A 57,048-nucleotide genomic window follows, 5' to 3' on the forward strand; every position below is an offset into this window, starting at 1 on the left:
TGAGCGCTATCGGCTGAAGCTGCACCGCCGCACGCTGGCGCGCCATCTCACGGCTGTCCTGCCACACCATGAAGTCGATAGCGGCAAGCCATGGGACATCGGGTAGCGCTGCTGTTTCGCGCGTCCAATTGTCCAGTGATTGCAAGGGGTTGAGGTGGTGGCGCACAATCCCTTCAAGCGTGGGATAGGCGCCATTGTGACCGTAGGGTGCGGTCAGGGCCACATTCCGCAGCATGGGTGTCTTGAAGGCATAGGCATCCTCGAGCGCGTCGCTTTCACCCATGCGCCCCACATCGCGAACCATCGGGTCGAAACGTCGGGTGCGACCGGGGCCGAAGGGCGGCAGGCCGAGGGCGTGGAATTGCTGGTCCGTCATCAGTGGGCCGCTGTGGCAGGTGCTGCAATTGGCCCTACCGTAGAACAGGTCAAGCCCTTGTTTTTGCCGCGTATTGAGGGCGTTTTGGTCGCCCGCGAGAAAGGCGTCGAACGGGCTGTCCGTGCTGGTCCATTCCCAGATCATGAAGGCGCTCAGCGCGTTGGCGATGTCGGCGATCGTGATGTCTTTGGCGCGTGAGATGTGGGGGTAGGCTGCGGCAAATCCTTCGGCATAGGCGGGGATGTGGCGGATGCGGTCAGCGAGGATGGGCCAGGCGTGGTCCATACGCTGATGGATGGCGCCGGCGATCTCGTTTTCCTTGGGATTTCCGGCCATTTCGAATTGGGCAACCAGTGGGAAAATTGCCTGTGCGGCCAATAGGTTATCCAAGCCCTCGGGCAGCCATTCCTCGGCCGGGGAGTTGAAACCGTTCTCGTACGTGTTAGCGACGCTGAGGCGGCCGTCGTGGAAGATGGTGTGCAGGTCCTTGGCGCCCAGATTCCACAGGCCGGGTGCATTGCGGGGGATGCGTTTGCGGATGCGGTTGTCGCCCGTGCCAGCGGTGCGCTGCGGGCCCAATCCTTCGCCGCCTTCGCCGATGCCGAGGCTCAGTCCGTCGGCGGTTCCAAGGTCGGGGTGATGGCACGTGGAGCAGGCGATATTGCGGTTGCCGGAGAGGATGCGATCGTAGAACAGAAGCTGCCCGAGTTTGGCTTGCGCCGGGTCGACGGCGATGAAATCATCCGGGGTGAGAGGACGCGGCAGATCGTCTGCAAAGGCAGGTGTCGTGGCGAGGAGGATGATATGCGCAAACTTGCGATAGCCCTTGTTTTTATGGCGTTTCCGGCGCTTGCCGAGATCGAGGAAGCCCGCGATCTGATGGAGGCCGGGGCGTACAAGGCGGCCTATGATGCGCTGTGGCCCGCGGCCCGGTCGGGCAATGCGGATGCCGAGGAATTGATTGGGGTCATGTACGCTTTGGGCCTGGGCGTCGAGCGGGATGATGAGAGGGCGTTCGAATGGTATTTGCGGTCGTCCATGAAGGGGCATCCGGGCGCGCAATCCGGTGTCGGATGGTACTATGAAGTGGGGCGCGGAATGCCCGCGCCGGACCTTGTCCGCGCCTATATGTGGTACACTCTGAGCGCGATTGGAGGCGACCCGGACGCCGCGATTTCGCTGGAAGAGGTGGTCAAGAAAATGACCAAGGACGAGATTGATCGGGCGCATATTCTGGTCGCTGATTACAAGGTCTGGATGTATCCGTTCCGCTGAGTTTGGCAGCAGATTTTCAGCTTGGGAAGCCTGATCACCGTACGGTGGCGTTAACGCTGCGTACGGCGGTTAATTTCAGGTAAAACGCATATTTTGCGGGGAAAACTGCATATTTTCAGTGGTCCCGACGAGGGCATTTTGGAGCTGTTTTTGGGAAACTGCGAAGTTTGACCCCGAAACTGCGCATTTTGCTCTGCGTATGGCCGTTAACGGAGCGTTCATTTCTGGCCCGCGTTAAGGTTTGATGGCGGGCGGTAACTTTTGGTTAGGGGATGGCGGGGTGAAACCCCGCCCTACCGACAGTGCGCACCCGCCGCTTGCGTTGCGGCGTGGTGATAGGAGCCGGGATCGCCGTCAGCTTGCGGCGGCTGCTTTGTAACCCTCGGCCGCTTGTGTCATCGCGTTGGCGAAGGGGCCGGGGCCGTAGCTGGCGCGGGCGACGCCGAGGGATGCCACTTCGGATATGGAGCCCAGCGCGCCGCGCATCATCACGTTGACGGGCAAGGCGGTGCTGGCGCAGACCTTTTCGATCATTGCGTGATCCGTGAGGCCCGGAATGAAGAAGCCGCTTGCGCCTGCATCGGCATAGGCGGCGGCACGGTCGAGCGTTTCGCCCATCTGGTCGGCGTGAGCGTCGGGCTTGGCCTTGAGGAACAGGTCTGTGCGGGCATTGATGAAAAGCGGAACGCCCGCGGCGTCCGCGGCTGCGCGCACCGCCCTGATCCGGGCCGCTTGCGTGTCGATGTCGTGCAGGCCCTCGCCGCCCACGATCTGATCCTCGAAATTCAGGCCGATGGCGCCGGTGCCGATCAGTGCCGTGATGTTTGCAGCCAAGGGTTCTGGATCGGTGGCATAGCCCCCTTCGAAGTCGATGGAGACCGGCAGGTCCGTGCTGTCCACGATGCGCTTGGCAATAGGCAAGAGGACGTCGAGCGGCAGCTTCTGACCGTCGGGAAAGCCCTGCGCTTCGGCCACGGACCAGCTGCCGGTCGCGATGGCCTTGGCCCCTGCCCCGGCGACCGCCTTGGCCGAGCCTGCGTCCCAGATGTTGTAGATCACCACCGGCGTTCCAGGAACGTGAAGAGCGGCGAAGGCTGTGGCTTTGTCTGTTTGGGACATGGGGCACCCGTTTTGTTGTGCGATGACTGCCGGCACCATTGCCTGTGTGCAGGTCGGGGGCAAGTGGGTCAGGCCGCAGGGGCCGGCAGTGTCAGCATCCGTGTCAATCCCGACAGGCCGCGTGTTGGAGTGATGCCGAACACCGTGCCAGCCGTTCGGGCAAGGTGCGCGGCGTCCGCAAACCCGGCTTCGACACCCGCCAGCCCGATCTGTTCGCCCTTGTGTGCCATGCGGGCGGCAGAGACGATGGCGGCCCAGATCTTGAACTTGCGGAAGGTCTGGCCTGTCGTGGCCTTGAAATGCCGCAGCGCCTGCGTGCGTTCGAGCCCCAGATCCTGCGCAAGGTCCAGTTGCGACAGGCGCGCGAAGGGTTCATCGTAGAGACGGCTGACGATCTGCATCACCGCCGGGTCCGGGGGCGTGGTGGTCGTGTCCAGCAGGCGGCGGAACCGATCGATGCTGGCGGAGTCGTCGCTGTGGAACGCCTGCGGCAGCGCGTGCCACTCGGGCGGCAGGGCTGCAAAATCCGGGCTGTGGTCATGCAGGCGCACGCCGTCGAGGTAGATCACGTCGGCGCCGCCCTCCCGGACATGGACGCGGTGGGGCACGCCGGGTGTGATGCAGAGGGCAGCCGTGTCGATTGCGTCCTGATCGTTCGAGACGCGCACGGGGCTTTGTCGCCCTACGATCACGCAGGTCATCAGGTTTTCATGCAGGGCCAGTTCGCCTGCATCGAAGGAGAACAGGTGGTTGCGGAAGCAGTGTTTGGGGGGTGTCACGGTTGGTTTCGTCGGACCTGTATGGAAATGGCTGGGGCCAGAATGGCGGATCACTGGCCGGGTTTGGGGAAATAGTTGCACGTTTCTTCAAGCTGCGGGTGCGAAACATGTGAAACCTTTGCGTAAATCTGCAAGGGTGGCCGGGTTGTCCCTGTTCCATGACGTGTTCCGCATGAGCCAAGCCGTTGATCTGTCCGCCTTTCATTCGCCTGTCAGCGTCGGCACCGCCTTGAGCCTGCCCGTCTATGTCAGCAAGACGGGAGATCGGCCGCTGGTCGTGCTGCACGAGTTGCCGGGCATGTCGCCGTCTTTCGTCGACTATTGCACGCGCATGACCGGCGAGGGGTTCAAGGTCTACATGCCCCTGCTGTTCAAGGCGCCGGGGACGGAGATGGGGATGCTCGGCTGTGCCGCATTCTGCCTGAGCCGGGAGTTTCGCGCGCTTTTTGCCGCCAGCGGGCCATCCCGTGCGCGGCCGATTGCGGCGTGGATCCTGGAGCTTGTGCAGAAGGTGGCCGAGGACAACCCGGGCGCCGCGATCGGCACCATCGGCATGTGCATGACGGGTGGTTTTGCCATTGTCGGGATTGCCGATCCGCGGGTGCAGGCCGTCGTTGCCTGTCAGCCATCGGCGCCGTTCTTTCGTGAGATCGAGACGCTGGGGCTGTCCGAGGCCGAGCGTGACAGCGTGCGGGCGGGCAAGACCGGCAAAACAATCCCCTGTGCCAAGGCATACCGGTACGAAAAGGATCGGATCAGCCGCGAGGCGCATATGCGGGCCGCGCAGGATCTGCTGGGCCCGTCGCTTCATCGCTATCCCGACCTGCCGGGCAAGGGCCATGCCACGTTGACCACCCAGACGGCCAGCCCGGAGGTCTATGCCGACGTGCTGACCTTTCTGAACGCGCGGCTTTGACAAGGCCGGGCGGGCCGTCTTGCACGTTCCTTCAAGTCCGGACGCATCGGCCCGTGCATGATGGCCGGAAAGCGCACACCACTCACGGCGACATTCTGTCGGGCCAGTGCGGCATCTCTGGCGGGAAGGACCGATCATGAAACGGCTGTTTGCGGGGCTTGCTCTGGCCCTGATACTGTGTGCGGTGATCGTGGCAGCCGCTTGGGTTCTGGTGCCGACACGCGTGGCGGCGGTGCTGTTGCATCTGAATTCCGCCTCCGCGGGGTTGAGTGCAGGTACGGTATCGACCGATGTCGGAGACATTCACTATCTTGAGGGGGGTGCGGGCGAGACCGTTGTCCTGATCCATGGCATCTATGCCCGCAAGGAGCATTGGGTCGAGCTGGCCCGGTCGCTTGTGGATGCCTACCACGTGGTTGCCATCGACTTGCCGGGGTTCGGCGACAACGCGCGGTTGTCGGATGACGCCTATTTGCTGGACCGTCAGGCCGAGAATTTGCGGGCCGTCCTGCAGGCTCTTGAGGTGGAGAAGGCCCATATCGGGGCCAATTCCATGGGCGCGTATGTGTCGGCATTGCTGGCAGAGGCGCATCCGGACCTCGTGTCGAGCATCGCCTTTGTCGGCAGCCCGCTGGGCGTTCCGACCCCTGTGCAAAGCGATATGGATGTGGCGCGCGCCGGGGGAGACACGCCGCTGGTGGTGCAAAGCGAAGCTGATTTCGTGGCGCGCAATGATTGGCTATCGCCGCAGATCCCCTATGTGCCCGGGCCGATCCTGACCATGTGGATGCAGGACGAGGTGGCGACAGGCGATCACAATGCGCGCATCTGGGACGTGGTGCATCACCAATCCGATGTGCCGACGGTGCTGGAGCTCGCGCCGTCCCTGACCATGCCGTCGCTTGTCATCTGGTGTGCCCCTGATCGCATCTTTCACGTGAGCGGCGCGGCGATGCTGCATCGGGCCCTGCCCGCCTCGACCCTCGTGACGCTTGATGGATGCGGACATGTGCCGATGCTGGATCGACCCCGTACGGTGGCCGAGGTCTATCAGGCGTTTCTGCGCGATGTGGGCGGGGATGCCGCTGAATAGCCGCGCGCATGCTCCGAAAACACCGCATTCCGGCAGCAGGATTGGCCGGGACCAACCGCGCCTTTGACGCCGACACCAGAGACACACATGCGGATTGACGGACATATCGCTGTGAGCGCCGGGACGCTGTGCCTGGTCGCGATCATGGTTGCCGGGCTGATCCATCAGGGGGTGGATTGGTGGACGATCCCGTTCCTCGCCATCTTCGTTCCGCTGTTTGGCGGCATCCTGACCGTGTGTTTTTCGATCTATCGCAGCGAGCGGTTTCGCATCAGGGCACGTCGCACGCATCCGGATCAACCGTGGATGTGGGACCGCCGGTGGCAGTCGGAGGTCCTGCCCTCGCGCGGCGCGTCCGAGTTCTGGGGCCTGTTGGCGATGACCGTCGTGCTGATGTCCTTTGCCGTCTCCGGATTGGCCGCGATGCGCGAGGGGTGGGTCGATGGAAACCTCTGGACCCTTCTGGGCCTGATCCCGCTTGGCGCGGCGCTGTATTACGGGCGCGTCACGTGGCGCGCCTGGCTGGCATGGCGCCTGTCGCGCCATGTGACACTGGTGCTTGAGACGCGACCGGCGCGCGTCAGCTCCGATTTTCGCGCACGGCTTGAGTTGGAGCGGCACGTGTCGGACAGGATCACCGCGCGACTTGAGCATAGCACGGTGCGTCAGGTGATGGATGGCGGGGAATACGTGTATTCGACTGTCACCACCCGGACTGTGCCGGCGCATGTCGCACTACAGGTTGATGCCGGCGGTCAGCCCGTTGCCTGTATCTCGGCCCATATGCCGGTGGGCAGCCCGGAAACCTCCTGGACCGAAACGGAGGCGCGGGGATGGTGGGATATGGTTGTGCAGTTCGGCGGAGCGCGGTCTGACCTCGAGCTGCGATATGAAGTCCCGGTGGCAGGTTCGGCCAAGCAGGTTCCGGATGAACCGGGGTTGTCAGAATGACCCGGCGTCCTCGGGGCGACGATGGCTGCGGCAGCGCCGATGCTTTGTTCAGGCCCGGGCGCAGATTGGCGGATTTCAGCCGACGGGTTTTAGGGCGCACCGCGGTGGGTTGTGAGAATCTGAGCCAGCTTCTACGCCTAGGGCAGCCTTGCAACATGAGCGTGCCGCCAATTTCAGGCGTCCAGCACTTGCGAGGCAAGTATTTGTAAAATCAGTAAAATACCGTTCCAATCAAAACTCCTGTTTCAAGGAATCCAAAAAATGAGCAGTACTCTCTCCAAGCAGATGTTTGGAGGCCTGAAGGCATGTCTTTTTGCCATGTCCGGCCTTGTTCTTTCAGTATCCGGCGCCGTTGCCGGCCCCATCGACGTGTCGCAAGCCGTTGAGGCGGCAGGCGTCGATCCCGAAACCTCGACCATTGTTGTGCAGCGATTGTCGGACGATCAGGTCTGGGTCAGCAATGCAGACCGGTCGGCGCAACGCTTTGCGCCCGCATCCACGTCCAAGGTTCCGCACACCCTGATTGCCCTCGAAACCGGCGTTGCCGCACCGGAGACGATGTTTGACTGGGATGGCCAGCACCGCGTCTTTGACGGGTGGAACCGGGATCATACCCTCACCTCGGCTTTCCGAAGCTCGGTTGTGTGGGTGTATCAGGAAATCGCGCAGCGCGTCGGGTTGGCGGGCATGACCGAATGGCTGGGCCGCTTTGATTACGGCAATGCCGAGACCGGAACAGAGGCGACGCTGACCACCTATTGGCTGGACGATACGTTGCAGATCACCGCCCTTGAGCAAATCGCGTTTCTGGAACGGCTGGCGGAGCGTGACCTGCCCCTGTCCGACGCGACCTATGCCGCCGCCGACACGATCATGCAGTCGGATGCGGGCGATGGTTGGACCATGTACAGCAAGACCGGCTGGCGCTTCAGCAGGACCGACATGGATGTCGGCTGGTATGTGGGCTGGGTGCGGTGCAGCGCTGATACCTATGTGTTCGCGCTGAACCTGGACATGCCGGATCGCTCCTATCTCGAGCTGCGGAAACCGACCTCGCGGGCGGTACTGGACGCCGTGGGCGCGTTCGAGTGCCAGTGAGCGGCTTTGACATGGCCCGGCGCGTTCTGCGCGCCGGTGCTTTCATGGCGGTGATGTTTGCGTCCTTCGCAGGCGCGGTATCGGCCGCGGAAACGCGCCGCATCTCCTTTTCCTTTGATGATGCGCCACGGGGCGACGGTCCGCTGTTGAGCGGAGCGGAACGCACCGAGAAACTGGTTGCGGGACTTGCCAACGCAGGCATCGAAGGGGCCGCGTTTTTCGTGCTGACGCAGTCGCTGGCGCACCACCGGGACGGTGCCGACAGGCTGCGCACCTATACGGATGCGGGCCATGTTCTGGCAAACCACACCCACACGCATCCGCGCCTGCGCGAAACAGACCCCGACAGCTATCTTGCCGACATCGACAGGGCGGCGGCGATACTGGAGGGTTTCGACAACGTGGCCCCCTATTTTCGCTTTCCCTATCTGGATGAGGGCGACACGCGCGACAAACGGTTGGCTGTTGTTGCCGGGTTGGCGGCGCGCGGCCTGCAGAACGCCTATGTCACCGTCGACACCTATGACTGGTACATGCAGGCCCTCGTGAATGAGGCGGTCGAAGCGGGTCATCCGCTGGATATGGACCGGCTTGGACAGGTCTATGTCGAGGTGCTGATCGACACGATCGAATTCTACGATGCGTTGGCCGTGCAGACGCTGGGGCGGCATCCGGACCATGTGCTGTTGCTGCACGAGAACGACCTGGCAGCGCTTTTTGTCGAAGATTTGGCGGGGGCGCTGCGCGAGGACGGCTGGGTCATTGTTCCGGCCATCGAAGCCTATACCGATGAGATTGCCCGCGTCCGACCCGACACGCAGTTCAACGGACAGGGCCGCATTGCTGCCATTGCCCATGCCGCGGGCGTGGCCCCAAGGCAATTGGTGTCACCGGGCGAAGACGAGGACCGCTTGAGGGCAGCCTTTGTCGCGCGTGGTCTGCTGCCGGTGGAGGGGTCATCAAAATGACCAGACATTTTTGCGCATGCGCCTTTGTCGCCGGTCTCTTGAGTGTCGTGGGTCACACGGCCTTGGCAGAACAGGTGGTTCTGACCACCGATCGCGCCACCTTCGAGATTGACACCGACACTTTGGAGATGTCCGGCGCGATGCGCGGGACAACCGTGACTGCACTCGCACGGCCGGCCCTGATCGGGGAAACGCGAGCGCTGTCCAGCGACGCGGTCAGCGCGGAATGGCAGGTTGAAACCGACAGCGGGCGGTTGTCGGTCACTGCCCGCGCGGCCGGGAGCAGCATGACGGTTGAGATTGCATCGGATCGGCCCGCGCATCTGCCATGGCCGCATATGCCGGCGCAGGCCAGCGATGAATGGGCGCTGCCCGTGCTCGGAGAGGGGCGACTTTTCGAAGCACAGAACGCGGACTGGCGCCGCTTTCTGATCGACGTGCTGAATGGCGGAGATGCGTTGGTGCAGTTTGCGCAGCCGTTCTGGACCCGTTTGCACGATGAGGGTTCCGTGACCTGGCGGATGGACACACCCTGGGACGCGCGCCTGTCATTTGAAGACAGTGACACCGTGCTGAGCGTTGGCGTCGTTCATGCATTTACGCCACTCAACCTTGATCGCCCCTACCGCATGACCGTGGATCTGGGGCCGAGGGATCCGGTGATCGGCGCGCAGCTCTATCGTGCGCATCTGGAAGAAACCGGTGCCTTCCGTGCGCTGAGCGAGAAAGCGGCGACAAGGGCGGACATCGATCTGCTGGCCGGGGCGCCACATATCTACCTGTGGTCTGACGGGCTGTTGACCCCATCCGATGTCACGGCGTGGCGCCGCTTTGTCCGGCAGTTCGCGCGGCGCCGTGAAGCGCCCGGTTCCCTTTCCGCGGACCTGTGGGGCGCAGTGCCCGGTGACGTTCGGGCAGAAATTGAAACGGCAATCGACGAAGCGCAGGGAGCGGATGGTTTCGTGTCCCGGTACAGCCGGACCCAATTCATCCGCGCGCTCAACGCAGCACTTCCGCTTGTGCGCCCCTTCGAGGGTGAAGCGCTGTTGCCCGGACGGCATGACCCGGCCAAGGAACAAGCCCATCTGCTGGACCTGCGCGCCGCACTCGCTGCCGAGTTCGAAGGCAGCCTGGCGCCGCCAGATACATGGGGCGGCGGGATGAGCCTGCGGATTCTGGATGCATTGGCAGAGGCCGGTATTGCGCGTGCCTGGCTTGGCATCGAAAACTGGCACCACGCGCTCGGCCATCCCGAGGCCATGGCAGAGGCCCGGTCGCGTGGGTATCTCTTTGGGCCCTACGACAGCTACGCAAGCGCACATCCTGAAGGTGAAGAGCAGACCTGGCCGACCGCGCAGATGGGGCAGGCCATTTTCGACGACGCGCGGATCCTCAGTGCCGATGGGTCGGTGCGGTCCGGATTTCGCGGTATCGGGGTCTATGTGAACCCGCGCGTCGTTGCTGACTACGCCATGGCGCGGATACACGCCGTGGCAGACACGCTGGGGGCCAACAGCTATTTCCTAGACGTGGATGCGACCGGGCTCTTGATCGAGGACTATGCAGAGGGTCGGCAGACCAGCAAGCGTGCCGCGTTCGAGGCGTTGAAGCAGCGGCTGTCCCTTGTGGCCGAGGACAAACAGCTGGTTCTGGGCTCGGAAGTGGGCGTTGCCGCCTTCGCTCCTTACATCGACTTTGCCCACGGCATCACGACACCCGCCTATGACTGGATGGACCCGCGTACGCGGAAAGATCCCGAGCCGATTTATCATATCGGGAACTACTGGCCGCCCGAGGCGCCGGACAGGTTTTTCAAACCTACCCTGCCCCCGCCCAACATGACCGAGATCGTGTTCAACCCGGCGTACCGCATCCCGCTGTATCAGATCGCGCTTGGCGACAGCGTGGTCACGACGCATCACTGGCACTTCGGGACACTCAAGCCGGAAGGGCAGCGCGCGCATAACGAGTTGATCGGACTGCTCTATGCGGTGCCGCCGCTCTATCACCTCAACGCAAGTGTACTGGACCGCGATCTGCCCACAATTGCAGACTACGTGGCCGATTTCGCCCCGCTGCACCGACGTCTCATGACCGAACAGATGACAGGTTTTGCGTTTCTGTCGACCGACCGCTTGCTGCAGCAGACGGCATTTGCGGACGGGACGGTCATCGTGGCGAACTTCTCGGGCCAGACGCGGTCCGTGCCCAGCGGGCAGAGCGTTCCCGATCGCACGGTTCTTGTGGACATGCCGGGTGCAGACCCCGTGATCATCGGAACAGGTTCGTAATCTGCTTCGTGGCATGCAGGGTGTGCAACGGAAAACAAAATGGGCCGCCCCGGTTGGGGCGGCCCAATCGTAAGGCGGATCCTGATCCGCCTTAGTTCAGGTCGGCGTCGCGTGCTGCGTTCACGTCTGCTTCGGCTGCAGCAACCGCTTCTTGCAGAGCGGTGAGGATTTCGTCGCCGCGGGCCACGTTGGCCACGAACCAGTCATTGACCGGGGCGGCTGCCTCGGCGAAGGCCGCTTTTTGCTCCGGCGTCGGCACGTAGAGGTCACCGCCACCGGCGACGAACTCTTCATAAGCCTGGATCGACTTGCGCTTGGGCGAGGCGAAGGTTGCCTGTTGCAGCGCGTAGAAACCGTCGACCACGACGCGGCGCATGTCTTCGGGCATCGCCATGAACTTCTCGTTCGACATCCACCACAGTGCGCCCATGTAGGCGTGGCCGTCGAGGGTCACGTATTGCAGCCCGGCATCGGGGAATTTCATACCCATGATGTCGGTGATGCCGTTCTTGGAGCCTTCGACCACGCCGGTCTGGAACGAAGTGAACAACTCGGGCCACGGGATCGGGGTTGGAGACGCGCCCAGTGCTTTGACCAGCTCTTGCGGCAGGTCGGCGACCACGGTGCGGATTTTCAGGCCCTCCATGTCGCCCGGCTCGGCGATGCGGCGTTGGGTGTTGGCGAAGTTGCGCCAGCCGCCGGTGTTGCCGATGGTCATCAGGCGGATGGCACCACCGGAATCCTCGAGCGCCATGTCACGCATGGTGCGGGTGAAGTCGCCCGACAGGACGTGCTCCGCGATGCGGTCGTCGGCCATCAGATAGGGAAGGTCGAGCACCTGCACGTAGGGGAAAATGCCCGACGCGCCGCCCGAGGTGGAAATGTAAACGTCGATCGAGCCGTCGGCCACGCCTTGCAGGCATTCCGCGCCGTTCGAGCACAGCTGCGTGCCGATGAAGAGTTCGACTCCGATGGCGCCGTTGGAGGCTGCTTCGACGTAGTTCTTGAACACGACGAGGCCGTCATAGTCTTCGTCATTGGTGTTCGAGTTGGCGGTGGCGCGGATCGTGTATTCCTGCGCGGTCGCCATCATGGCCGAACCCGCGACAAGCGCGGCGGCCGTGAGGGTTTTGAGGGTCGTTTTGAGCATGTGGTTAGGTCCTCCCGTTAAGCTCTTGGATCAGTTGGCAAACCCCGTGAGACGGGGAATGGTCATGGAAATGGCGGGCACGTAGGTGATCAGGAAGATCACCGCGATCTCGATGGCGAGGAAGGGCAGGATCGCCTTGGCGATGGTTTCGACCTTCTCGCGACTGACGGCGGCGGCGACGAATAGGACAAGCCCCATGGGTGGCGTTGCCAGCCCCACTGTCAGGTTCACCGACATGATGATCGCGAAGTGGATCGGGTCGACGCCGAGATCGACGAAGATAGGGCCGAGGATCGGGCCGAGGATGATGATCGCGGGGCCTGCGTCGAGGAACATGCCGACGATGAAGAGCAGCAGGTTGATCAGGAACAGCAGGATCAGCGGGTTTTCCGACAGCGTCAGGATGAAGTCCGCGAGGATTTGGGGGGCGTAGCTGAGCGACACCACCGTCTTGAACGCAAGCGCTGCGCCGACGAGCAGCAGGACCACGGCAGAGGTCAGGCCCGCGCGGCTCAGGATGTCGGGCAAATCGCTCAGCCGCATGGTGCGCAGGACGAAGAAGGCGACGAAGACGGCGTAGGCCACGGCGACCGCTGCGGCTTCGGTCGGGGTGAAGACACCGCCCAAGATGCCGCCGAGGATCAGGACAGGCGTTTGCAGCGGCACAATGGCGCGTTTGCAGATTGTGCGGAATTCGCTGCTGACTTGGGTGCGCAGGGCAAGCATCAAGGCGTGTGCAACTGCGACTGCGGCGGCAAAGGTGCCCCAGAGGATCAGCGGCGACGTCTCACCCAGCGGCAGAAACGCCCAGAGCAGAAGACCGATGTTGAGCCGCACGAGCGCCCAGGACACCCAGCGCTCCATCGGGCTGAGTTCGACCCCGTCGAACTGCACCTTGTGCGCGGCGGGCAGGTCGTATCGATCTGCGGTCAGGCGGATCATCACCATGAGGCCGACGCCGACAAGGATGCCGGGGACAATGCCGGCGAGGAAGAGTGCCGCCACGCTTTCGCCCATGACGTAGGCGTAGATGATCATGATTCCTGACGGCGGGATGATCGGGCCGATGACGGATGAGGCAGCGGTGATCGCAGCGGCGTAGCGGCGTGTGTAACCCTCTTTCTCCATCGCAGGGACCAGCATGGAGCCGAGGGCCGATGTGTCAGCCACGGCGGAACCCGAGAGGCCTGCGAAAAGGATCGAGGACAGGACGTTCACTTGCGCCAGACCGCCGCGCAGATGGCCCATGAGCGCTTGGCTGAATTGAACGAGGCGGATGGTGATCCCACCCTTGTTCATCAGCTCACCCGCCAGCATAAAGAAGGGGATCGCCATCAGCGGGAAGCTGTCCATCCCGTTGTAGACATTGCGATAGAGCAGCGTGATGTCGCGCTCCTGCCCGTTCAGATACAGCAGAATACCGGGGGCGGCGAGCAGGCCGAAGAAGACCGGCAAACCAATCAGGAGGAAAAGCAGGAAGAGCGGGAGGAACCAGATCAGCATGTCATTCGCTCCCCGCGGCCATGTCGCCCAGATCGAGGTCGGGCAGGCGGTCGCCGCCGCCCATCATCTCGACCAGTTTGCGCAAGATCAGTTCGATATTGACCAGCAGCAGCAGGACCACACCGACCAGCAGCGACAGCATCATCCAGCTGCGCGGGATGCGAAACCAGCCGTCAAAGGTGGGGATGTAGAGGGAGGCGGTGGCAAAGCGGCCACCGAAGCCCGTGACCTCGGACCAGCCGATGGGCAGGGCGACGAGCAGGATAGCGAGCGAGATCAGCAGCAGAACAAGGCTGAGGAGCGCCGCAACGGTGCGCGGAAGTACGCCCGAGATCATGTCGAGCGCCACAAAACCGCCGCGACGGAATGCCGTGGGCGCCATGAGGCCCGTCATCCACAGCATGCAGAAGCGCGCGGCTTCGTCCGGCCAGGGCAGTGCGTTGTTGAAGACGTAGCGCGCGACCACCTGGATCAGGATCGCGATCACCATGGCCGCAATTGCCACGATGCCGATGGCGCGCCCGATCTTGAGCAGGGCACCATTCACCCATGCAAACGGTGCCAGCACCGTCAGTAACAGACCCATGAAGGGCCCTCCCTTTGTCGGTCGCCCGGTGGTTTGTTCCACCGTGGCCCATTTTCCGCTTTCACCCCGCGGGCGGGTCGTTTTTCACGTCAGGACGTGACGGAGCCGAAATCGCCCCCGAAGAATGTGAGCGGCTGGCCGTCGCGCATTTCAGTGCGCTGGACCTGGCCCACGATGATGACGTGGTCGCCCGCGTCATGTGCCGCCACCCTGCGACATTCGAACCGCGCAAGGCAATGATCAATAAGAGGAACGCCGTCGGCGTTCAGAGTGTGCGGATGCTCGCTCAGCACCTGCGCGTTGCGGGCCGCGAGCTTGCACAGGTCGCCCTGTTCCGCCGCCAGCACGTGGATCGCATAGTGGTCCGCCGCGTCGAAGTAGGGGAAGCGCCGGGCGTTCCGGTCCACGGACCACAGCACGAGTGCAGGGTCGAGCGACACCGACGAAAAGCTGTTGGCGACGATGGCGATGGGGCCGTCAGCGCTAGGGGCCGTGACCACCGTCACGCCGGTGGCAAACTTTCCGAAAGCGTCGCGCAACTGGCGGCTGCTGTCTGCGTCGGGGGTGAACACGGTGGGTTGCTGCGGGCTTTGCATCGTCATCAGGCCACCTCGTGTCCAAGCGCCGCCTCGTAGAGGCGGAACCATGTGGGTCGGTCGAGCGACACCTTGGTCGCAGCACCAATGTTCTTGATCCGGTCGAGGTTGTTGGTGCCCATGACCGGGATGATGTTTGCGGGATGCGCCAGCAGGAAGGCTGTCGCGACCGCGGCGCGGTCGACCCCGTGGGCGCCCGCAATCTCGTCCATGACATCGTGCAGCTTTTCGCTGCCGGTCATCAGGCCACCGCCCCCCAGAGGCGACCACGCCATGAGCGGCTGGCCGTGCTGTTGGTGGAAGGCGAGGTCGCCGTTGGTGAAAGGGTTGATTTCGCTGAGAGAGATTTCGATCTGGTTGGTGACCAGTTTCGTTTTCATGCCCGATTGCAGCAGCGACCAGTCCCACGGGCGGAAGTTGGACACGCCGACGCTACCGACTTTGCCCGAGGCGACCGCTTCGTCCAGCGCCGCACCGGTTTCGTGGTGGTCCATGAACGGATCGGGGCGGTGGATCAGCAGCAGGTCGATATGGTCGATGGCCATATCGCGCAGCGAGTTTTCGATGCTCTGCATGATGTGGGCGCGCGATGTGTCATAGTATTTGACCGGCGCATCGGCGTAGCGGCCCATGGGGGCCACGATGTCGCATTTGGTCACGATCTCCATCTTCGACCGCAGGCCGCTGTCGGCCTTGAGCGCTTCGCCCAGCACCGCCTCGGCCACGTAGCCGCCGTAGATGTCGGCTTGGTCAAAGGTCGTGATCCCCTGGTCGAGGCAGGCGTGGATCTTGGCCTGCACGTGGGACACGGAGGTGTCGCTGTCATCGGCCAAACGCCACATGCCATAGACGATACGCGAGAAGTTCAGGGTATCGGATAGTTGGACGCGGTCCATTAGCGGCGCTCTCCTGCGGCGAGTGGGGTTGCGGGGGCGCTGTCTGGCACCCGGCCATAAGCATGGGGCAAAGAACAGGTTTTCAAGTGCGGCATGACGCGCGCGCCGAAATGTTTTGCTTCTTCCAGGTGTGGGTAGCCCGAGAAGATAAAGGCGCGGATGCCCATCTTTTGATACTCTTCTATCTTGGACATGACTTGGTCGGTGGAACCGACAAGGGCAGCACCGCAGCCTGAGCGTGCCCGGCCCACGCCTGTCCAGAGACCCGGTTCGACGTAGCCGAACTTGTCTGCCAGCTCGCGCGCCTTGGCCTGATGCGCGACGCCCAGCGATGTGCTGTCCAGCGCGCGGTCGCGGATCAGCTGGCCGTATTCGTCGTCGAGCTTCGACACGATGTAGTCGGCGTATTCGCGGGCCTCGGCTTCGGTATCCCGCACGATCATGTGGACCCGCAGGCCGTAGTCGAGCGTGCGGTCGTATTTTTCGGCCACCGCGTTCACGTCACGCATCCGGCCCGCGAGGTTCTCCTGCGGCTCGGGCCACATGAGGTAGACGTCGCAATGCTGGCCGCAGAGTTCGAGCGCGGAGGGGGAATACCCCCCGAAGTAGAGCAGCGGGCCGCCGGTCTGGTAAGGGCGCACGGGGTCAGTGGTGAGGCCGGTGAAGTTGTAGACCTCGCCCTCGTAATTGATCTCGTCCCGTGTCCAGGCTTGCTTCAGGATTTCTACCACTTCGCGAGAGCGTTGGTAGCGGTAATTGCTGTCCGCTTTTTCGCCCGGGAAGTCGGAAGAGATGATGTTTACCGTCAGCCGACCCTCAAGCATGTGGTCAAGGGTGGCGATTGTGCGGGCGAGCATGATGGGCTGCACTTCGCCGCAGCGGACGGCGGCCAGCAGGTTGATTTTGCGGGTGATTGGCGCGCAACCTGCGACGAAGGACAGCGTGTCTTGACCCACCTGATAGGACGAGGGGCAGAGGATGTTGCGGAAGCCTTGGGCCTCCGCCTCTTTCACGATGTCTGAGCAGTGTGCCCAGCTAGACCGCAGGTCGCCGTCGGGCACGCCGAGGAACTGGTAGTCGTCCGAGCACAGCGCCGAAAACCATGACACTTCGGCCGCGTCGAGGTCAGGGGATGTGATGGGGACGATGGTCATCGGCGCACTTTCCGTTCGGGTTAACTTGGGACTTGCGTAACACTGTCATTGATGTAGATCAATGGTGTATCAATTTTGCTTTTCGACGCGCTCGACGACACTGTGACCGATCCCCGCCCCTCTCCACATGCGCTGCCGATTTATGTGCAGATTGCCGAGCTTCTGACCCGCGATATCGTGGCCGGTCGGTTGATCGACGGGGAGCGTTTGCCGCCCGAGCGGGACATGGCGACCGAGTTGGGCGTGAGCGTGGGCACACTGCGCAAGGCCCTGCGTGATATGGGCGATAAGGGCTTGGTCGAGAGCGTTCAGGGGTCGGGCAACTACATCCGGGCCGGCGGGGACACCGGCACCGTCTATGCCATGTTCCGGCTGGAACTGCTGGAGGGCGGCGGGCTGCCGCGGGCGCAGGTGCTGTCCGTGGACCTGATGGACAAGCCGGGTGATCTGCCTGCGTTCGGGACGTCGGGCCAAGCCACACGCATCCGCCGTTTGCGGTCGCTGAATGAAACAATCATGGCCGTGGAAGAGATCTGGCTGGATGCGGATGCGGGAATCGTGTCGGAAGCGACGATGTCCGAATCTCTCTACGCCACTTATCGCAAGGAATTGGGGCTTTGGATCCACCGGGCGGAGGACCGGGTGTCGCTTGGCCCCGTCCCGGATTGGGCGCCCGAAGCCTATGGCCCCTGCCCCGGTGAGACTGTCGGTTACATCGAGCGGCTGAGTTGGGCGGACGCAGCGGCACCCATTGAATTTTCCCGCACATGGTACGACCCCGCGCGGGCCGTTTACGTGCAAAGACTGAAGTGAAGGAACGCAAGTTGGATCAGGTACGCTATGGCATCATCGGATGCGGCATGATGGGGCAGGAACATATGCGCAATATCGCGCTGTTGCCCGAGGCGAGCGTGGCCGCGTTCTTTGAACCCGATGACGGGATGGCGGCGCAGGCTGCGGCCATTGAGCCTGCCGCGCTGCGTGTGGGATCGGTGCGGGAGCTGCTTGCGGTCGAGGAGCTGGATTGCCTGCTGATCGTCAGCCCGAACTACTGCCACGTGGCGCAGATGGAAGAGATCGCGGCGACGCGCCCCCTGCCCTTGCTGGTGGAAAAACCGCTCTTCACGGACCCCGAGGATGCGGCGAAGCTGACGGCGTTCCGCGATAGCTACCCCTGTCCGGTCTGGGTGGCGATGGAGTATCGCTACATGCCCGTCATTGCGCAGTTTCTGGAGAAAGCCAGTGATGCGACTGGCGGCATCAAGCAGCTTTCCGTGCGCGAACACCGTTTTCCCTTTCTGGAGAAGGTCGGCGACTGGAACCGGTTCAATCGCTACACCGGCGGCACCTTTGTCGAGAAATGCTGCCATTTCTTTGACCTGATGCGCTTGGCGATGGGGGCCGAGCCGGTGCGGGTGATGGCCTCCGCCGTGCAGGCGGTGAACCATCTGAACGAGGAATATGGCGGTGAGGTGCCGGATATCATCGACAGCGGCTACGCCCTGGTCGATTTCGACAATGGCACGCGGGCGATGCTGGAACTGTGCATGTTTGCCGAAGGCTCTGCCTATCAGGAGGAGCTGTCCGCCGTTGGGCCAACCGGCAAGATCGAAGCCTTTGTTCCCGGTCCGGGACGGTTCTGGCCGGATCATCTGGGCCCCGCCCCGATTGCCAAGCTGGTGACCTCGCCGCGCCATCCGCAGGGGCCGGTAACGCATGACATTCCGGTTGATCCGACCCTGCTGGACGCTGGCGATCACAACGGGTCGACATTCTATCAGCACCAGAAATTCGCTGCTGTCGTGCGGGGGCAAGGGACGCCTGAAGTGACGTTGGCCGATGGCTGGGCCGCCGTTGCGATGGGCATGGCCGCGCAGGAAAGCGCGCGCACCGGACAGGCGGTTGATCCACGGCGGTGGATGTAGGCGGAGCTTCGCTGCCGATCCGTTTGCTGTCCGTGGACTGCATTGTCATGTTGGCCCGACCAGCATTCAAGAAACGGAGTCTCCCCATGTCCAAAGTCATTCTGATCACCGGCTGTTCTTCCGGCCTTGGGGTGTCACTGGCCGTGCAGGCGGCGCAGGCCGGTCACACGGTTTATGCCACCATGCGCAACCTGTCCAAGCGGGCGGTGCTGGATGATGCCGTCGCAGCGGCGGGCGTGACGGTGCATGTGGCGCAGCTGGATGTGCAGGATAGCGCGTCGATTGCTGCTTGTGTGGATCAGGTCATTGCCGCCGAGGGCCATGTGGACGTGCTGATCAACAATGCGGGCGCCGGGTTTGTCCGCTCGACCGAGCAGGCGAGCGAAGAGGACATCAACTGGGTGATGGATGTGAACTTCATGGGTGTCGTGCGCTGCACAAAGGCGCTGATCCCCCATTTCCGGGAACGTCGCGCCGGGCATGTCGTAACCATTTCATCCGTCGGCGGGCTGGTTGGGCAGCCCTTCAACGAGATTTACTGCGCCGCCAAGTTTGCGGTCGAGGGGTATATGGAGGCGATGGCCTCGTACATCTCGCCCAGTTTCGGGATCAACTTCACCGTGGTCGAACCAGGCGGGATTGCGTCGGAGTTTGCGGCCAACGTGATGAAGCAGGTGGAAGAGACCGGCGGGATGCTGGATGACGAATACCTGCCGATCCTGCAGAAGTATGTGGGCGGCGCGCAGGACCGCGCGGCGGGCGGAGATATTTATCAGACCGCCGACGAGGTGGCGGCCGTTGTGATGGACTGCGTTGCGTCTGATGATCCGCCCATTCGGACACGCACGTCGAAATGGGGCGAGGCGTTTTGTGCGTTGAAGACCGACCTCGACCCAGATGGCAAGAAGCTGCAGAGCCAAGTGGTGGATACTTTCCTCAGCTAGTCGTCAGCATGTGTTTGAACGCATGCCATGATGCCTTGGGCGTGCGTTCGAGCGTGTCGAAATCGACGTGGACCATGCCGAAGCGCTTTTCATAGCCGAGCGCCCATTCGTAGTTGTCCATGAGCGACCACGCCATGTAGCCCTGCACTGGCACGCCCTTGGCGATGGCGTCGCGGACGGCTTGCAGGTGGCTTTGGAAATAGGCGATGCGGGCGTCGTCCTGGACTGCGCCGTTCGTGACCGTATCCGCGTTGGCCATGCCGTTTTCGGTGACGAAAAGCGGCAGGTCGCCGGTGTACTCCTGAGCCGTGCGCACGAGGAAGTCATGCAGACCCTGGGGGTAGACCTCCCACCCCATTTGGGTTTTCTCGAGCGGCCCCTCGACGCCGTTGTGGTGCGGCCATGGGCCGTCGTTCGGGGCGATGATCGAGCGTGTGTAGTAGTTGATCCCGGCCCAATCCAGCGGGGTCTTGATGGTCGCCATGTCGTCTTGCCAGCCGTCTGGGAAATACTGGCCAAGATCGCGGACAAGGCGGTCGGGATAGGTGCCCTTGAACGCGCCAGAGACGAAGAAGTGGTTGTAATAGTCGTCGTAGAGTGCTGCGGCTTCGGCAGCTTCGGGGCTGTCGTCGGCGGGGGTGGCCCATTCCATGTTGAACACGGCGCCGAGGTTGCCGACCCCCATGCCGCGCATCCGCTCGATGGAGGTGCCGTGGGCCAAGAGGACGTGGTGCATGGCGCGGGCGGTGGCGCGGATGTCGCGCAGGCCGGGGGCATGGTGGCCGAGGAAGTGGGAGAGGAAGGACACGCACCAGAATTCGTTGATCGCGGCGACCGAGTAGGTGCGGTCGCCGATGCGGGCCATGACGGCTTCGGTAAAATCCCCGAACCAGCTTGCGATGTCCCGGCTGCGCCAGCCACCAAGGTCGGCGAGGGCCGAGGGCAATTCCCAGTGGTAGAGGGTGGCGCAGGGTTTGAGGTTTCGTTCCAGCATCGCGTCGATCAGCCGGTCGTAGAAATCGAGCCCTTCTGGGTTCACAGTCCGTCCGTCGGGCATGACTCGCGCCCAGCTTGTGGAGAAGCGATAGGCGTCAAAGCCGCCGTCGCGCAAGAGGTCTAAGTCTGCCTCGTACCGGTGGTAGTGATCGCAGGCGCGTGCGCCGTCTTCGGCGCGGACGACATTGCCGGGTGTGGCAGCAAAGTCGTCCCACATGGCGCGGCCTGCCCCGCCGAATTGGTGTCCCTCGATCTGGTAGGCAGAGGTTGCGGCCCCGAAGAGGAACCCTTCGGGAAAGTCGGTGCGTTTGTGCGTGAACATTGTCAGTCCTTGGATGGGGCCGGGCCGGTCGAGGTGCCTTCGACGAAGGCCGCCTCCCACAGTTCGGTTTCGTGAGGCGCGATAGGCGCACGGATGCGGTCGATCAGCATTTGGGCCACCCTGGCGCCCGCCTCGCGCACGGATGATTGCCAGGCAGTGAAGACGGGTTTGTCATCGCCATTCGCAAAATAGCTGAGGCAGTCGTCAAAGGTGACAATCGACACGTCCTTGCCTGCGCGCAGGCCTTTTTCATCGAGCGCGCGCCGAATACCAGCCGCGCAGATGATCGAGGCAACGAGGAAGGCGGTAGGCGGTGTGTCCAGCGCCAGCATCGCCATGGCTTCGCTGTATCCGTAGGCCTCGGTCATTTCACCGGTCGTCATTAGCGCCATGTCAATTGGTAGACCGGCAAATCGGAGCGAGGATTCGTAGCCCGACCGCCGCCGTATGGCGAAGTCCATCGTTTCCTGCCCGTTGATGAGCGCGATGCGCTTGTGGCCCAGACCGACGAGGTAGGACGTCGCCTCGGAAAAAGCGCGGGTGTTGTTCACGTCGAGCCAGGAATAAGGAGAGGTGATCCCGGTGGAGCGGCCGTGCACCACATAAGGCAACCCGATCTTGTCGAGCAGCGCCATGCGCGAATCGTTGCGACGCGGGGCATGGACCACAATGCCGTCGACCGCGCCACGCGCCTTGAGATTGCGGTAGGTGTCGGCCTCCGCCTCTGCGCCGACGCGCGTGACCATCATGTCGTAGCCATGGGCGGAATAGGTTTCGCCCGCGCCCGCCATGAAGTCGCCGAAGATCGGGTTCACCATTTCTGCCGAATCGCTGACTGAAATGACGTGGCCGATACATTTCGAGTGCCCGGTGGCGAGGCCCTGCGCCCGCGTGTTGGGACTATAGGCGTGCGCCTGCGCGGCCTTGATCACCCGCGCACGGGTCTTTTCCGACACCTCGGGGTAGCCGTTGAGCGCGCGGCTCACCGTGGTCTGGCTGAGCCCCAGCAATGATGACAGTTCCTTAAGATTCACAGGGCGTTCCGTTCCAAAGCGCTTTCAAAGCCGCACGCTAACGGCTGGTTGCGCTAACGTCAAAACTTCTCATGACTCCCGTTTTGCGTGTTAAACTATTTTGCAGCAGCGGGCTGAGACCGTTTGACAGGCGGTGAAAATTCGGCAACGTTCGCGACATTCCAAAGCGCTTTGACAAATGTGAAAGCGGGCATGAACTGGTCAATCAGCATGTTGGATTGAAATGAATGGGAGGACGACCAGAATGAACACCAAACTTCTGGCCAGCGCGGCTGCGTTGGCTATCACTGCTGCCACAGCACATGCAGACGGCCACCTTGCCTTTGGCACCGAAGGTGGCCCGTTCAGCTGGGACAGCTATAACGCATGGGCTGACAGCGCCCCTGACCTGAGCGGTCAGACTATCACTGTATTCGGCCCCTGGCTGACACCCGAAGATGGCTATCTGAACAACGCACTGGCCTATTTCGAGGAAGCGACCGGCGCCGACGTGGTCTACACCGGCTCCGACAGCTTCGAACAGCAGATCGTTATCGATGCGGAGGCCGGTTCGGCCCCCAACATCGCCGTGTTCCCGCAGCCTGGTCTGGCCGCAGTGATGGCCTCCAAAGGTCAGCTGCACCCCCTGCCCGCAGGCATGGGCGACTGGGTCAAGGAAAACTACGCCGCCGGTCAGTCCTGGGTTGATCTGGGCACCTACGCGGACGCCGATGGTGCCGATCAGGTGTTTGGCTTCTTCTACAACGTGAACGTCAAGTCGCTGGTCTGGTACAACCCCGAGAACTTCGAGGATGCCGGGTATGAAGTGCCCGAGACGATGGAAGACCTCAAGGCGCTGACCGAGCAGATCGTGGCCGACGGTGAGACACCATGGTGCATCGGTCTGGGTTCCGGTGCGGCCACTGGCTGGCCCGCGACCGACTGGGTCGAGGACATGATGCTGCGCACCGTGTCGCCAGACGTCTACGACCAGTGGACCACCAACGAGATCCCGTTTGATGACGAGCGTGTCGTGGCCGCGATCGAAGAGTTCGGCTGGTTTGCCCGTGACGACGCCAAGGTCGCAGGTGGCGCTGGTGCCGTGGCATCGACCGACTTCCGCGACTCGCCCAAGGGTCTCTTCTCGTCGCCGCCGCAGTGCTACATGCACCGTCAGGCGTCGTTCGTACCCGCCTTCTTCCCGGAAGACGTGGAGTTCGGTGTCGACACCAACTTCTTCTACTTTCCGAGCTATGCCGAGAAGGATCTGGGCGACCCGGTTCTGGGTGGCGGTACGCTGATGGCGATCACCAACCCGTCGGATGGCGCGAATGCTCTGATGGAGTTCTTCCAGGAGCCGATCAGCCACGAGATCATGATGGCGCAGACCGGCTTCCTTACGCCGCATAACGGTGTGAACCTGGACGCCTACAAGGACGACACGCTGCGTGCGCTGGGTGAAGTTCTGCTGGGTGCGACCACCTTCCGCTTTGACGGCTCGGACCTGATGCCTGGTGGTGTTGGCGCCGGTACGTTCTGGACCGGTATGGTTGACTACGCCGGTGGCAAGGACGCCGCAGCCGTGGCTGGTGAGATCCAGTCCAGCTGGGACGCGCTGAAGTAAGCCTCCAACCACTCACAAGAAAGATCAGCCCGCGTATATGCGGGCTGGTCAGACCACCGGCCATTTTGCCGGTTGCGCTGGACCCTGCACATAAGCCGGGCCTCGCCATAGGGAGGAAGCCAGATGAACCCTGCACTCTTGGGATTGATGACCATCGCGCTCGGTGTCGGCGGATGTGTTCTGTATTTCTGGGGATCGAACCAGATCCTCGACAAAGTGATCTTTCCGGCCAAGGGCCCCGAAGCGGGACGGAACATCAACCGCGCCAACCAAGTGCGCCCATGGTTGTTCCTGTTTCCTGCGATCTTCGCGCTGGGTTTGTACCTTGCCTACCCCGTTTTCGAAACGCTGCGCCTGTCGCTGACCGACCGTGACGCAGGCGGCGCCTTCGTCGGCCTTGCCAACTACAACCAGATGATGGCCGAGCCCAAGTTCTGGGAAGCGCTGCGCAACAACATGCTGTGGCTGATCGTGGTGCCTGCCGCATCGACCGCCTTTGGCCTGCTGGCCGCACAACTGACCGACCGGATCAAGTGGGGCGCTGCGGCCAAGTCGCTGATCTTCATGCCCATGGCGATTTCCTTCGTCGGTGCGGGCGTGATCTTCAAACTCGTGTACGAGGCCCGCCCCGCAGATCAGGGCCAGATCGGTGTGCTGAACGCCGTTTGGCTGCAATTCGAAGGCGGCATCGGGTCGTTCCTGTTCCTGCAGCTTCTGCCCGCCATCATGCTTTTGTCCTTTGCCGCGATCGTGGCCTATGTCGGCTGGATTTTCGTGCGCCCCATTGCCGAGAGCAAGGAACGCGGCGGCGGCAAGGGCTATGTCCCGTTGCGCCTGTTTGTGGGTGCTGCGGCGCTCTACCTCGTGTACTTGTCGCTGTCCTCGCTGATCGGGGTATTCACCTTCGACTACCCCTACGGCCAGCCGCAGACATGGCTAACCATCCCCTTCTGGAACAGCTTCCTGCTGATGGTGGTACTGATTTGGATCCAGACAGGCTTTGCCATGGTGATCCTGTCGGCCGCCCTGCGCGGCATTCCCGAGGAGACGGTCGAGGCCGCAATCATCGACGGCGCCAACCCGTTCCAGATCTTCTTCAAGATCAAAGTGCCGCAGATCATGGGCACCATCGTGGTGGTCTGGACCACCATCACCATCGTCGTTCTCAAGGTCTTTGACATCGTGTTCGCGATGACGAACGGCCAGTGGGAGACACAGGTTCTGGCCAACTACATGTACGACAAGATGTTCCGCGCCAATGATTGGGGCGTCGGGTCAGCCTCGGCCATCATCATCATGCTCTTGGTGACGCCGATCCTGGTCTGGAACGTCTACAACGCCCGTAAGGAGATGAAATGATGGACAACATTGCTGGTTCCAAATCGTCCCTTGGCTGGGCTGTAAACATCTCGGTCGTGCTGCTTGTCGCACTGTGGGTGTTCCCGACCTTCGGGCTGCTCGTGTCGTCCTTCCGCACCGCCGACCAGATCGTCGGGTCGGGCTGGTGGGCCTCGATGTTCCCTTCGGAACAGACAGAACGCTTCCGCGCTTCGGACCCGGACGAGAACCGCGTGCAACAAGGCGATCTGTTCGTGGTCGAGGGCAACATCTTCGAAGAAAACGGCGGCGGTGGCGACATCAAGAGCTGGGGCACCTCATCCCGTGCGGTGGATGCCTATCAACCGGGTGACGTAGCTGATCTGGGCGATGGTGAGACCTTCACTGTGGACGCCGACGGCAACTACGCCTGGTCCGGCAATGAAGAGCAGATCAGCGGACGGGGCCAGCGCGCCTTTGTTACCGCAGAAACGCCGCCCGAGTTCACGACCGAAAACTACGTGAACATCATGACCAGCGGCGACAGCAACGACAACATGGCCAAGGCGTTCTTCAATACGCTGACGGTCACGATCCCAGCAACCATCATTCCTATCGTGGTGGCTGCATTCGCCGCCTACGCGCTGGCTTGGATGGACTTCCCCGGCCGTGCCATCCTGATCGCCTGCGTCGTGGGTCTGTTGGTGGTGCCACTGCAACTGGCACTGATCCCGCTGCTGAAACTGCACGTGGGGATCGGCATCGGCAAAGGGTACCTCGGCGTCTGGCTGGCCCATACCGGCTTTGGCCTTCCATTGGCGATATACCTCTTGCGAAATTACATGGTTGGCCTGCCCCGCGACATCATCGAAAACGCCAAGGTGGACGGCGCGACGGATTTCCAGATCTTCACCAAGATCATCCTCCCACTGTCGTTCCCCGCCTTGGCGTCCTTTGCGATCTTCCAGTTTCTGTGGACCTGGAACGACCTGCTGGTGGCCAAGGTGTTCCTGATTGACGCCACGGGGCAGACGACGGTTATGACCGACCAGATCGTGAACTTGCTGGGCACCCGCGGGGGCAATTGGGAAATCCTGGCCACAGCGGCGTTCGTGTCGATTGCGGTGCCGCTGTGCGTCTTCTTCGCAATGCAGAAATACCTGGTGCGCGGTTTGCTGGCCGGGTCGGTGAAATAGGACCTCCTTACATGAACAAGAAAGCGGAATTCGACATGGCTCGGACTCTTGTGACGGACACGGACTGGTGGCGCGGGGCGGTGATCTACCAGATCTATCCGCGCAGTTTTCAGGACAGCAACGGCGACGGCATCGGCGATCTGAATGGGATCACCAGCCGCCTGCCCTACGTGGCCTCGCTGGGTGTCGACGCGATCTGGATTTCGCCCTTCTTCACCTCACCGATGAAGGATTTCGGCTACGACGTCAGCGACTATTGCGGCGTCGATCCGATGTTCGGCACGATGGCCGATTTCGATGCGCTGGTTGAAACGGCCCACGCCCTTGGCCTTCGGGTGATGATCGATCTGGTGCTGAGCCACACCAGCGACGAACACCCGTGGTTTCAGGACAGCGCGCCCAGCCGCGACAGTGACAAGGCCGACTGGTATGTCTGGTCCGACCCCAAACCCGACGGCACGCCGCCCAACAACTGGTTGTCGATCTTTGGTGGCCCCGCCTGGACGTGGGAGCCGCGGCGCGAGCAGTATTACCTGCACAACTTTCTGACGACGCAGCCGGACCTGAATTTCCATAACCCGGATGTGCAGGACGCGCTGCTGGATGTGACCCGCTTCTGGCTGGATCGCGGCGTGGATGGCTTCCGACTCGACACCATCAATTTTTACTATGCCGACAAGGACCTGCGCGACAATCCGGCCCTGCCGCCGGAACGACGCAACGCCAATATCGCCCCATCGGTGAACCCCTATAACCACCAGGAACACGTCCATTCCAAAAACCAGTCAGAGAATCTGGAATTTCTGGCCCGCTTCCGCGCGCTGCTGGACCAATACCCCGGTTCCGCCGCCGTGGGCGAAGTGGGCGACGCGCAGCGCGGGCTCGAGATCATGGGCGAATACACGGCAGGCGATGAGCGCGTGCAGATGTGCTATGCGTTCGAGTTTCTGGCCAAGGATCCGCTGACCTCAACCCGCGTGGTCGAGGTGCTGAACAAGGTCGATGAGGTCGCCACCGATGGCTGGGCCTGCTGGGCGTTTTCCAACCACGACGTCATCCGCCACGCGAGCCGCTGGGAGCTGTCGGACGCGGCCATGCGCGCCTACGCAACGCTGATCCTGTGCCTGCGCGGTTCGGTCTGTCTCTATCAGGGCGAAGAGCTGGGGTTGCACGAGGCCGATGTGGCCTTTGAGGACCTGCAAGACCCCTACGGCATCGAATTCTGGCCAGAGTTCAAGGGTCGCGACGGCTGCCGGACCCCCATGGTGTGGGAGCCATCGAACAGCCATGGCGGCTTTACCGCGGGCGATCCGTGGCTGCCTGTCAGCCGCGAGCATCTGCACAGTGCCGTCACCACGCAAGAGGACGACCCAAGTGCCCTGCTGCATCACTACCGCAAGGCCATCGCCCTGCGGCACGCGCACAAGGCCCTGTCGAAAGGCACCCATGACGGGGTGAAGGCCACGGGCGACGTGGTGCACTTCACGCGCCATCACGACGACCAGACCATATTCTGCGCCATCAACCTAAGCGACGAACCATCCACACTGGACCTGCCTGCGGGCGCATGGGTGACCATCGGATCGGAACTGGGCAGCATCGCCCCCGGCCCCGATGGACACGTGCATCTGGGCCCCTGGCAGGTGGCAATTGCACTGAAGACATAACCGAGGAGAGCGGGGAGCGGGCCACCGCCACCCCGAAGGGAGGGACCAACCATGGCCGATTTGAAACTGACAGATGTCGAAAAGACATATGGCGGCACGGTCAACGTGCTCAACAACATCAACCTCGACATCGAAAAGGGCGAGCTGATCGTCTTTGTCGGCCCATCGGGCTGCGGCAAGTCCACGCTGTTGCGCATGATTGCAGGGCTGGAGCAGATCACCGGCGGTACGCTGGAAATCGACGGGACCGTCGTCAACGACGTGCCCCCCGCCCAGCGCGGCATCGCCATGGTGTTTCAGTCCTATGCCCTCTATCCGCACATGACCGTGCGCGACAACATGACCTTTGCCTTGAAGCTGGCAAAGAAATCTCAGTCCGAGATTGATGAGGCTGTGAACCGCGCCGCCCGCATCCTGCAGCTTGAGCCTTATCTCGACCGCCTGCCCAAGGCTTTGTCCGGTGGTCAGCGCCAGCGGGTCGCCATCGGTCGCTCCATCGTCCGCGACCCCAAGGTGTATCTCTTTGACGAGCCGCTTTCGAACCTCGACGCCGCCCTGCGCGTCGCAACCCGGATCGAGATTGCGCAACTGAAAGAGTCGATGCCCGACAGCACGATGATCTACGTGACCCACGACCAGGTGGAGGCGATGACGCTCGCCAGCCGCATCGTGGTTCTGGCGAACAAGGGGATCGCGCAGGTCGGCTCTCCGCTTGAGCTATATGAACGCCCCGAGAACGAGTTTGTCGCACAGTTCATCGGCTCCCCGTCCATGAACCTGCTGCCGGGCGAGATTGTCGAGACCGGCGCGCAGACCAAGGTGAAGATGAAGGGCGGTGGCATCGTGACATCCGCCGTGCCCACGGAGGACAGCGACAAGGGCCTACAGGTCAACGTCGGCGTCCGGCCCGAGGACATGGTCGAAACCGATGGCGACGCCGTATTCGAAGGCACCGTGGATTTCACCGAAGCCTTGGGCGAAGTGACCATCCTCTACTTTCACGCGGACGAGGGTGAGTCTGCCGTGCTGGCAAAAATGCCGGGCATTCACAAGGATCTTCGCGGCAAGTCGGTCAAGGTGACAGCCGCACCCGAAAAGGTGCAGCTGTTCTCGAACGGTCAGTCGCTTTACTACCGCTAAGCCTGCTCGAACATCGCCGCTGAGCGGTCAAGCAGGAACTGACCGATGATTGGCCCCGTGGCAGCACCTATGCCACGGGCATTTCCACCAATCTGCCCTTCCACCGTCTTGGGCCGAAACAGTCCGCGCATATCTTTCGTAGCAAGCGCAGCACCGGTCATATCGACCAGACGCGCACGAATGGATGTCGGCATGGCACCGTCGATGACAACGGCCTCCACGTCGATCACAGCGCAGCTCGCGACACAGGCAATGGCCAGCGCGTCCGCCGTTTGTTCGAGCCAGGGCACGACGAACTGTTCCAGATGCGCCCAGTCCTGCGGCTGCTGCCAAAGCTGACGGGGATCCTCCCCCGCTTCGATCAACCGGACCTCGAGCGTTCGGATCGACGCAAGGTCGATCAGGTGCCCCGATGTTCCGTTCAGATCTGCTACCGGCATGGTGCCGAAGGCCCCGGCATTCTTCTGACTCCCCTCAAAAACTGCGTGATCCAGCACCACCCCACCCCCAACAAATGCGCCAAGGAAGAAGTACACATAATCGCGATACTCACGACCGATCCCGAACACATGTTCAGCCCTGCAGGCGGCGGTCGCGTCATTGACCAGACGCACGGGCAGGTCGGTGATCCGCGCCACTTCAGCCACGAAGTCCGCGTCCTTCCAGGCGGCAAACTCCTCCGGCGGCGCGTCCAGCAATTCGTGCCAGCTCCAAAGCTCGAAGGGTGCTGCAATACCGACACCACACAGACGGGCGCGCATCGCGTCATCCATCTGATCCATCAATTCAGCAAAACCGCTGCGGAGGAAATCAAAGACATGGCCGGGCAAGGGGTAGTCATAGGTATGCCGCAACTGGTGCCGCACCTGCCCCATCGCATCCAGCACCAAGAGGTCCGCACTGCGTCGCCCGATCTTCAGGCCGACCGAGAACACGCCATCCGGGTTCAGCAGATAGGGAACCGAGGGCTTGCCGACCTTCCCCTTTACCGGCGCACCCTTAATCAACAACCCGTCCTGTTCCAGCTTACGCAGGATGACAGACGCTGTCTGCGACGACAGCCCCGTCCGACGCGCAAGATCACTGCCCGGCAGCCCGCCATTGCGCTGCAGGATCGACAGGATCAACCGCTCATTGTAAGCGCGAACTCCCGTCTGATTGATCCCACCAGACAGGGTCCGCACGTGGTCCAGTTCCATCAGACCATACCTCCCTGCCACAACTTTGCGCGCGTCAATTAATAAATCAAGTTGATTTATAAATTGACAGGATCACAGAATCGCGTTTCCCTTGGGGCAGGTCGGATCGCCTATTTTCGAGTCCGGCAAGTTCTGGGAGGACACCATGAAGAAACTACTGCTGGGCACGGCTTGTGCCCTGACCACCATGGCGGGCGCGGCTTTGGCCGACGGGCATGCAATTTCGGCGTGCCTGATCACCAAGACAGACACCAACCCGTTTTTCGTAAAGATGCGCGAGGGCGCCACGGCCAAGGCGGAAGAACTTGGCATCAACCTCAGCTCCTTTGCGGGCAAGGTCGATGGCGACCATGAAACGCAAGTTCAAGCGATCGAGACGTGTATCGCAAACGGCGCCAAGGGCATCCTGCTGACGGCATCCGACACCGCGAGCATTGTGCCCGTCGTGCAGCAGGCGCGGGATGCTGGCCTTCTGGTCATCGCGCTCGACACGCCGCTGGAACCCATTGATGCGGCCGACATGACCTTTGCCACCGACAACTTCCTGGCCGGTGAATTGATCGGCGCGTGGGCCGCCGCGACCCTTGGCGATGCTGCGGCAGACGCCAAGATCGGCATGCTTGATCTTGCCATCAGCCAGCCCACCGTGGGCGTGCTGCGCGATCAGGGCTTCCTGACCGGCTTTGGTATCGACATCGGCGATCCGAACAAATGGGGCGACGAGACCGATGCGCGCATTGTCGGCAATGACGTGACCGCCGGGAACGAGGAAGGCGGTCGCCGCGCGATGGAGAACCTGCTGGCCAAGGATCCGTTCATCAACGTGGTCTACACCATCAACGAACCTGCCGCCGCCGGTGCATATGAAGCGCTCAAGGCCATTGGCCGCGAAAACGACGTGCTGATCGTGTCCGTCGATGGCGGCTGCCCTGGTGTGCAGAACGTGGCCGACGGCGTGATCGGTGCCACCTCACAGCAATACCCGCTGCTGATGGCGTCGCTCGGGATCGAAGCGATTGCCGCCTGGGCGAAAGACGGCACCAAGCCCGAAGCAACCGAAGGTAAGGCGTTCTTTGACACCGGCGTGGCGCTGGTCACGGACCAGCCTGCCGATGGGGTCGAGAGCATCTCCGTCGAAGAAGGCAAGAACCTCTGCTGGGGCTGATCCACTGACGCGGATCAGACGGCTGGGGGCCTCGGCCCTCGCGGACCACCAGATCTGATCGGGGCAGGCCAAGCGCCTGCCCCTTTCCCCACGCCAAGGATGGGACGACATGACCCAATCGGACAACTATGAAGCTGCATCTTCCTCCGACGCCACCGTCGCCGAGTTCGAGGATCACCGCCGCGGCATCGTCGGGCAAATCCAGCACACGCTGCACCAGACACCCTCACTGGTGCCACTGATCGTGCTGATCTTTTCCATCGCGCTTTTCGGCATCCTGCTCGGCTCGCGCTTCTTCTCGCCCTTCGCACTGACACTGATCCTGCAACAGGTGCAGATCGTCGGCGTGCTGGCCGCGGCCCAAACGCTGATCATCCTGACCGCAGGCATCGACCTGAGCGTGGGCGCCATCGCAGTGCTCTGCACCGTGGTCATGGGCAAGGCATCCTTCCAATATGGCATCCCGCCCGCTGTCTCCGTCGCCATCGGCCTTACTGTCGGCACCGCCCTTGGGGCGATCAGTGGCTGGCTCGTAAGCCGCATGAAGCTGCCCCCCTTCATCGTGACCTTGGGCATGTGGCAGATCGTGCTCGCGGCGAACTACCTCTACTCCGCCAACGAAACCATCCGGTCGCAGGACATCGAGGCGGAAGCGTCCTTCCTCCAGTTCCTCGGGACCAAGTTCACCATCGGCGGTGCGGTCTTCACCCTCGGCGTGTTGGGGATGATCGCGTTGTTCGTCATCCTCGCCTATGCGCTCAGATCTACAGCATGGGGCAGACATGTCTATGCGGTGGGCGACGACCCCGAAGCGGCGGAACTCTCCGGCGTGGATGTCCACAAAACCTACATGTCCGTCTACATGGCCGCGGGGTTCATTTGCGCGCTCGCAGGCTGGGTGATGATCGGGCGGTTCGGGTCCATCTCGCCCTCGGCCACCACGGGCGTCATCGGCAATATTCAGTCCATCACCGCCGTGGTGATTGGCGGCATCTCCCTCTTCGGCGGGCGCGGCTCCATCGCGGGCGCGCTGTTTGGCGCGCTAATTGTTGGCGTGTTCGAACTTGGCCTGCGCATGGCCGGGGCGGACCCGCAATGGACCTTCATGCTGATCGGCATGCTCATCATCGCGGCGGTCGCCGTCGACCAATGGATACGGAAGGTAGCGGCATGACCGAACCCATTCTCAAAGCCCGCAACCTCGTGAAGCGCTATGGCAAAGTCACGGCGCTCGACCACGCGGATTTTGACCTGATGCCGGGCGAGATCCTCGCCGTCATCGGGGACAACGGGGCGGGCAAGTCGTCGATGATCAAAGCTGTGTCGGGCGCGGTCATTCCGGATGAAGGACAGGTCTGGCTTGATGGAGAAGAAGTGAGGTTTCGCTCCCCCATCGAAGCCCGCGAACGGGGCATCGAAACGGTCTACCAACAGCTTGCCATGTCCCCCGCCCTGTCCATCGCCGACAACATGTTCATGGGGCGAGAGCTGCGCAAACCAGGGATCATGGGTAAGGTCTTTCGCCAACTCGACAAACCCGCGATGCAGAAATTCGCGCGGGAAAAGCTGAGCGAACTGGGCCTTGCCACGATCCAGAACATCAACCAAGCAGTCGAATCCCTCTCGGGTGGTCAGCGGCAAGGCGTCGCCGTGGCCCGTGCGGCAGCCTTCGGCTCCAAGGTGGTAATCCTGGACGAACCCACCGCTGCGCTCGGGGTCAAGGAAAGCCGCAAGGTGCTGGAACTGATCCTCGACGTGAAATCCCGCGGCATCCCGATCATCCTGATCAGCCACAACATGCCTCATGTCTTTGAAGTGGCCGACCGCATTCACGTGCACCGACTGGGCAGGCGGCTATGTGTAATCGACCCCAAGGATCACTCGATGTCAGACGCGGTCGCCTACATGACCGGGGCCGCCGTACCGGAGATGGCTGCGTAAGATGACCCTCGACCAGATCTGCGCGCAGATCCTAGACCGGCCAACGACGCCACACCGGCGGCTGGTGGCAGTCGTGGGTCCACCCGCCAGCGGCAAGAGCACTCTGGCGCAAATCATTGCGGCGCATCTCAGGGATCAGGGCGAAGACACATCTGTCGTGCCGATGGACGGCTTTCACCTCGATGACGCGCTATTGAAAATCGACGGCACCCAGAACCGCAAAGGTGCGCCCAACACATTCGATGCATACGGATTCGTACGTCTGGTGCAGGCACTGCAATCGCATGAGCAGGTTGTCTTTCCCGTGTTCGACCGCAACCGTGAAATCGCAATCGCCGGTGCCGGGCGCGTCGAAGCCGCCTGCCGCACCGTGATTGTCGAGGGCAACTACCTGCTTCTCAACGCGCCGCCATGGACCCAGCTTCACGATCTATGGTCTTTCTCGATCGCGCTGCGTCCACCCATCGACACTCTCACCGCCCGACTTCACGCCCGCTGGGCCGAACACGGCAAACCTGATGCGCAAACCTGGATTGACACGAACGACATGCCCAATATCACCACAGTCCTGAACCAGTCGGCCCCCGCCGACGTCACCCTCTCGGAGAGCCCCAAATGATCCTGTGCGCGGGCGAAGCCCTCATCGACATGATCCCGAATGCGGACGGCGCCTATGTCCCCCATGTCGGCGGTGCTGTACTGAACACTGCCGTGGCGCTGGGGCGTCTGGGCGAGGATGTGGGCCTGATCACCGGCCTGTCGTCGGACCCATTCGGCGCGATGATTGCGGACCACATGACGTCCAGCAATGTTTCGACGGACCACGCCGTGCGCAGCAACCGCAACACGACGCTGGCCTTTGTCCACCTTGAAGATGGCAATGCGACCTACACGTTCTATGATGCGGAAACGGCGACACGGAATATCCAACCCGTTGATATTGCTTCTGTCCCCGCGGGGACAAGTGCGATGTTCTTCGGTGGCATATCGTTGTGCAACCCGCCCGTGGCGGACACGCTTCTGGACCTCGCCCTGTCCCAACCCGCCGACCGGCTGGTCATGGCGGACCCCAATATCAGGCCCGGCTTTGTCTCGGACCACGACGGCTACCGCGCCCGCCTGACCAAACTGATCGGGCGGGCCGACATTGTAAAACTGTCGGATGACGACATCGGCTGGCTCGTCCCCGATGGCGACCTGAATGCCAAGGCGCAAACCATCCTCGACCTCGGTCCCAAGATGCTGCTCCTCACCGAAGGGGGGGATGGCGCCACCGCCCACCTCGCCAACGGCACCAAGGTCCGCGTTGCAGCCGAAAAGGCGCAAGTGGTCGACACCGTCGGCGCGGGCGATACGTTCAACGCGGGCTGCCTCGCGGCTCTGCGCCGCGCAGGGTCACTGTCGCCCGCGGCCACCGAGACGTTGAACGAGGCGACGATCACCGACATGCTCACCCTCGCCGCCCGCGCCGCAGCCATCACCGTCTCGCGCGCAGGCGCCAACCCGCCATGGCAAAAAGAACTGGATTGATCCGATGAAACGATCCCGCGTGAACGACATCCTCTCCAATGGCGCCGACTTCTTTGCCAAGCACGGCTGGACCGTTCCGCCCTTCGGCACGTGGAGCCCGGATGAGATGCGCAGCGACATGGCCGCGCATATCCGCGACCGGCGGCTCGGCTGGGACATCACCGACTACGGACAGGGCCGGTTTGACGACATGGGCCTGTTCCTCTTTACCATGCGCAACGGCGATCTGAGTGAGATGGGGCAGCAAGGCGCGATGCTTTATGCGGAGAAACTGATGATCTCGCGCCAGGACCAGCTATCTCCGATGCACCGCCACGTGCTGAAGACCGAGGACATCATCAACCGCGGCGGTGCCACGCTGGTGCTCGAACTGTTCACCTGCAATGCAGAGGGACAGATCGACCGCAAGGCAGACGTGAATGTCCTGACCGACGGCGTGCCAGTAACACTGCCCGCCGGTGGGCACCTGAAACTGCCCGTGGGTGCATCCGTAACACTCACCCCGACCACGTGGCATGCGTTCTGGGGCGAAGGCGGCGATTGCCTGATCCACGAGGTCTCGACGGTGAACGACGATCTGACCGACAACATCTTTGCCGAGCCAATCGGGCGCTTTTCAGATATCGAGGAAGACGTGGCGCCCACGTACCTGCTGGTCAGCGACTACTAGCCCGTTCCAGTGCGGCATCTGCTTCCGGCTTTAGCCGCGCAACCGCCTCAGCCTTCACCGGACCATAACCGCGGAAGTCCAACGGCGCGGCAAGAAAAGCTGTGGCCGCTTCCGGGTCTGTGATTCCACCCGACAAGCGCTTCAACCCTCTGACGTACCAGTCCACCAGCGCCCGCTCCTCGCGCCGCTCGGCCATGTAGCCGAACGGGTCCAACCAGGTGCCGCGCAGGCGCTTGCCCTTGGCAAGCAGGCGCATGGCACCTTGCATCCATGGCCCGAAGGCGCGCTTTGCAGGCCGGCCACGCGCATCCCTGCGCCATGACAAGACCGGCGGAGCAAGGTGATGATTGACCCTGAAGTCACCCTCGAATTGCTCGGAAAGGCGGTCATAAAACCCGGTCTGAGTATGCAGCCGCGCGACCTCGTACTCGTCCTTGTAAGCCATCAACTTGTAGAGCGCGCGGGCGGCGAGCCGTCGGTCGCCTTCGCTAAACGCACACGTATGCTCCAGCAATGTGTCGCGGTAAAGCGTAGCGTAAGCTTGGTCCTGATACTCAACAAGCAAGCCGAAGCGATGCGCCATGATCTCATCCGCCGTCTCCGGCGTCTTCGCCTCTGCGACAGCGGCAAGAGCGTCAGGATCATGCGCCCAGATCCGCCCCAGATCAAAGGCGCGCGCGTTTTTCTCGACAGCCACGCCATTCAACGCAATTGCCTGTCTCAGCGCCGTTTCACTGACCGGCACCAGCCCCGTCTGCCATGCGGCGCCCAGCAGCATGACATTGGCAAAGACGCTGTCACCCAGATACCGCTCGGCCAACGCATTCGCGTCAACCGCCGAAAGGTTCTTTGCACCAATCACCTCCGCAATGGCCGCTTCCCGGTCGTCAATGCGCAGGCTGGCGTCGCGGTTCAAGACAAGATCACCCGTGGGCATCTCGGCCCGGTTCAGCACCATGCGCGTGTCCGCGTGGTAATGCGCAGACGCCTTGGGGGCCGAAGACACGACGATATCGCAGCCGATCACCGCGTCGGCGGCAGCCTCCTCTATCCGCACTTGGTGGAGCGTATCCGGGGATTGCCCCAACCGAATGTAGCTCAGCACCGTTCCGAACTTCTGCGCAAAGCCGGTGAAGTCCAGCACCGATGCGCCGCGCCCTTCCAAATGCGCGGCCATGGTGATCAAAGCGCCTACGGTGATGACGCCTGTGCCGCCGACACCGGTGACGAGCAGATCATAGGGCGTTTCGAGGGTGGGAAGTTCAGGGTGGGGGAGGCACGCCCGTGCCGCGTCCACATCAAATGCCACCGGATCCGGCGCCTTGCGGACCGCCCCTTCGACAGTGACAAAGCTGGGGCAGAACCCCTTCAGACAGGACATATCGGCGTTGCAGGTCGATTGGTTGATCCGACGCTTGCGACCCAGCGGTGTGTCCAGCGGCTCCACGCTGAGGCAATTGCTTTCAACCGAGCAGTCACCGCACCCCTCGCAGACCTCCGGGTTGATCACGGCAAAGGTTTTCACCGGCGGCAGGCTGCCCCGTTTCCGGCGCCGCCGCTTTTCCGTGGCGCAGGTCTGTTCGTAGATCAGAACGGTGACGCCCGGAATGTCGCGCAACTCGCGCTGCACCGCATCCAGATCGTCCCGATTATGAAAACTGGTGCCGGGTGGAAAGCCAGCGCGGTCGAATTTGGCGACATCGTCTGACACCAGCGCAATCCGGTCCACCCCCTCGGCCCGGCTGGACCAGGCGATCGCCTCGACGCTCACCGGGCCATCGACGGGCTGCCCGCCCGTCATTGCAACCGCATCGTTATAAAGCACCTTGTATGTGATGTTCGTCCCCGCAGCGACAGACTGCCGGATGGCGAGAGAACCGGAATGGTACCACGTCCCCTCGCCCAGATTCTGGAAGATGTGCTTGCCCCCGTTGAACTTGGAGGCCGCCACCCAGGGCACACCCTCGCCTCCCATCTGGGCATATCCACCGGTCTCGCGGTCCATCCAGGACGCCATCACGTGACAGCCAATGCCGGACGCAGCCTTTGACCCTTCCGGCAATTTGGTCGAGGTGTTGTGAGGGCAGCCCGAGCAGAAATAGGGCGTGCGCGTGGCCCCTGCGACATTCAACAGCTTCGGGGGTAACTGAAGCGCCCTGGCCCGCGCAGGCAAATCAAGATCGGGCACAAACGGATGCAACCGCTGGGCGACAAGCGGCGCCAGCAGCTTCGGACTCAGCTCCCCCGTCCACGGCACCAGCGGCGCGCCGGTCTCGTCATGCTTGCCCACCATACGCTCTGGGATGTCGCGCGGCAGATCATAGAACGCCTCCTTGAACTGGCTTTCAATGATCCCCCGCTTTTCCTCGATCACCATGACCTCACGCTTGCTCCGCACAAAGGCCCGCGCGTCCCGCAGGGCCAGCGGCCAGACCATCCCAACCTTGTAGATGTCGATGCCACGGGCACGGCACGTTGCCTCATCCAGACCCAGAAGGCGCAGCGCCTCCATCAGATCCAGATGCGCCTTGCCCGTGGTCACAAATCCAAAAGACGCGCCGTCGACGTCATAGACCCGCCGATCAATCGGGTTTGCCTCGGCAAAGGCCTGCACCGCGTCCAGCTTGTGTCCGATCCGCACCTCGATCTCGGGGCTGGGCAGGTCAGAAGGCCGAACATGCAACCCACCCTGCGGTGCCACATAGTCCGGCTGCACGAAAACAGGATCGGGCGGTACGATCACCGAGGCACCGCTCTCGACCGTTTCCGAGATTGCCTTGAATCCGGCCCAGCTCCCCGAAAACCGGCTGAGCGCGATGCCCCAAGCGCCGAAGCTGAGATATTCCGCGACCGAGGCCGGGTTCAGTGTCGGCATGAACCACGCCATGAAAGCGACGTCGGACTGGTGCGGCATCGACGACGACACGCAGCCATGATCATCCCCCGCCACCACCAGCACACCACCCAACGGTGACGACCCATAGGCATTGCCATGTTTCAACGCATCGCCCGATCGGTCCACGCCCGGCCCCTTGCCGTACCACATGGAAAAGACACCCTCGTGCGTGCAGTCCGGATCCAGCACCGCCTGCTGCGCCCCCAAAACGGCGGTCGCGCCAAGGTCTTCGTTCACCGCAGGCATGAAGGTGATGTCGGCCGCCGCTGTCCGCTCCCGCGCCCGCCACAGTTCCAGATCGAGCCCACCGAGTGGTGAGCCGCGATAGCCCGACACAAAGCCCGCCGTGTTGCGCCCCGCAGCACGGTCGCGCCGCGCCTGATCCAGCATGATGCGCACCAGCGCCTGCGTCCCAGTCAGAAACACACGCCCCTCGGTGCTGTCATAGCGGTCATTCAGGGCATAGGTGTCAAATCGGTGGCTTGGGTCGGACATGGCTACCTCCTGCCTTCAATATGAGGGCTGGAGCGCGGTAAGAGATTTCAGTTTTACCGTTCAGCGGTCACATAATGAAACGCCCCGTCGCCAAATGGGCTAGTCTTGGTTAAATTACCCGCATGAAGCTCGATCATCGCGACCACACCCTACTCAAGCACCTGCAAGCGGACAGCCGTATCTCCAACGCCGACCTTGCGGACGCGGCAGGCATGTCCCCCTCCGCCTGTTGGCGCCGGGTCAAGGCACTGGAAGAGGCGGGGATCATCGACCGCTATGGCGCGATCCTGAACTCCAAGGCCACGGGCCTGCAGTTCCAGGCCATTGTCCATGTCCAACTCGCCCGCCATTCGGAGGATGACCTGACCGCCTTTATCCGCGCCATCGAGACCCGGCGCGAGGTGGTGGAGTGCTACGCCACGACCGGGCAATCGGACTACCAGATGCGGGTGCTTTGCGCCGATCTCGACACCTACAACGCCTTTCTGGAAACCTTCCTCTTCCGCCTGCCTGCCGTGGCCAGCGCGCAAACCAACCTCGTGCTGCGCGAGATCAAGACAAACACCGGCATCGCGTTTTAACGCAGGCGACCACGCAGAAAGTCGATCACCGCCCGCACCTTGGTCGGCAGATAGGCACGGCTCGGGTACAAAAGCCACGCGCCGGTATCGAAGGTCGTCGCCGTCACCTCGTGCTGCGGAAACAGGTCCACCAGCGTGCCGCGTTCCAGATCACCATCTGTCATCCAGTCGGCCAGCAAAGCTGGCCCCAACCCCTCCCGCGCAGCCGCCCGCAACGCCAAAGCATTCGAGATCAGAAGCGGCCCATCGACCCCCACAACCGTCTCCACACCGCCCTGCCGGAACCGCCACTCGGTGCGGTACTCCGGCAGCGTCATGCGCAGGCAATGACGGTCGGCCAAATCCTCGGGCACAGCAGGCGCACCGTGCGATTGCAGGTAGGATGGCGCGGCCACAACACGGTACCGCGTCGACATCAACCGGGCACTAATCAGATCACCCTTGGGCGCAGGGGCCAGACGGATCGCCAAATCGATCTGTCCCGCGACAAGGTCCACGGTCTGGTCACTCAACATCAGCTCCAGAACGATCTCTGGCAGCGCACTGCGCAAGGCCGCAAGCTGCGGCACCAGCACCTCCTGCCCAAAGGCGACGGAGGCTGTCAGCCGCACATGACCAGAAGGTTGTGTACTGATCTCGGCCGCCGCATCGCGCGCCAGATCCAGATCATCCAGCAGCGGCCCGATCCGATCGAGGTAGAGCGCCCCCGCCTCCGTCAGCGTCAACTGCCGGGTGGAGCGCTGGAACAAGCGCAGACCCAACTGCGCCTCAACTCCCGCAACAGTCCGACTGACAGAACTGGGATCGACGTCCAGCACCCGCGCGACGGCGGCAAAGCTCTGATGCCGTGCAACAAGCTGAAGGGTACGAAGGGCAGCGGTGTCCATTCATGCAATCTACGCATCAATCACATGTAAGCAATCCTGTTTTTTGCATTCGGCGCAGCGGCTAGGTCGGATTCACATTCACCCAGACCGGAGATTCCGATGTACCGCACCTTGCCTCTCGCCGCCCTGCTCATGAGCACGCTGCCCGCCCATGCCGCCCCTACGGAATGGACACTCGACCTCGGCCACGCCCATATCGGTTGGGAAATCAATCACATGGGCCTCAGCCGCACCGTGGGCCGCTTCAACAGCTACGATGGCACTTTCCTCATCGACGAAGAAAACCCCGCGAACTCTCAAGTCACCTTCACCATCGACGCAGCCAGCATCGACAGCAATCACGCCGACCGCGATGCGCACCTGCGCCATGCCGACTATCTGGACGCTGACACCCACGGCCAGATCACCTTCACCTCGACCGACATCCTGATGCTGACGCCCACCTCCGGCAAGCTGACGGGCGATCTGACCATGCGCGGGCAAAGTGCCCCGGTAACACTCGACTTCACCATGGTCCACGACCGCACCTATCCCGACTTCGTCCCGAACTATGACGAGGTGCGCGTCGTCGGGTTCGAAGCCACGGGCGAGATCCTGCGGCTCGATCACGGCATGGATTTCATCGCTTTCATCGACAGCCCCACGGGCCTCAGCGTCGATGTCGACCTCCACTTCGACCTGGTGCAATGCGCAGGCACGCCTGACACAAACATCCCCTGCACCTGGGGGCGCTGAGACATGGAGCATGTGAAAGGCAAGACCGTCGTTATAACCGGGGCCAGCAAGGGGATCGGGGCGGCCACCGCCCGGCACCTCGCCCACCACGGCGCGCATGTGGTGCTGGCGGCCCGGTCCGCCGCCGCTCTGGCCGCCCTCGCAGAAGAGACCAGAGGCACGGCCATTCCCTGCGACGTCAGCGACTACGACGCGGTGGAACGCATGATGGCGGCGGCGGGTGACATCGATGTGCTGATCAACAACGCGGGCCTGATCGATCCCATCGCACGGCTCACCGACAGCGATCCGGAGGCATGGGGCCGCGTAGTCGATGTCAATCTCAAGGGGGTCTATCACGGCCTCCGCGCCGCCCTGCCCGGCATGATCGCCCGCGGCTCGGGCACGGTGATCAACATCTCTTCGGGCGCGGCCACCAGCGCGCTCGAAGGGTGGAGCCACTATTGCGCAACCAAGGCCGCCGTCCTCTCCCTCACCCGCGTCGCGGACAAGGAAGCGCGCAGCGCAGGCGTGCGCGTCATGGGCCTGTCCCCCGGCACGGTGGCGACCGACATGCAGCGCGACATCGCCGCCTCCGGCATCAACCCGGTCAGCCAACTGCCGTGGGAGGCGCACATTCCCGCAGACTGGGTGGGACAGGCCATCGCGGTTCTGATGGGTCCCGAAGGCGACACTTGGCGCGGTCAGGACTTCTCGCTCAAAACTGAAGAAGGCCGCCAGATCGCAGGCCTGCCCCCGCTCTGACACCGCGAGAAAGCCCTTCAGCCCGGGCTCCGTCCATTCTCACCTCAACAAGCGTGCCGCAAAGCGGCGCGCGATGTCCGGCAGCGCACTGCACAGCGATGCGCGAGAGGGACACCGCCCGTTCAGCGGGCAAATGCCCCACTGGGGCCTTTGCTGATCCGCTTCACCGTTTGCCGCCACGCGGACCGGTTCGAATTCCCTGTTTCAAAAAAATCCCGGGGGAGTCGCCAAAGGCGACGGGGGCTGGCCCCCAAAACCATGTCGTCGCGCAGCGTCCTTCGGATCACCGCACGTTGCGTTAAGCAGCACCCAACCGCCCGATGGGGGTGCACAGGGGGTGTACGCATGGTGCACGGGGGGTGACACCCTGTTTTTGGCGTCAATCTCCATGAAAACAAGGTTAACGAGGCCCCCGACTCACCCCAACGTCACACAAACGGCAGATAGAAATCGCGCACCTCGTCCACCGACTTGTCCTTGAGCCGCTTCCCCTCGTCCTGCTTCAAAAAGATCACCGCGTCGCAGATCTCCTCCCCCACAGCCATACGCAAGGGTCTGTCGGCATCCAGCGCCGCCAACGCCTTGTCCAGCGCAGAAGGGACATGCCGGGTGGCCCGCACATTCTCCAGCCCATCAAGATCTTCAGCATCATCAAGCACATAGCCCTGCTCAACGCCCAAGAGCGCCGCCCGCAACACCGCCGCCACAGCCAGGTACGGGTTCGTTGCGCAATCCGCCATCCGATGCTCCAGCCGCGCGGACCGGGGCGACGTCACGCAGGACCGGGTCGTCACCAGCCGGTGGTCATCCGCCCAGTTCGCCCAATACCCCGCCATCGACGCTGGTCCCAACCGATCATAGCTGTTGACCGTCATCGCCAGCAGTCCCGCCAGCCCCTCATGGTGATGGATCAGCCCAGCCATGCACCCCTTGGCCACCTCCGACAGATGCCCATCGGGCGCAATCACATTGGCCCCCTGCGCATCGGCAAAGCTGAAATTGATATGCAGCCCGGACCCGCCCCGATCCGGGATCGGCTTCGGCAGAAAGGTCAGAAGCAACCCCATCGCGGCGGCCACTTCTCGCGCCATGGTCTTGAAAAGAAACGCATTGTCGCAAGCGGCCAAAGCCCCCTCGAACTTCAGGGTCAGTTCGAATTGGCCGTTGTCATACTCGCCATTCATCGACTCTATGGGCAAGCCCACGGCGTCAGCGGTGGACCAAAGCGCCTCCATCAAACCGGCAGGATCGTTCTGCGGCCCGGTGCCATAGACAAAAGCACCCGGCGTGTCATAGGGCACCCAGACGCCATCCGCATCCCGCTGGAAAACATAGGCCTCCATCTCCAGCCCGACCATGGGCGTCAGACCTTTCGCCGCCCACGCAGCCACTGCGTCCTGCAGGCGCGCGCGGGCGCAGAGGCCAAAAGGCGCGCCATCCACATGCAACGTACCCAACGCTATCTCGCTGTTTCTCTGCCAGTCGGGACGGCGATCCCCGTCCAGCACCAGTTCCATATCGGGAATGCCGTCAAACACGCCGGCCCCCGGTACCGGGATCAAATCGCGATCAAAGGTCGTGCCAAATACCCCGCGGGCAAAGCCGATCCGGCCTCCGGCGGCCACGTCCGGTGGCACGAACTTTCCGCGGGGCAGATTGAGCAGATCGCAAAACAGGGTGCGTGTTCGGGTCGTCATGGGCGTCACTTCAGTATGGGGCGGACGGTCAGGGATTTGACGCCGCAGATAAAATTTGACCGGGTCCAGGTAGGCGCATCCAGCGCCTGCAACCCGTTGATGTGGCCTGCCAATTCCTGCAGCACGCATTTCAGTTCCAGTTTGGCCAGCCACATGCCCAGGCACACATGCGGCCCTCCCTGGCCAAAGGCGAGGTGCCGGTTCGGGCTGCGGTCCAGCCGGGCGGTATGGGGGGCCTCGAACATGGCCTCATCCCGGCTGCCCGACACGAACCACATCAGCACCTTGTCGCCCGCGCGAATGGTCCGACCGTGCATGTCCACATCCCGCGTCGCGGTCCGACGGAAGTGCAAAGTGGGCGAGGCAAGGCGGATGAACTCATCGGCGCACGTCTCCCACACCTGCCCGGCCTGAAGGGTCTCAAGCAGACCCTTCTGTTGCGTCAGCAGGTGCAGCGCCATGGCGATGGAATAGCGCGTCGTGTCATTGCCCGCCGCCACCAGCAGGCAAAAGAAATTCTTGAAATCCTGCCCCCGGATCGCCCCATCGTCGGCGCGCAGAACGCGGGACAGAATACCTGCATCATCCACGTCGCGCGCGCCGTTAAGGATGTCTTCAGCATAATCATACAATTCTACGCCCGCAGGCGAGCGGAACGGCATCATGCGGTAGGCGTCGGTATCAACCTTGTCGATCACGGTGTCTGTGAAATCAGGATCCGTATTGCCGATCAGCGCATCGCCCCGCTCGACCAGCCAGTCGAGGTCTGCGTCAGGCACGCCGAGGATGCGGCCGAGCATGAGCATCGGCAAGCGCTTGGCGATCAGATCAACGGCGTCGAATTCGACGTGCTCCAGCGCTTCGGCCACGATGTCGCAAGCAAGTTCCCGGATCAGCGGCTCGAACTGCGCAACGACGGGTTTGGCAAAGGCCGGGTTCACCGCCCGGCGCGTGATTGTGTGTTCCGGCGGGTCCGTCTCCTGAAACGTCCGGCGGGCGAGGTATTCCTCGCGGCTCTGATCCTCGATCCGGATACCCTGCGCACTGGAAAAGGTCATTGCATCCCGCTGTGCTGCCATGATGTCTGAATAGCGCGTCAGCGACCAAAATCCCTTCTGTCCACCAAACGCCTCCGTCCAATGCAGCGGATGATCCGCGCGCATCTGCGCGAACGTCTCATGCGGCACCCCGTCCACGAAACTGTCGTGATCGGCCAGGTTCTTCATGGCGTGCCCCCAAAGAACCGCGTCGCCCAATCCGCAAAAAGCTGGCCGTCATTGTGGCGCGCTAGGGTCGTTTCGGCTTCGGCCGCCTCGACAGCGCTCAGATGCGGCTTGGTGTAGTCCAGAACGCAGCGCATGAAGGCGTCGGAAAACTCCGGATGCGCCTGCGTGGTAAAGATATGATCACCCTTGGCAAAACCCGCGACAGCGCATTTGGCAGAAGCGGCATAAGCCGTGCAACCGGCAGGCAATTGCGTCACCGCGTCATGGTGAAACTGGTAAAGATTCAAAGACTTGGCAGCAGGTTGCATCCATGGCTGCGTGCCCGTGATGTCGATCTGGTCAATGCCAATATTCCAATCCTGCCGCGCGACCTTGCCCCCCAACGCGACCGCAATCGCCTGGTGCCCGAAACACACACCCAGAAGCGGTTTGCGCGCCGCATCGCAAGCACGGATGAAGTCATAAAGCGGCGGCAGGAAGTCCAGATCGTCCAGCACACTCAGCGGCGAGCCGGTGATCAGGTACGCATCCTGCTCGTCCAGATCCGCAGGCACCTCGCCCCCGATGGTCATGTAGACCCGATATGAAAACCGTTGCTCCTGCGCGTCAAACAGATCTCGGAAGCGGTGGGCATCGTCCGGAAAGGCGTCGCCCACCTCGACCGACCGGTCGTGGTTGACTTGCAGGATGCCGAGCTTGAGACGGGACATGGCGTGGCTTTCTATCTTGGGGGCGACCACAGCCGCCCCCGGTTGGCTCAGCGTCCGAGGATTTCGTTGATCTCGGCCGACTTGGCACGGTCGGCCTCAATCCGCGCCTCCGCTTCCGCCTGACCTTGCCAGTAGACGGCGGCCCCTGTCTCGGCCATCAACTGCTGCGCTTCGTCCGAGGCCATGGTTTCGGCGGCAACGGCCGCGATGGTGTCGATCACCTCCTGCGGGGTGCCCTTGGTCACGAAAAGACCATTCCAAAGCTCCACGTCGTTCACGCCGGATTGTGCTGCGATGGTCTCCACCCCATCCAACTTGGCGATAGGCTGCGCGCCGATGTTGCCCAGCACGTTGATGTCATCGAGGCAGGGCTCGATCAGTGCCAGCGTGGTGTTGATGACATCCGCATCACCAGAGGACAGCGTGTTGCAGTCGAGCAGGTCAAAGGCGCTGTCATCCGCGAATTCGAACCCCATCTTGGCCGCCGCCGCCATGGAGACCGCCGTGGGGGTCAGGCCAGCACCGAAATGGCCGAGCACCACATCGTTTTCCTTCGCATAATCAGCGAGTTCCGCCATGTTCGAGTAAGGCGCATCACCCGACGCCGCCAACACGAACGGGTAGGTCAGAAAGATGCCCACGGGCACAAAGCTGTCCTCTTCGATCCCGATGTCGATCTGTGGCCCAACGATAGGCACACCGATGACGAAGGACCCGATGACCGACCCGTCATTGGGCGCATTCAGCACCTCCAACGCGCCGGGAAACGGCCCGTCGCCGCCGCCGGGACGGTTCACGACCGACGCGGGCTGGCCCGTGGCTTCGGCCATGTCGGCAGCAATCATCCGCGTCAGGATGTCCTCGAAGTCCCCGGGGGGCCAAGGCACGATGAATTGCACCGGTCCGGTGGGGTAGTCTGCCAGCGCGGGGCCGGTCAGGGCGGCCAGCGCAAAGGCTGCCGAGGTCAAAAGCTTTTTCATGGTCACTCTCCCTGAGTTTTGTTTTCGCTTTTGTGGTTAGTGTTCAAACCTCCGGGTACGGAGGCTTTGGGTGATCGTGACAGCAATCACGATAAGGATGACAACGAAAAGCGTGCCAGACACGGGCCGGTTCACCAGGTCAAAGACCGTCTTGATCTGCCCCGCTCCCGCCGTCAGCTTCTCGATCATGATAGAGCCCAGAACGAGGCCCAGAACGATGGGCACCAGTGGCCAGTCGAGACGGCGCAGGATGAAGCCGAGATAGCCGAACCCTGCGGCAAACATGCAGTCCGCGAACGAGTTGCGGATTGAAAAAACGCCGACAAAGGCCAGGATCAGGATGAACGCTCCGAGCAGCCGGTTTGGGACGTAGATGATCTTGGCGATCCACTTGGTCGAGAAGAGCAGCGTAAGGATCACCAGTACGTTGATGATCAAAAGCGCGATGAAGAGCGAGAAAAGGAAATCGGGGTTGTTCTCGAAGATGTCCGGCCCCGGTTTGATCCCCGCATCAAAGAACACGACCATCATCATGGCCGTCAGCGCCTCCCCCGGCACACCCAGCGCCAAGAGCGGCACCATGGCGGCGGCTGGCACGGCGTTATTGCTCGCCTCGGACGCGATCAGCCCGTCAGGTGCTCCGCGCCCGAAGCGCCCCGGCTCCTTCGACATGGCCCGCGCGGTGGAATAGCTGAAGAACTGCGCGACGAACTCGCCCACGCCGGGGATGATACCCATGATGGTGCCGTATCCCGCACTGATAGTAGCAACGGCTGGATGCTTTTTCAGCTCTCCGAAGCCATGCAACAGACCGCCTTTCAGCCGTGCCTCGGGCGGGTCGGCGTCCTTGCCTGCGAGCAGGAACAGCGCTTGCGAAATGGCGAATATGCCCACGATCACAACGATCAGGTTGAACCCGGGATACAGGTATTCGATCCCGAACGTATAGCGGTCGATCTGTTTCAGCGACTGCCGCCCCACCAGCGCGATCAGGAAGCCAAGGCCGAATAGCAGCGCGGCAATCCCCATCGTCTTGCGATGAGCAGCGATCAGCAGAACCGCGCCCAGTGCCGCAGCCATGAAGATGTCACGCTGTCCAAAGAGCGCGCCCAGATCACGCAGATATGGACCAAACAGCATCAGCGCCCCAAGCCCCAACAGGATCGAAAAGCATCCGCCAAAGAACGACGCCGAATATGCCAGCGACAAGCCCCGCGCGGCCTCGCCCCGCCGCGTCATTGCGTAGCCGTCATAGGTCGTCAGCGCGTTCACCGGTGTACCCGGCGTGTTGATCAGGATGGCCGGGATCGCGCCGCCGTACATGGATGATCCGTAGACACCCAGGAGGAGCACCAGCGACACCAGATCATCCAGAAACACGGTCGCGGGCAGCAAGATCGCTATCGCTATCGCGGGCCCGATCCCCGGCACGGCCCCGATGGCCAGACCACCCACCGACCCGATCAGGATCGCGACCAGCACAGGCCAACTGGCAAGGTTGTCGAGACCAGCCCAGAACGCCTCCATCAGAACCACACCTGCATGAAGGTCTCCATGCCCTGCGGAAGCTGATCGTAAAGCCAAATGTTCACCGGCGTCTTGATCTGCAGGCCGGTGCGGAACACCAGCACGATGGTGAAGCTGACGGCCAGACAGATGCCCATCCAGCGCACGCCGCGGTAGCCGAGCCGCCACGGCAAAAGTGTGCCCAACAATACTGTGGAGACAAGGTATCCAAGCACCGGCACCAGCAGCGTGTAGGCCACGAACCAAGCCACATATTCCAGCGCGCGAAGCCACTGTCCCAACTCATAAGTGACGGCCGTCGACTGCTTGAACCGCTTGCGCCACGCATGTGCCCGCCACGCCCCGCGCAGGTTCCATAACGCTGCGGGCACCAGTACGCACAGGCAGATCAGCGGCGCGACCCAGCCCTGTTTCAGGATACGCCCCAGCCGGGCCGTTCGCCCCTCGGGCGCGGTGACGCCAAACTGGTCCATCCAGTAGCGGGCCATGTTGTGCGGCAGCTTTCGGTCCTCCCACCCCGTTTGGGTGAAGAAGAAGAGCAGGAAAAACAGCGCCAGCCCCGCCATGAACAGGGAAAAGATCAGATCCCCCCGCCCCCGGCGAAAGTCAGTGATGTCGGTCACGTTGATCTTCTTGTCGGGCGGGCACGCACTGGCAAACCCCGGCCCGGTGGCGCTTGACCGGAGGGGCCGCACCGCCGTGGCACTCTTCAGTGCGGGGGATACGGCCCGGCTCTTCAAGCCGCCTCGGCCATGGCCTTCAGGCCGGTTTCGGTGGCGGACAGGATTTTCAGCACATGGCCTGCGTCAATGATCAAGGGCGGAGAGAATATGGCGTTGTTGCCAGACACCCGGATCATCACCCCGTCGTCATAGGCCGCCTTCTGGAACACCAGCGGGAGCGCCTTGCCCACCGGGGTTTTCTTGCCGCGGTCGCTCACAAGTTCGATGGCGCACATCAGCCCTTCGCCGCGCACGTCGCCTATGTGATCATAGCGCTCGGCCAGCACTTCAAGCCCGGCTTTCAACTCTGCCCCACGGTCCCGCGCATTCTCCCATGGGCGGAGGCGCATCGTCTCTTCCACCGCAGCCACAGCCGCCGCTGCCCCGACCGGATGGCCGGAATAGGTATAACCGGAATCGACCGACGCAACGCCGCTGTCGTCATCTTCGAACACTGCGGCCACGTGATCCGCGATCATCACCGCGCCAAAGGGGAAGTACCCGTTGGTAATGGCCTTGGCCGTGCACATCAGATCGGGCTGTACGCCCCAATGCCGCGATCCCGTCTCGGACCCAGTACGTCCAAAGGCCGTGATGACTTCGTCCGCAATGAGCAACACGCCGTGCTTGTCACAGATGTCGCGCACCATCGGCATGAAGCTCGGGTGCGGGGGTATCACACCGCCTGCCCCCTGCACCGGCTCCATGATAAAGGCCGCGACGGTGTTCGCCCCCTGAAACGCGAGTTCACGCTCGAGCATACTTGCGCTCAGCCGGGCCAGTTCCGCAGGATCATCTGTACCAAACGGGTTGCGATACAGGTAAGGCCCGGGGATATGGTAACAGCCTGACATCAGCGGCTCATAGGAATTGCGGAACTTCGCGTTCCCGTTCACCGAAGCGCCGCCGAAATGGGTGCCATGATACCCCTTGTCGAGGCTGATGAACTTGGTCCGTGCGCCCTCGCCACGGATGCGGTGGTACTGGCGCGCCAGCTTCAACGCGATTTCGATACTGTCAGAGCCACCCGAGGTGAAAAAGCTGCGCGTCATCCCGTCAGGGCCAAAGAAATCGGCGAGCAGATAGGCCAGCTCGATCGCCTTGTCGTTCGACGTGCCGCGAAAGGTCGAGTAGTAGGGCAAAGCATCCAACTGCCCAGCAATCGCGTCCTTCACAGGTTGGCAGGAATAACCAAGATTCACGTTCCAAAGCCCGCCCACAGCATCAATGCTGCGGTGCCCATCCACGTCGGTGATGTAAACGCCTTCGCCCCCTGTCAGGATCGTCGGGGGGTTCGCCATGCTGTCGGCCGGATGCGCCATGGGGTGCCAGAACTGGCGGGCATTGTGTTCCTTGAGAAAGTTGCTGTCCTTCACGACGCGGCCCTTTCCTGTGCCGGGGTCCAAAGTTGGACAATATGCTGGGGCACCGAGCCGCCCATGGCTTGACTGATCTCTTCCCCGCGTTGCATCAGAAGACGCGCCAGATGCGCCTCGGTCGCTTTACCGCCGCGACCGGTGGGATAGGCGATGGAACAGGTGGCAAAGGCGCGGCCCGCCGCATCGAAGACGGGGATGGCTACCGAAGACACACCCAACCGCAGTCCATCCCGGTTGCGTGCATAACCGCGGGTCGCGATCTGCTTCAACTCTGCCTCAATCTCGATGCGCTGCGGCGCGGGCGCACCGGGCAACCGCGTGCGTGGGTCGGCCAGCGCCAGATCCAGCACGCCGCCCGGCGAAAAGGCAAGGTATGCCTTGCCTGATGCAGTGGCGAACAGAGGCGGCAGCCCGTAAGCATCAAAGCTGACGCGCACGGGGTGCTCATGTTCCTCGGCGTGATGCACATGAACAAGATCAAATCCCTGCAAGCGGCTGACATGCACCAACTCGCCCGCCTCCCGGCTCAGGTTTCCGATGACAGTGCGAAGCATCTCGACCTCGGGCACCGTACGCACCCGCATCCCCGCCAGCCGGGTCAGCGCGGGTCCCAGACGGTAGGCCCGGGTGCTTGCGTCCTGCTCCAGAAACCCGGCCTGTTCGAGCGCGACAAGGTGGCGATGCACCGTCGCCTTGTCTCGGCCCGACAAGCGCTGCACGTCCGTCAGGCCAAGCGCGGGCTGCGCATCACTGAACAGGTCCAACAGGCCCAAGGCTTTCGCAATGGTCGACATGGGTTGAAGCTTGACGCACCCGGAAACGCCTTGCAATATATTTTTGCCTCCCCTGGTTCATTATGTGAACCATTGTCTAGAAAGTGATCATGGCCGACCTCGACGACAACATCGCGAAACTCGCGCCGCATCTGGCCGCCATCGGCGAAGCCGACATTCTGAACCACATCAACGGTCAGGCCGTGCCTGCAGCATCCGATGCATGGTTCGACACGACATCACCTGTCGATGACAGCCACATCGCACGTGTGGCCCGTAGCGATGCACGCGATGTCGCCGCGGCGGCCAAAGCGGCCAAGGCCGCTTTCCCAGCGTGGCGCGACATGCCAGCGGCAGAGCGCAAGCGCATCCTGCACGCCATTGCCGACGGGATCGAAGCGCGGGCAGAGGAAATCGCGCTCTGCGAATGCTGGGACACGGGCCAGGCCCTGCGTTTCATGTCCAAGGCGGCATTGCGGGGTGCTGCCAACTTCCGCTTCTTCGCCGACCGCGCGCCCTCGGCACGCGACGGTCAGGCCCTGCCCTCGCCCACATTGATGAACATCACGACCCGCGTGCCCATAGGCCCCGTGGGGGTGATCACCCCGTGGAACACGCCCTTCATGCTGTCCACATGGAAGATCGCCCCGGCCCTCGCCGCCGGCTGCACCGTGGTACACAAACCCGCCGAACTCAGCCCCTGGACGGCCCGCATCCTGATCGACATCGCGGAAGAGGCGGGCCTGCCCCACGGCGTATGGAACATCGTCAACGGCATGGGCGAAGAGGCGGGCAAGGCGTTGACTGAACACCCGGACATCAAGGCCATCGCCTTTGTCGGGGAGTCGAAAACCGGATCTGCCATCATGGCGCAAGGCGCCCCGACGTTGAAACGGGTCCACTTCGAACTGGGTGGCAAAAACCCGGTCGTGGTCTTCGACGACGCAGACCTCGATGCCGCCCTCGATGCGGCAATCTTCATGATCTACTCGCTCAACGGCGAGCGCTGCACGTCATCTTCGCGCCTGCTGATCCAGGACACGATCGCTGATGAGTTCGAGACGAAACTGGCGGCTCGCGCCAAAGCGATCAAAGTCGGTCACCCGCTGGACCCGGCCACCGAAGTCGGCCCGTTGATCAGCGAAGGGCACCGGCGAAAGGTCATGGCCAGCTTTGATACTGCCGCAACCGAAGGTGCCACCATCGCAGCAGGCGGCACACGTGTGGGCGACACAGGCCAGTTCGTCGCGCCCACCTTGTTCACGAACGCGACCAACAACATGAAAATCGCGCAAGAAGAGATTTTCGGACCCGTCCTCACCTCCATAAGGTTCAGGACAGAAGAGCAAGCACTCCAGATCGCCAACGACACCGCGTATGGCCTCACCGGCTATGTCTGGACCGCGGATGTGACCCGCGCCATGCGCTTCACGGACGGGCTCGAGGCGGGTATGATCTGGGTCAACTCCGCCAATGTAAGGCACCTCCCCACACCTTTCGGCGGCATGAAAGCCAGCGGCATCGGCCGTGATGGCGGCGACTGGTCCTTCGAGTTCTACATGGAACAAAAGCACATCGGCATCGCAACGGATGATCCGAAAATCCCCCGGCTCGGCACGTGATCCTGCGTGTCCTAGTAAGACGCGGGCGGGACTCCGATGAATCGCACTTGGTCGGAGAAACTGCGGCAATGCCCATCGTCAACAAGGCGAGCCACGTGCAGCAAAGCCGCTCTGTCTAGGAAAAGCCATGCCGATCCCCCCACCTGAACTCTACCCGCCCTTCAACATCGTCCGCCTCAGCCATGTGGAATACAGGGTGACTGACCTTGCCGCCTCGCGCGCCTTCTACGTTGACACGCTGGGGCTACAGATCACCCACGAAGATGACGAAACCATCTACCTCCGCGCGATGGAGGAACGGGGCCACCACTGCATCACCCTGACGCGTGCCGATGGCGCCAATGTCGCGCGGCTCGGCTTCAAGCTCTACGACGACCCGGACCTCGAAAAGGCCGCAAAGTGGTTCGCGGATCAAGGGCGCCCCGTCACCTGGGTCGAGCGCCCGTTCATGGGTCGCGTCATGCAAACCACCGACCCATGGGGCGTGCCGATCGAATTTCACGTTCGGATGGACCGCCTGCCCACAATCGCGCAGAAGTACGCTCTCTACAGGGGTGTCAAACCCCTGCGCATCGACCACTTCAACCTGTTCTCATCGGACGTGGACGGGGCCGTGGCCTTCTATACCCGGATGGGCTTCCGCACGACCGAATACACCGAGGACGCAGAGACCGGCAAAACCTGGGCCGCCTGGATGCACCGCAAGGGTGGTGTGCATGATGTCGCCTTCACCAACGGCACCGGCCCGCGCCTGCACCACACGGCCTTCTGGGTGCCCACGCCGCTGAACATCATCGACCTGCTCGACCTGATGAGCACCACGGGCTACCGCGAGAACATCGAACGAGGGCCGGGGCGGCACGGCATCTCGAACGCCTTCTTCCTCTACATCCGCGACCCAGACGGCCACCGGATCGAGATCTACTGTTCCGACTACCAGACCGTCGATCCCGACCACGAACCCATCAAATGGGACCTGAAAGATCCCCAGCGTCAAACGCTCTGGGGCGCACCCGCACCGCGCAGCTGGTTCGAAGAGGGCAGCCTGTTCGACGGTGTTGCCACGACCGAGCCCCTTCTCAAAGCACAGCCCATCGTGGCACCCTGACGCTGGCGGAGGACACCTCCGCCTTACCCGTAGGGTGCGCAGTCTCTGCGCACCGCCACCCAAAGGACAGATCATGAGCTGGGACGACTTCGCCAAACACGCAAAGGACGCCGCTGACTGGGGGGCCGCCTATCACAAGACCATCCGCGACCGCCCTGTCCGCGCGCAGACCAAACCGGGTGACATCGCGGCCCAATTGGCTGCCAGCCCGCCCGAAGACGGCACCGACCTTGCCGCCATCATGGCCGATTTCGAACGCATCGTGATGCCCGGCATCACCCACTGGCAGCACCCGCGCTTCTTTGCCTATTTCAATTCCAATGCCGCACCTGCTTCGGTGCTGGCCGAATTCCTTGTCTCGATCATCGCGCCGCAATGTATGCTCTGGCAAACATCACCGTCGGCGACCGAGATGGAAACCCGCATGATGGACTGGCTGCGTCAGGGCCTTGGCCTGCCCGACGGCTATCAGGGCGTGATCCAGGACAGCGCGTCATCTGCCACTCTCGCCGCCGTCCTCACGATGCGTGAACGGGCGCTCGCATTTCGGGGCAATATCGAGGGGCTGCATGGCCAACCTCAACTCCGCATCTATTGCTCGGACCAGGTGCACAGCTCCATTGACCGGGCCATCTGGGTCTCCGGCATCGGCCAGGACAACCTGGTCAAGATCCGCACGACAGGCGATCTGCGCCACATGGACCCGCTCGACCTCGAGGCCGCCATTGCCGAGGACAAGATGGCGGGCCGCATCCCGGCAGGTGTGATCGCGGCGACGGGCGCCACTGGCATGGGAGCCTCTGACGACCTGGAATCCGTCGCTGCCGTTGCCGAAGAACACGGGCTTTACACCCATCTCGACGCGGCATGGGCGGGCACCGCCATGATCTGCCCCGAATTCCGCACGCTCTGGACCGGGGCCGACCGCTTCGACAGCATCGTCTTCAACCCGCACAAATGGCTGGGCGCGCAGTTCGATTGTGCCGCACACTTCCTGCGCGACCCGGATCAGTTGCGCCAGACCCTCGCGATCCGGCCCGAATACCTGAAAACGCACGGGGCCGAGGACATCATCGACTATTCCGAATGGTCCATCCCGTTGGGCCGCCGCTTCCGGGCGCTGAAGCTCTGGTTCCTGATGCGCCACTACGGGATGGAAGGATTGCGCAGCCGCATCCGCAATCATGTGACGTGGAGCCAGGCCCTGTGTGAACGCCTGCGGGCCGAAGACGACTTCGAGATCGTGACAGAGCCGATCCTCTCGCTCTGGACGTTCAAGATGAGTGGCGCCAGCGATGATCAAACGCAGGCTCTGGTCGACGCCATCAATGACGACGGACGCATCTACCTGACCCAAACCATCGTTGACGGAGAAAAGGTGATCCGTTTCCAGGCCGGACAATTCGACTGCGAAGAACGCGACTTCGACACCGCATTCGACACCATCACCGAGATTGCGAGGGCCCTGTGAAGTTCGCGACCTACACGACCGACGGTGCCACCTACTATGGCACCGTGACGGATGAGGGCATGGTCCCCCTCTCCCCAAACTTCCCACACTGGCCAACACTGCGTGACGTGATCGCCGCCGACGGGCTGCATGATCTGGCTAAGACGGCGCAGGGACGCACCGCGACACATACCGGCATCACGTACCAGATCCCCATCCCGAACCCGGAAAAGATCATTTGCGTCGGCGTCAACTTCCCCGACCGCAATGCCGAGTACAAGGACGGGCAAGAGGCACCGCCCAACATGTCCCTCTTCCCCCGCTTCCCGCGCAGCTTCACTGGCCACGACCAGTCCGTGATCCGCCCCCCGGAAAGCGAGAAACTGGACTACGAAGGCGAGATCGCCATCGTCATCGGCAAGGGCGGCCGACGCATCGCCGATGCCGACGCCTATGACCACATTGCCGCCCTCACCCTCTGCAACGAAGGCACGATCCGCGACTGGGTCCGCCACGCCAAGTTCAACGTGACCCAAGGCAAGAACTGGGACGCCTCGGGTGCCATGGGCCCCTGGCTCGTCCCCTTCACCCATGCCGCCCAACTCGACGATATCCGCCTTACTACGCAGGTGAACGGCGAGCTGCGACAGGACGACCGAACCAGCCGCATGCTGTTCCCGATACGTCGCCAGATCGCCTATATCTCGACCTTCACTACGCTTGTGCCCGGCGACATCATCGTGACCGGAACGCCCACCGGCGCGGGTGCCCGGTTCGATCCGCCGAAATTCCTGAAGCCCGGCGATGTGGTCGAAGTCGCCGCCGAAGGTATCGGCACCCTTCGCAGCGAGGTCGCGGATGAAACCTGAAGACCACAAGGCCGCGGCACAGGCACTCATCAAAGCAGAACAAACCGGCGAACAGATCGGCCTTCTGTCCGTCGCGCACTCGGACATCACGATGGACGACGCCTATGCCATTCAGGACCAGTTCGTCGCAGCCAAGGTCGCGGCAGGCGACCCGGTCATCGGCTGGAAAATCGGCCTCACCAGCCGCGCGATGCAGATGGCGCTGAACATCGACATCCCTGACAGCGGCGTGCTGACCCGCTCGATGCAGTTCGACACTGGCGCCACCATCCCCGCTGGCCGCTTCATCCAACCACGGATCGAGGCAGAGATCGCCTTTGTCATGAAATCGGACATTGGTGGCGAAGGCATCACCCGTAATGAGGTACTGGCGGCCACTGAGTACGTCGCCCCGGCGCTCGAAATCCTCGACACCCGCATCCTGCGCGCCGACCCCGACACGGGTCAGCCGCGCAAGGTCTTCGACACGATCGCGGACAACGCCGCCAACGCAGGCATCGTCATGGGCGCGGAACGGCACCCGCCAGACAACCTACGCTGGGTCGGCGCCATTGTCAGCCGGAACGGAACGGTCGAGGAAACAGGGTTGGGCGCGGGTGTCCTGAACGATCCGGTGGAAAGCGTCGTCTGGCTCGCTCGGCGCATGGCGCTCTACGGCAATACGATCAAGGCGGGCCAGGTGATCCTGTCAGGCAGCTTCATCCGCCCCATCGAATGCCCGGCAGGCACCGACATCCACGCGGATTTCGGCGATTTCGGTCAGGTCGATCTGCGTTTCAGCTGACCCGCGCCAAGAGCCGCGCCGCACAACCGCCCAAAGCGACGGTATCGGACACGAACAGGAACGCAGGGATGCGGGCGAACTGCCCGTCAAAGCTGTCATCAGCGCGCAACGGTGCCAGCACGCGCTCGCGCCGTTCCGGCTCCATCAGGAACTTCGCGAGCGAGCCGTTGAAATAGAAGCCAGCGCGCGGGAAATAGGAATAGGCGAGCTCGCGCACCATCAGCGAAAACGCCTCGGTACACGCATCCAGCGCCTCGAGCGCGCGGGGATCATCGGACTTCGCCAACTCCTCTGCACTGTCGACATCGACACCGATGACATGGGCAAGGCGCAGAAGGCCCACACCCGAAAACAGGTTCTCGACACTATCAAAACGGGACGTGTCCGGCATGTGCTCCCGCAGGATCGACATCACGCTCGACGGCAGGCTCGCGTGCCCCTGTTCCGATGTGAAGACCGTCCC

The 57,048-nt window shown here is 62.6% G+C and carries 52 protein-coding genes (2 of these 52 running past the window's edge); 29 read left to right on the forward strand and 23 right to left on the reverse strand.

Going from position 1 to position 57,048, the window contains the following annotated elements:
• Positions 1–1,252: the 5' portion of a cytochrome-c peroxidase gene (locus KUV51_RS19755; RefSeq protein WP_410001088.1), read on the reverse strand. Its footprint begins 131 nt before the window's first position; 1,252 of the gene's 1,383 nt are visible here — the first part of the coding sequence; it begins with the start codon at positions 1,250–1,252; its stop codon lies beyond the left edge, outside the window.
• Here KUV51_RS19755 and KUV51_RS19760 point away from each other — a divergent pair.
• Positions 1,181–1,651 carry a tetratricopeptide repeat protein gene (locus tag KUV51_RS19760; RefSeq protein WP_222523179.1) on the forward strand — a complete coding sequence of 157 codons (471 nt, stop codon included), beginning with the start codon at positions 1,181–1,183 and terminating at the stop codon, positions 1,649–1,651. The two genes, KUV51_RS19755 and KUV51_RS19760, sit on opposite strands and share 72 nt — an antisense overlap.
• A gap of 354 nt (positions 1,652–2,005) precedes the next feature.
• Here KUV51_RS19760 and KUV51_RS19765 read toward each other — a convergent pair whose 3' ends face one another.
• Together KUV51_RS19765 and KUV51_RS19770 are read right to left on the reverse strand one after the other, a co-directional pair.
• Entirely contained in the window at positions 2,006–2,770 is a 765-nt protein-coding gene (locus KUV51_RS19765; protein WP_222523180.1) for an isocitrate lyase/phosphoenolpyruvate mutase family protein, read from the reverse strand.
• A 68-nt stretch (positions 2,771–2,838) separates the two neighbouring features.
• A complete protein-coding gene (locus KUV51_RS19770; protein WP_222523181.1) occupies positions 2,839–3,549 on the reverse strand; it encodes a helix-turn-helix domain-containing protein in 711 nt (236 codons plus the stop codon).
• 172 nt (positions 3,550–3,721) lie between these two features.
• Here KUV51_RS19770 and KUV51_RS19775 point away from each other — a divergent pair, with 172 nt between their 5' ends.
• The 6 genes from KUV51_RS19775 (at position 3,722) to KUV51_RS19800 (ending at position 10,866) form a co-directional block, all read left to right on the forward strand.
• Positions 3,722–4,465, forward strand: a complete 744-nt coding sequence (locus KUV51_RS19775; protein ID WP_222523182.1) for a dienelactone hydrolase family protein — start codon at positions 3,722–3,724, stop codon at positions 4,463–4,465.
• Positions 4,466–4,601: 136 nt separating this feature from the next.
• Positions 4,602–5,558 (forward strand): alpha/beta fold hydrolase, encoded by a 957-nt coding sequence (locus tag KUV51_RS19780; RefSeq protein WP_222523183.1) that lies wholly within the window; start codon positions 4,602–4,604, stop codon positions 5,556–5,558.
• A gap of 87 nt (positions 5,559–5,645) precedes the next feature.
• Positions 5,646–6,509, forward strand: a complete 864-nt coding sequence (locus KUV51_RS19785; RefSeq protein ID WP_222523184.1) for a hypothetical protein — start codon at positions 5,646–5,648, stop codon at positions 6,507–6,509.
• Positions 6,510–6,770: 261 nt separating this feature from the next.
• A complete protein-coding gene (locus KUV51_RS19790; RefSeq protein WP_222523185.1) occupies positions 6,771–7,607 on the forward strand; it encodes a penicillin-binding transpeptidase domain-containing protein in 837 nt (278 codons plus the stop codon).
• A gap of 11 nt (positions 7,608–7,618) precedes the next feature.
• Entirely contained in the window at positions 7,619–8,575 is a 957-nt protein-coding gene (locus KUV51_RS19795) for a polysaccharide deacetylase family protein (RefSeq protein WP_222523186.1), read from the forward strand.
• Positions 8,572–10,866, forward strand: coding sequence for a glycoside hydrolase (locus tag KUV51_RS19800; RefSeq protein ID WP_222523187.1), 2,295 nt, complete (start codon positions 8,572–8,574; stop codon positions 10,864–10,866). Before KUV51_RS19795 ends, KUV51_RS19800 begins: the two co-directional genes overlap by 4 nt.
• Positions 10,867–10,957: 91 nt before the next feature.
• Here KUV51_RS19800 and dctP read toward each other — a convergent pair whose 3' ends face one another.
• The 6 genes from dctP to KUV51_RS19830 all read right to left on the reverse strand — a co-directional run bounded on the left by dctP (position 10,958) and on the right by KUV51_RS19830 (position 16,751).
• Positions 10,958–12,016, reverse strand: coding sequence for a TRAP transporter substrate-binding protein DctP (dctP, locus tag KUV51_RS19805; RefSeq protein WP_222523188.1), 1,059 nt, complete (start codon positions 12,014–12,016; stop codon positions 10,958–10,960).
• A gap of 30 nt (positions 12,017–12,046) precedes the next feature.
• Positions 12,047–13,519, reverse strand: a complete 1,473-nt coding sequence (locus tag KUV51_RS19810) for a TRAP transporter large permease (RefSeq protein WP_222523189.1) — start codon at positions 13,517–13,519, stop codon at positions 12,047–12,049.
• Position 13,520: 1 nt separating this feature from the next.
• A complete protein-coding gene (locus KUV51_RS19815; protein WP_222523190.1) occupies positions 13,521–14,105 on the reverse strand; it encodes a TRAP transporter small permease in 585 nt (194 codons plus the stop codon).
• Positions 14,106–14,194: 89 nt separating this feature from the next.
• Positions 14,195–14,707 carry a flavin reductase family protein gene (locus KUV51_RS19820; protein WP_222523191.1) on the reverse strand — a complete coding sequence of 171 codons (513 nt, stop codon included), beginning with the start codon at positions 14,705–14,707 and terminating at the stop codon, positions 14,195–14,197.
• Entirely contained in the window at positions 14,707–15,597 is an 891-nt protein-coding gene (locus KUV51_RS19825; RefSeq protein WP_222523192.1) for an aldo/keto reductase family oxidoreductase, read from the reverse strand. The genes KUV51_RS19820 and KUV51_RS19825 overlap by 1 nt, the downstream gene beginning before the upstream one ends.
• Positions 15,597–16,751, reverse strand: coding sequence for an LLM class flavin-dependent oxidoreductase (locus KUV51_RS19830; protein WP_222523193.1), 1,155 nt, complete (start codon positions 16,749–16,751; stop codon positions 15,597–15,599). The genes KUV51_RS19825 and KUV51_RS19830 overlap by 1 nt, the downstream gene beginning before the upstream one ends.
• Before the next feature lie 75 nt (positions 16,752–16,826).
• On the opposite strand from KUV51_RS19830, the gene KUV51_RS19835 reads away from it, so the two are divergent.
• From KUV51_RS19835 to KUV51_RS19845, 3 genes are all read left to right on the forward strand, one after another.
• Positions 16,827–17,564: a GntR family transcriptional regulator gene (locus KUV51_RS19835; protein ID WP_261385959.1), complete on the forward strand. Its 738-nt coding sequence runs from the start codon at positions 16,827–16,829 to the stop codon at positions 17,562–17,564.
• On the forward strand, positions 17,519–18,676 hold the full coding sequence (locus KUV51_RS19840) for a Gfo/Idh/MocA family protein (protein WP_222523194.1): 1,158 nt from the start codon (positions 17,519–17,521) through the stop codon (positions 18,674–18,676). Before KUV51_RS19835 ends, KUV51_RS19840 begins: the two co-directional genes overlap by 46 nt.
• Positions 18,677–18,762: 86 nt before the next feature.
• Positions 18,763–19,620: an SDR family oxidoreductase gene (locus tag KUV51_RS19845; protein ID WP_222523195.1), complete on the forward strand. Its 858-nt coding sequence runs from the start codon at positions 18,763–18,765 to the stop codon at positions 19,618–19,620.
• Here KUV51_RS19845 and KUV51_RS19850 read toward each other — a convergent pair.
• Positions 19,613–20,938, reverse strand: coding sequence for a GH1 family beta-glucosidase (locus KUV51_RS19850; protein WP_222523196.1), 1,326 nt, complete (start codon positions 20,936–20,938; stop codon positions 19,613–19,615). The genes KUV51_RS19845 and KUV51_RS19850 overlap by 8 nt on opposite strands.
• A gap of 2 nt (positions 20,939–20,940) precedes the next feature.
• The gene (locus KUV51_RS19855; RefSeq protein WP_222523197.1) at positions 20,941–21,972 is read right to left on the reverse strand and encodes a LacI family DNA-binding transcriptional regulator; all 1,032 of its coding nucleotides are present in this window, start codon (positions 21,970–21,972) and stop codon (positions 20,941–20,943) included.
• Positions 21,973–22,216: 244 nt separating this feature from the next.
• Here KUV51_RS19855 and KUV51_RS19860 point away from each other — a divergent pair, with 244 nt between their 5' ends.
• From KUV51_RS19860 to KUV51_RS19880, 5 genes are all read left to right on the forward strand, one after another.
• Complete coding sequence (locus tag KUV51_RS19860) at positions 22,217–23,575, forward strand: ABC transporter substrate-binding protein (RefSeq protein ID WP_222523198.1); 1,359 nt, start codon at positions 22,217–22,219, stop codon at positions 23,573–23,575.
• Between the two features lie 123 nt (positions 23,576–23,698).
• Positions 23,699–24,934 carry a carbohydrate ABC transporter permease gene (locus KUV51_RS19865; RefSeq protein ID WP_222523199.1) on the forward strand — a complete coding sequence of 412 codons (1,236 nt, stop codon included), beginning with the start codon at positions 23,699–23,701 and terminating at the stop codon, positions 24,932–24,934.
• The gene (locus tag KUV51_RS19870) at positions 24,934–26,088 is read left to right on the forward strand and encodes a carbohydrate ABC transporter permease (protein WP_222523354.1); all 1,155 of its coding nucleotides are present in this window, start codon (positions 24,934–24,936) and stop codon (positions 26,086–26,088) included. Before KUV51_RS19865 ends, KUV51_RS19870 begins: the two co-directional genes overlap by 1 nt.
• An 11-nt stretch (positions 26,089–26,099) precedes the next feature.
• Positions 26,100–27,755: an alpha-amylase family glycosyl hydrolase gene (locus tag KUV51_RS19875; RefSeq protein ID WP_222523200.1), complete on the forward strand. Its 1,656-nt coding sequence runs from the start codon at positions 26,100–26,102 to the stop codon at positions 27,753–27,755.
• A 51-nt stretch (positions 27,756–27,806) separates the two neighbouring features.
• The gene (locus KUV51_RS19880) at positions 27,807–28,895 is read left to right on the forward strand and encodes an ABC transporter ATP-binding protein (RefSeq protein ID WP_222523201.1); all 1,089 of its coding nucleotides are present in this window, start codon (positions 27,807–27,809) and stop codon (positions 28,893–28,895) included.
• On the opposite strand, the gene KUV51_RS19885 is transcribed toward KUV51_RS19880, so the two are convergent.
• A complete protein-coding gene (locus KUV51_RS19885) occupies positions 28,892–30,094 on the reverse strand; it encodes an ROK family transcriptional regulator (protein ID WP_222523202.1) in 1,203 nt (400 codons plus the stop codon). The two genes, KUV51_RS19880 and KUV51_RS19885, sit on opposite strands and share 4 nt — an antisense overlap.
• A 145-nt stretch (positions 30,095–30,239) precedes the next feature.
• Here KUV51_RS19885 and KUV51_RS19890 point away from each other — a divergent pair, with 145 nt between their 5' ends.
• The 6 genes from KUV51_RS19890 (at position 30,240) to KUV51_RS19915 (ending at position 35,400) form a co-directional block, all read left to right on the forward strand.
• Entirely contained in the window at positions 30,240–31,259 is a 1,020-nt protein-coding gene (locus KUV51_RS19890) for a sugar ABC transporter substrate-binding protein (protein WP_222523203.1), read from the forward strand.
• A gap of 109 nt (positions 31,260–31,368) precedes the next feature.
• Positions 31,369–32,433, forward strand: coding sequence for an ABC transporter permease (locus KUV51_RS19895; protein ID WP_222523204.1), 1,065 nt, complete (start codon positions 31,369–31,371; stop codon positions 32,431–32,433).
• Positions 32,430–33,200: an ATP-binding cassette domain-containing protein gene (locus KUV51_RS19900; RefSeq protein ID WP_222523205.1), complete on the forward strand. Its 771-nt coding sequence runs from the start codon at positions 32,430–32,432 to the stop codon at positions 33,198–33,200. Before KUV51_RS19895 ends, KUV51_RS19900 begins: the two co-directional genes overlap by 4 nt.
• Position 33,201: 1 nt before the next feature.
• Positions 33,202–33,819 carry a nucleoside/nucleotide kinase family protein gene (locus KUV51_RS19905; RefSeq protein WP_222523206.1) on the forward strand — a complete coding sequence of 206 codons (618 nt, stop codon included), beginning with the start codon at positions 33,202–33,204 and terminating at the stop codon, positions 33,817–33,819.
• The gene (locus KUV51_RS19910; protein ID WP_222523207.1) at positions 33,816–34,730 is read left to right on the forward strand and encodes a carbohydrate kinase family protein; all 915 of its coding nucleotides are present in this window, start codon (positions 33,816–33,818) and stop codon (positions 34,728–34,730) included. The genes KUV51_RS19905 and KUV51_RS19910 overlap by 4 nt, the downstream gene beginning before the upstream one ends.
• A gap of 4 nt (positions 34,731–34,734) precedes the next feature.
• Positions 34,735–35,400 carry a D-lyxose/D-mannose family sugar isomerase gene (locus KUV51_RS19915; RefSeq protein WP_222523208.1) on the forward strand — a complete coding sequence of 222 codons (666 nt, stop codon included), beginning with the start codon at positions 34,735–34,737 and terminating at the stop codon, positions 35,398–35,400.
• Here the strand turns inward: KUV51_RS19915 and KUV51_RS19920 are convergent.
• Entirely contained in the window at positions 35,387–38,791 is a 3,405-nt protein-coding gene (locus KUV51_RS19920; protein ID WP_222523209.1) for an indolepyruvate ferredoxin oxidoreductase family protein, read from the reverse strand. The genes KUV51_RS19915 and KUV51_RS19920 overlap by 14 nt on opposite strands.
• A gap of 122 nt (positions 38,792–38,913) precedes the next feature.
• Between KUV51_RS19920 and KUV51_RS19925 the strand changes: the two genes are divergently transcribed.
• Positions 38,914–39,372 (forward strand): Lrp/AsnC family transcriptional regulator, encoded by a 459-nt coding sequence (locus KUV51_RS19925; RefSeq protein ID WP_222523210.1) that lies wholly within the window; start codon positions 38,914–38,916, stop codon positions 39,370–39,372.
• Here KUV51_RS19925 and KUV51_RS19930 read toward each other — a convergent pair.
• On the reverse strand, positions 39,369–40,259 hold the full coding sequence (locus tag KUV51_RS19930; protein WP_222523211.1) for a LysR family transcriptional regulator: 891 nt from the start codon (positions 40,257–40,259) through the stop codon (positions 39,369–39,371). The two genes, KUV51_RS19925 and KUV51_RS19930, sit on opposite strands and share 4 nt — an antisense overlap.
• 99 nt (positions 40,260–40,358) lie before the next feature.
• Between KUV51_RS19930 and KUV51_RS19935 the strand changes: the two genes are divergently transcribed.
• Complete coding sequence (locus KUV51_RS19935; RefSeq protein WP_222523212.1) at positions 40,359–40,994, forward strand: YceI family protein; 636 nt, start codon at positions 40,359–40,361, stop codon at positions 40,992–40,994.
• Between the two features lie 3 nt (positions 40,995–40,997).
• Entirely contained in the window at positions 40,998–41,738 is a 741-nt protein-coding gene (locus tag KUV51_RS19940) for an SDR family oxidoreductase (protein ID WP_222523213.1), read from the forward strand.
• Positions 41,739–42,166: 428 nt separating this feature from the next.
• On the opposite strand, the gene KUV51_RS19945 is transcribed toward KUV51_RS19940, so the two are convergent.
• The 8 genes from KUV51_RS19945 to KUV51_RS19980 form a co-directional block, all read right to left on the reverse strand.
• Complete coding sequence (locus tag KUV51_RS19945) at positions 42,167–43,435, reverse strand: glutamine synthetase family protein (RefSeq protein WP_222523214.1); 1,269 nt, start codon at positions 43,433–43,435, stop codon at positions 42,167–42,169.
• 5 nt (positions 43,436–43,440) lie between these two features.
• On the reverse strand, positions 43,441–44,661 hold the full coding sequence (locus tag KUV51_RS19950) for a cytochrome P450 (protein ID WP_222523215.1): 1,221 nt from the start codon (positions 44,659–44,661) through the stop codon (positions 43,441–43,443).
• The gene (locus KUV51_RS19955) at positions 44,658–45,371 is read right to left on the reverse strand and encodes a type 1 glutamine amidotransferase (protein ID WP_222523216.1); all 714 of its coding nucleotides are present in this window, start codon (positions 45,369–45,371) and stop codon (positions 44,658–44,660) included. Before KUV51_RS19955 ends, KUV51_RS19950 begins: the two co-directional genes overlap by 4 nt.
• 47 nt (positions 45,372–45,418) lie before the next feature.
• Positions 45,419–46,351, reverse strand: coding sequence for a tripartite tricarboxylate transporter substrate-binding protein (locus tag KUV51_RS19960; protein ID WP_222523217.1), 933 nt, complete (start codon positions 46,349–46,351; stop codon positions 45,419–45,421).
• A 36-nt stretch (positions 46,352–46,387) separates the two neighbouring features.
• The gene (locus tag KUV51_RS19965) at positions 46,388–47,878 is read right to left on the reverse strand and encodes a tripartite tricarboxylate transporter permease (protein WP_222523218.1); all 1,491 of its coding nucleotides are present in this window, start codon (positions 47,876–47,878) and stop codon (positions 46,388–46,390) included.
• A complete protein-coding gene (locus KUV51_RS19970) occupies positions 47,878–48,501 on the reverse strand; it encodes a tripartite tricarboxylate transporter TctB family protein (RefSeq protein ID WP_315898854.1) in 624 nt (207 codons plus the stop codon). The genes KUV51_RS19965 and KUV51_RS19970 overlap by 1 nt, the downstream gene beginning before the upstream one ends.
• Positions 48,502–48,614: 113 nt before the next feature.
• On the reverse strand, positions 48,615–49,976 hold the full coding sequence (locus KUV51_RS19975) for an aminotransferase class III-fold pyridoxal phosphate-dependent enzyme (protein ID WP_222523219.1): 1,362 nt from the start codon (positions 49,974–49,976) through the stop codon (positions 48,615–48,617).
• Positions 49,973–50,773 (reverse strand): IclR family transcriptional regulator, encoded by an 801-nt coding sequence (locus KUV51_RS19980; protein WP_222523220.1) that lies wholly within the window; start codon positions 50,771–50,773, stop codon positions 49,973–49,975. The genes KUV51_RS19975 and KUV51_RS19980 overlap by 4 nt, the downstream gene beginning before the upstream one ends.
• 89 nt (positions 50,774–50,862) lie before the next feature.
• On the opposite strand from KUV51_RS19980, the gene hpaE reads away from it, so the two are divergent.
• From hpaE to hpaH, 5 genes are all read left to right on the forward strand, one after another.
• Entirely contained in the window at positions 50,863–52,374 is a 1,512-nt protein-coding gene (hpaE, locus tag KUV51_RS19985) for a 5-carboxymethyl-2-hydroxymuconate semialdehyde dehydrogenase (RefSeq protein WP_222523221.1), read from the forward strand.
• A gap of 127 nt (positions 52,375–52,501) precedes the next feature.
• Entirely contained in the window at positions 52,502–53,482 is a 981-nt protein-coding gene (gene hpaD, locus KUV51_RS19990; RefSeq protein ID WP_222523222.1) for a 3,4-dihydroxyphenylacetate 2,3-dioxygenase, read from the forward strand.
• A 73-nt stretch (positions 53,483–53,555) separates the two neighbouring features.
• Positions 53,556–54,953, forward strand: coding sequence for a pyridoxal phosphate-dependent decarboxylase family protein (locus KUV51_RS19995; RefSeq protein WP_222523223.1), 1,398 nt, complete (start codon positions 53,556–53,558; stop codon positions 54,951–54,953).
• Complete coding sequence (locus KUV51_RS20000) at positions 54,950–55,801, forward strand: fumarylacetoacetate hydrolase family protein (RefSeq protein ID WP_222523224.1); 852 nt, start codon at positions 54,950–54,952, stop codon at positions 55,799–55,801. The genes KUV51_RS19995 and KUV51_RS20000 overlap by 4 nt, the downstream gene beginning before the upstream one ends.
• Positions 55,791–56,585 carry a 2-oxo-hept-4-ene-1,7-dioate hydratase gene (gene hpaH / locus KUV51_RS20005; protein WP_222523225.1) on the forward strand — a complete coding sequence of 265 codons (795 nt, stop codon included), beginning with the start codon at positions 55,791–55,793 and terminating at the stop codon, positions 56,583–56,585. Before KUV51_RS20000 ends, hpaH begins: the two co-directional genes overlap by 11 nt.
• Here hpaH and KUV51_RS20010 read toward each other — a convergent pair.
• Positions 56,578–57,048, reverse strand: partial view of a glucokinase gene (locus KUV51_RS20010; RefSeq protein WP_222523226.1) — the 3' portion only. The gene runs 465 nt beyond the window's last position; the window shows 471 of its 936 coding nt (coding positions 466–936); the start codon falls outside the window, past its right edge; the stop codon is at positions 56,578–56,580. The genes hpaH and KUV51_RS20010 overlap by 8 nt on opposite strands.

It is taken from the genome of Tateyamaria omphalii (assembly GCF_019802125.1).
Classification (GTDB): domain Bacteria; phylum Pseudomonadota; class Alphaproteobacteria; order Rhodobacterales; family Rhodobacteraceae; genus Tateyamaria; species Tateyamaria omphalii_B.

Excerpts from the sequence above, each read along its gene's own strand:
- KUV51_RS19790 (WP_222523185.1), top strand. The coding sequence starts at position 6,771 with ATGAGCAGTACTCTCTCCAAGCAGATGTTTGGAGGCCTGAAGGCATGT.
- KUV51_RS19905 (WP_222523206.1), top strand. The coding sequence starts at position 33,202 with ATGACCCTCGACCAGATCTGCGCGCAGATCCTAGACCGGCCAACGACG.
- KUV51_RS19950 (WP_222523215.1), bottom strand. The coding sequence starts at position 44,661 with ATGAAGAACCTGGCCGATCACGACAGTTTCGTGGACGGGGTGCCGCAT.
- KUV51_RS19815 (WP_222523190.1), bottom strand. The coding sequence starts at position 14,105 with ATGGGTCTGTTACTGACGGTGCTGGCACCGTTTGCATGGGTGAATGGT.
- KUV51_RS19910 (WP_222523207.1), top strand. The coding sequence starts at position 33,816 with ATGATCCTGTGCGCGGGCGAAGCCCTCATCGACATGATCCCGAATGCG.
- KUV51_RS19865 (WP_222523199.1), top strand. The coding sequence starts at position 23,699 with ATGAACCCTGCACTCTTGGGATTGATGACCATCGCGCTCGGTGTCGGC.
- hpaH (WP_222523225.1), top strand. The coding sequence starts at position 55,791 with ATGAAACCTGAAGACCACAAGGCCGCGGCACAGGCACTCATCAAAGCA.
- KUV51_RS19890 (WP_222523203.1), top strand. The coding sequence starts at position 30,240 with ATGAAGAAACTACTGCTGGGCACGGCTTGTGCCCTGACCACCATGGCG.
- KUV51_RS19775 (WP_222523182.1), top strand. The coding sequence starts at position 3,722 with ATGAGCCAAGCCGTTGATCTGTCCGCCTTTCATTCGCCTGTCAGCGTC.
- KUV51_RS19925 (WP_222523210.1), top strand. The coding sequence starts at position 38,914 with ATGAAGCTCGATCATCGCGACCACACCCTACTCAAGCACCTGCAAGCG.
- KUV51_RS19995 (WP_222523223.1), top strand. The coding sequence starts at position 53,556 with ATGAGCTGGGACGACTTCGCCAAACACGCAAAGGACGCCGCTGACTGG.
- KUV51_RS19765 (WP_222523180.1), bottom strand. The coding sequence starts at position 2,770 with ATGTCCCAAACAGACAAAGCCACAGCCTTCGCCGCTCTTCACGTTCCT.
- KUV51_RS19845 (WP_222523195.1), top strand. The coding sequence starts at position 18,763 with ATGTCCAAAGTCATTCTGATCACCGGCTGTTCTTCCGGCCTTGGGGTG.
- KUV51_RS19850 (WP_222523196.1), bottom strand. The coding sequence starts at position 20,938 with ATGTTCACGCACAAACGCACCGACTTTCCCGAAGGGTTCCTCTTCGGG.
- KUV51_RS19915 (WP_222523208.1), top strand. The coding sequence starts at position 34,735 with ATGAAACGATCCCGCGTGAACGACATCCTCTCCAATGGCGCCGACTTC.
- KUV51_RS19830 (WP_222523193.1), bottom strand. The coding sequence starts at position 16,751 with ATGACCATCGTCCCCATCACATCCCCTGACCTCGACGCGGCCGAAGTG.
- KUV51_RS19820 (WP_222523191.1), bottom strand. The coding sequence starts at position 14,707 with ATGACGATGCAAAGCCCGCAGCAACCCACCGTGTTCACCCCCGACGCA.
- KUV51_RS19780 (WP_222523183.1), top strand. The coding sequence starts at position 4,602 with ATGAAACGGCTGTTTGCGGGGCTTGCTCTGGCCCTGATACTGTGTGCG.
- KUV51_RS19800 (WP_222523187.1), top strand. The coding sequence starts at position 8,572 with ATGACCAGACATTTTTGCGCATGCGCCTTTGTCGCCGGTCTCTTGAGT.
- KUV51_RS19980 (WP_222523220.1), bottom strand. The coding sequence starts at position 50,773 with ATGTCGACCATTGCGAAAGCCTTGGGCCTGTTGGACCTGTTCAGTGAT.
- KUV51_RS19860 (WP_222523198.1), top strand. The coding sequence starts at position 22,217 with ATGAACACCAAACTTCTGGCCAGCGCGGCTGCGTTGGCTATCACTGCT.
- hpaD (WP_222523222.1), top strand. The coding sequence starts at position 52,502 with ATGCCGATCCCCCCACCTGAACTCTACCCGCCCTTCAACATCGTCCGC.
- KUV51_RS19760 (WP_222523179.1), top strand. The coding sequence starts at position 1,181 with ATGCGCAAACTTGCGATAGCCCTTGTTTTTATGGCGTTTCCGGCGCTT.
- KUV51_RS19885 (WP_222523202.1), bottom strand. The coding sequence starts at position 30,094 with ATGGAACTGGACCACGTGCGGACCCTGTCTGGTGGGATCAATCAGACG.
- KUV51_RS19875 (WP_222523200.1), top strand. The coding sequence starts at position 26,100 with ATGAACAAGAAAGCGGAATTCGACATGGCTCGGACTCTTGTGACGGAC.
- KUV51_RS19840 (WP_222523194.1), top strand. The coding sequence starts at position 17,519 with ATGGTACGACCCCGCGCGGGCCGTTTACGTGCAAAGACTGAAGTGAAG.
- KUV51_RS19880 (WP_222523201.1), top strand. The coding sequence starts at position 27,807 with ATGGCCGATTTGAAACTGACAGATGTCGAAAAGACATATGGCGGCACG.
- KUV51_RS19960 (WP_222523217.1), bottom strand. The coding sequence starts at position 46,351 with ATGAAAAAGCTTTTGACCTCGGCAGCCTTTGCGCTGGCCGCCCTGACC.
- KUV51_RS19825 (WP_222523192.1), bottom strand. The coding sequence starts at position 15,597 with ATGGACCGCGTCCAACTATCCGATACCCTGAACTTCTCGCGTATCGTC.
- KUV51_RS19900 (WP_222523205.1), top strand. The coding sequence starts at position 32,430 with ATGACCGAACCCATTCTCAAAGCCCGCAACCTCGTGAAGCGCTATGGC.
- KUV51_RS19785 (WP_222523184.1), top strand. The coding sequence starts at position 5,646 with ATGCGGATTGACGGACATATCGCTGTGAGCGCCGGGACGCTGTGCCTG.
- KUV51_RS19795 (WP_222523186.1), top strand. The coding sequence starts at position 7,619 with ATGGCCCGGCGCGTTCTGCGCGCCGGTGCTTTCATGGCGGTGATGTTT.
- KUV51_RS19940 (WP_222523213.1), top strand. The coding sequence starts at position 40,998 with ATGGAGCATGTGAAAGGCAAGACCGTCGTTATAACCGGGGCCAGCAAG.
- KUV51_RS19930 (WP_222523211.1), bottom strand. The coding sequence starts at position 40,259 with ATGGACACCGCTGCCCTTCGTACCCTTCAGCTTGTTGCACGGCATCAG.
- KUV51_RS19955 (WP_222523216.1), bottom strand. The coding sequence starts at position 45,371 with ATGTCCCGTCTCAAGCTCGGCATCCTGCAAGTCAACCACGACCGGTCG.
- KUV51_RS19810 (WP_222523189.1), bottom strand. The coding sequence starts at position 13,519 with ATGCTGATCTGGTTCCTCCCGCTCTTCCTGCTTTTCCTCCTGATTGGT.
- KUV51_RS19945 (WP_222523214.1), bottom strand. The coding sequence starts at position 43,435 with ATGACGACCCGAACACGCACCCTGTTTTGCGATCTGCTCAATCTGCCC.
- KUV51_RS19920 (WP_222523209.1), bottom strand. The coding sequence starts at position 38,791 with ATGTCCGACCCAAGCCACCGATTTGACACCTATGCCCTGAATGACCGC.
- hpaE (WP_222523221.1), top strand. The coding sequence starts at position 50,863 with ATGGCCGACCTCGACGACAACATCGCGAAACTCGCGCCGCATCTGGCC.
- dctP (WP_222523188.1), bottom strand. The coding sequence starts at position 12,016 with ATGCTCAAAACGACCCTCAAAACCCTCACGGCCGCCGCGCTTGTCGCG.
- KUV51_RS19895 (WP_222523204.1), top strand. The coding sequence starts at position 31,369 with ATGACCCAATCGGACAACTATGAAGCTGCATCTTCCTCCGACGCCACC.
- KUV51_RS19965 (WP_222523218.1), bottom strand. The coding sequence starts at position 47,878 with ATGGAGGCGTTCTGGGCTGGTCTCGACAACCTTGCCAGTTGGCCTGTG.
- KUV51_RS19870 (WP_222523354.1), top strand. The coding sequence starts at position 24,934 with ATGGACAACATTGCTGGTTCCAAATCGTCCCTTGGCTGGGCTGTAAAC.
- KUV51_RS19935 (WP_222523212.1), top strand. The coding sequence starts at position 40,359 with ATGTACCGCACCTTGCCTCTCGCCGCCCTGCTCATGAGCACGCTGCCC.